At 32.2% G+C, this 57,671-nt stretch carries 55 protein-coding genes and 1 tRNA gene (2 of these 56 cut by a window edge); 37 read left to right on the top strand and 19 right to left on the bottom strand.

Features of this window, described 5'->3' with window-relative positions:
* Positions 1–561 carry the 5' portion of an endonuclease/exonuclease/phosphatase family protein gene (locus RH81_RS08630; RefSeq protein WP_033959738.1) on the bottom strand. Its footprint begins 402 nt before the window's first position, so 561 of the gene's 963 nt are visible here — the first part of the coding sequence; the start codon lies at positions 559–561; its stop codon lies beyond the left edge, outside the window.
* A 70-nt stretch (positions 562–631) separates the two neighbouring features.
* Between RH81_RS08630 and hflX the strand changes: the two genes are divergently transcribed.
* The gene (gene hflX, locus RH81_RS08625; protein WP_033959737.1) at positions 632–1,843 is read left to right on the top strand and encodes a GTPase HflX; all 1,212 of its coding nucleotides are present in this window, start codon (positions 632–634) and stop codon (positions 1,841–1,843) included.
* A 64-nt stretch (positions 1,844–1,907) separates the two neighbouring features.
* Here hflX and RH81_RS08620 read toward each other — a convergent pair whose 3' ends face one another.
* Entirely contained in the window at positions 1,908–3,971 is a 2,064-nt protein-coding gene (locus RH81_RS08620) for a M13 family metallopeptidase (RefSeq protein ID WP_033959736.1), read from the bottom strand.
* 115 nt (positions 3,972–4,086) lie between these two features.
* Positions 4,087–4,572, bottom strand: a complete 486-nt coding sequence (locus RH81_RS08615) for a hypothetical protein (RefSeq protein WP_033959735.1) — start codon at positions 4,570–4,572, stop codon at positions 4,087–4,089.
* Between the two features lie 206 nt (positions 4,573–4,778).
* Here RH81_RS08615 and RH81_RS08610 point away from each other — a divergent pair, with 206 nt between their 5' ends.
* The 4 genes from RH81_RS08610 to RH81_RS16765 all read left to right on the top strand — a co-directional run bounded on the left by RH81_RS08610 (position 4,779) and on the right by RH81_RS16765 (position 8,440).
* Positions 4,779–5,747, top strand: a complete 969-nt coding sequence (locus tag RH81_RS08610; RefSeq protein WP_033959734.1) for an NAD-dependent epimerase/dehydratase family protein — start codon at positions 4,779–4,781, stop codon at positions 5,745–5,747.
* Between the two features lie 268 nt (positions 5,748–6,015).
* Positions 6,016–7,230, top strand: coding sequence for a site-specific integrase (locus RH81_RS08605; RefSeq protein WP_033959733.1), 1,215 nt, complete (start codon positions 6,016–6,018; stop codon positions 7,228–7,230).
* Between the two features lie 26 nt (positions 7,231–7,256).
* Positions 7,257–7,895, top strand: a complete 639-nt coding sequence (locus RH81_RS16475) for a helix-turn-helix domain-containing protein (protein WP_052172483.1) — start codon at positions 7,257–7,259, stop codon at positions 7,893–7,895.
* Between the two features lie 92 nt (positions 7,896–7,987).
* Positions 7,988–8,440, top strand: coding sequence for a winged helix-turn-helix transcriptional regulator (locus RH81_RS16765; protein ID WP_081988255.1), 453 nt, complete (start codon positions 7,988–7,990; stop codon positions 8,438–8,440).
* Between the two features lie 42 nt (positions 8,441–8,482).
* Here RH81_RS16765 and RH81_RS08590 read toward each other — a convergent pair whose 3' ends face one another.
* Positions 8,483–8,866, bottom strand: a complete 384-nt coding sequence (locus RH81_RS08590) for a hypothetical protein (RefSeq protein ID WP_033959730.1) — start codon at positions 8,864–8,866, stop codon at positions 8,483–8,485.
* An 88-nt stretch (positions 8,867–8,954) separates the two neighbouring features.
* On the opposite strand from RH81_RS08590, the gene xerA reads away from it, so the two are divergent.
* The 9 genes from xerA to RH81_RS17330 all read left to right on the top strand — a co-directional run bounded on the left by xerA (position 8,955) and on the right by RH81_RS17330 (position 17,673).
* Entirely contained in the window at positions 8,955–10,082 is a 1,128-nt protein-coding gene (gene xerA / locus RH81_RS08585) for a site-specific tyrosine recombinase/integron integrase (protein ID WP_052172482.1), read from the top strand.
* A 242-nt stretch (positions 10,083–10,324) separates the two neighbouring features.
* Positions 10,325–11,008: an RluA family pseudouridine synthase gene (locus tag RH81_RS08580; protein ID WP_033959729.1), complete on the top strand. Its 684-nt coding sequence runs from the start codon at positions 10,325–10,327 to the stop codon at positions 11,006–11,008.
* 226 nt (positions 11,009–11,234) lie between these two features.
* Positions 11,235–11,972, top strand: coding sequence for a DUF6090 family protein (locus RH81_RS17140; protein ID WP_052172481.1), 738 nt, complete (start codon positions 11,235–11,237; stop codon positions 11,970–11,972).
* A gap of 233 nt (positions 11,973–12,205) precedes the next feature.
* Positions 12,206–12,919, top strand: a complete 714-nt coding sequence (locus tag RH81_RS16465; RefSeq protein ID WP_052172480.1) for a DUF6090 family protein — start codon at positions 12,206–12,208, stop codon at positions 12,917–12,919.
* Between the two features lie 835 nt (positions 12,920–13,754).
* A complete protein-coding gene (locus tag RH81_RS08560) occupies positions 13,755–14,933 on the top strand; it encodes a serine hydrolase domain-containing protein (RefSeq protein WP_161791978.1) in 1,179 nt (392 codons plus the stop codon).
* 232 nt (positions 14,934–15,165) lie between these two features.
* The gene (locus tag RH81_RS16460; RefSeq protein ID WP_052172479.1) at positions 15,166–15,720 is read left to right on the top strand and encodes a hypothetical protein; all 555 of its coding nucleotides are present in this window, start codon (positions 15,166–15,168) and stop codon (positions 15,718–15,720) included.
* Between the two features lie 206 nt (positions 15,721–15,926).
* Positions 15,927–16,358, top strand: a complete 432-nt coding sequence (locus tag RH81_RS08550; RefSeq protein ID WP_033959724.1) for a helix-turn-helix transcriptional regulator — start codon at positions 15,927–15,929, stop codon at positions 16,356–16,358.
* Positions 16,359–16,608: 250 nt separating this feature from the next.
* Complete coding sequence (locus tag RH81_RS16455; protein ID WP_052172478.1) at positions 16,609–17,139, top strand: TlpA family protein disulfide reductase; 531 nt, start codon at positions 16,609–16,611, stop codon at positions 17,137–17,139.
* A 351-nt stretch (positions 17,140–17,490) separates the two neighbouring features.
* Positions 17,491–17,673 carry a DUF6090 family protein gene (locus RH81_RS17330; protein ID WP_033959722.1) on the top strand — a complete coding sequence of 61 codons (183 nt, stop codon included), beginning with the start codon at positions 17,491–17,493 and terminating at the stop codon, positions 17,671–17,673.
* Between the two features lie 117 nt (positions 17,674–17,790).
* On the opposite strand, the gene RH81_RS16450 is transcribed toward RH81_RS17330, so the two are convergent.
* Positions 17,791–18,918, bottom strand: coding sequence for a leucine-rich repeat domain-containing protein (locus tag RH81_RS16450; RefSeq protein WP_052172477.1), 1,128 nt, complete (start codon positions 18,916–18,918; stop codon positions 17,791–17,793).
* Between the two features lie 279 nt (positions 18,919–19,197).
* Between RH81_RS16450 and RH81_RS16445 the strand changes: the two genes are divergently transcribed.
* The 6 genes from RH81_RS16445 (at position 19,198) to RH81_RS08505 (ending at position 26,158) form a co-directional block, all read left to right on the top strand.
* Positions 19,198–19,950 carry a T9SS type A sorting domain-containing protein gene (locus tag RH81_RS16445; protein ID WP_052172476.1) on the top strand — a complete coding sequence of 251 codons (753 nt, stop codon included), beginning with the start codon at positions 19,198–19,200 and terminating at the stop codon, positions 19,948–19,950.
* 541 nt (positions 19,951–20,491) lie between these two features.
* A complete protein-coding gene (locus RH81_RS08525; protein WP_033959720.1) occupies positions 20,492–22,690 on the top strand; it encodes a DUF748 domain-containing protein in 2,199 nt (732 codons plus the stop codon).
* Positions 22,691–23,043: 353 nt separating this feature from the next.
* Complete coding sequence (locus tag RH81_RS08520; RefSeq protein ID WP_152604810.1) at positions 23,044–23,727, top strand: hypothetical protein; 684 nt, start codon at positions 23,044–23,046, stop codon at positions 23,725–23,727.
* Positions 23,728–23,744: 17 nt separating this feature from the next.
* Entirely contained in the window at positions 23,745–24,446 is a 702-nt protein-coding gene (locus tag RH81_RS08515) for a hypothetical protein (RefSeq protein WP_033959716.1), read from the top strand.
* A gap of 257 nt (positions 24,447–24,703) precedes the next feature.
* The gene (locus RH81_RS16440; RefSeq protein ID WP_052172475.1) at positions 24,704–25,303 is read left to right on the top strand and encodes an outer membrane beta-barrel protein; all 600 of its coding nucleotides are present in this window, start codon (positions 24,704–24,706) and stop codon (positions 25,301–25,303) included.
* A 99-nt stretch (positions 25,304–25,402) separates the two neighbouring features.
* Positions 25,403–26,158: a LamG domain-containing protein gene (locus RH81_RS08505; RefSeq protein ID WP_033959714.1), complete on the top strand. Its 756-nt coding sequence runs from the start codon at positions 25,403–25,405 to the stop codon at positions 26,156–26,158.
* Between the two features lie 631 nt (positions 26,159–26,789).
* Here the strand turns inward: RH81_RS08505 and RH81_RS08500 are convergent.
* The 3 genes from RH81_RS08500 to RH81_RS08490 all read right to left on the bottom strand — a co-directional run bounded on the left by RH81_RS08500 (position 26,790) and on the right by RH81_RS08490 (position 30,366).
* Positions 26,790–26,863 (bottom strand) — tRNA-Asn (locus RH81_RS08500).
* Positions 26,864–26,947: 84 nt separating this feature from the next.
* Positions 26,948–28,273: an RIP metalloprotease RseP gene (rseP, locus tag RH81_RS08495; RefSeq protein WP_033959713.1), complete on the bottom strand. Its 1,326-nt coding sequence runs from the start codon at positions 28,271–28,273 to the stop codon at positions 26,948–26,950.
* 77 nt (positions 28,274–28,350) lie between these two features.
* Complete coding sequence (locus RH81_RS08490) at positions 28,351–30,366, bottom strand: M1 family metallopeptidase (protein WP_338152377.1); 2,016 nt, start codon at positions 30,364–30,366, stop codon at positions 28,351–28,353.
* Between the two features lie 34 nt (positions 30,367–30,400).
* On the opposite strand from RH81_RS08490, the gene RH81_RS08485 reads away from it, so the two are divergent.
* From RH81_RS08485 to RH81_RS08440, 11 genes are all read left to right on the top strand, one after another.
* Positions 30,401–31,069: an SCO family protein gene (locus tag RH81_RS08485; RefSeq protein ID WP_033959712.1), complete on the top strand. Its 669-nt coding sequence runs from the start codon at positions 30,401–30,403 to the stop codon at positions 31,067–31,069.
* A 72-nt stretch (positions 31,070–31,141) separates the two neighbouring features.
* Complete coding sequence (locus RH81_RS08480) at positions 31,142–31,375, top strand: FeoA family protein (protein ID WP_033959711.1); 234 nt, start codon at positions 31,142–31,144, stop codon at positions 31,373–31,375.
* A complete protein-coding gene (feoB, locus tag RH81_RS08475; RefSeq protein ID WP_033959710.1) occupies positions 31,368–33,467 on the top strand; it encodes a ferrous iron transport protein B in 2,100 nt (699 codons plus the stop codon). Before RH81_RS08480 ends, feoB begins: the two co-directional genes overlap by 8 nt.
* 31 nt (positions 33,468–33,498) lie before the next feature.
* Positions 33,499–33,639, top strand: coding sequence for a FeoB-associated Cys-rich membrane protein (locus RH81_RS16905; RefSeq protein WP_152604809.1), 141 nt, complete (start codon positions 33,499–33,501; stop codon positions 33,637–33,639).
* A gap of 223 nt (positions 33,640–33,862) precedes the next feature.
* Positions 33,863–34,519, top strand: coding sequence for a metal-dependent transcriptional regulator (locus RH81_RS08470; protein WP_033959709.1), 657 nt, complete (start codon positions 33,863–33,865; stop codon positions 34,517–34,519).
* Complete coding sequence (locus RH81_RS08465) at positions 34,509–35,321, top strand: transporter (RefSeq protein WP_033959707.1); 813 nt, start codon at positions 34,509–34,511, stop codon at positions 35,319–35,321. Before RH81_RS08470 ends, RH81_RS08465 begins: the two co-directional genes overlap by 11 nt.
* 8 nt (positions 35,322–35,329) lie before the next feature.
* Positions 35,330–36,247 carry a metal ABC transporter solute-binding protein, Zn/Mn family gene (locus tag RH81_RS08460; RefSeq protein ID WP_033959705.1) on the top strand — a complete coding sequence of 306 codons (918 nt, stop codon included), beginning with the start codon at positions 35,330–35,332 and terminating at the stop codon, positions 36,245–36,247.
* Positions 36,247–36,984, top strand: a complete 738-nt coding sequence (locus RH81_RS08455) for a metal ABC transporter ATP-binding protein (RefSeq protein ID WP_033959703.1) — start codon at positions 36,247–36,249, stop codon at positions 36,982–36,984. Before RH81_RS08460 ends, RH81_RS08455 begins: the two co-directional genes overlap by 1 nt.
* Positions 36,984–38,111 carry a metal ABC transporter permease gene (locus tag RH81_RS08450; RefSeq protein ID WP_033959701.1) on the top strand — a complete coding sequence of 376 codons (1,128 nt, stop codon included), beginning with the start codon at positions 36,984–36,986 and terminating at the stop codon, positions 38,109–38,111. Before RH81_RS08455 ends, RH81_RS08450 begins: the two co-directional genes overlap by 1 nt.
* On the top strand, positions 38,104–39,264 hold the full coding sequence (locus RH81_RS08445; protein ID WP_033959700.1) for a metal ABC transporter permease: 1,161 nt from the start codon (positions 38,104–38,106) through the stop codon (positions 39,262–39,264). The genes RH81_RS08450 and RH81_RS08445 overlap by 8 nt, the downstream gene beginning before the upstream one ends.
* A gap of 57 nt (positions 39,265–39,321) precedes the next feature.
* Complete coding sequence (locus tag RH81_RS08440) at positions 39,322–39,987, top strand: hypothetical protein (RefSeq protein WP_033959699.1); 666 nt, start codon at positions 39,322–39,324, stop codon at positions 39,985–39,987.
* A gap of 55 nt (positions 39,988–40,042) precedes the next feature.
* Here the strand turns inward: RH81_RS08440 and RH81_RS08435 are convergent, their stop codons facing one another.
* The 4 genes from RH81_RS08435 to RH81_RS08420 all read right to left on the bottom strand — a co-directional run bounded on the left by RH81_RS08435 (position 40,043) and on the right by RH81_RS08420 (position 42,956).
* The gene (locus RH81_RS08435) at positions 40,043–40,459 is read right to left on the bottom strand and encodes a hypothetical protein (protein ID WP_152604808.1); all 417 of its coding nucleotides are present in this window, start codon (positions 40,457–40,459) and stop codon (positions 40,043–40,045) included.
* Between the two features lie 34 nt (positions 40,460–40,493).
* On the bottom strand, positions 40,494–41,555 hold the full coding sequence (locus tag RH81_RS08430; protein ID WP_033959697.1) for a T9SS type A sorting domain-containing protein: 1,062 nt from the start codon (positions 41,553–41,555) through the stop codon (positions 40,494–40,496).
* A gap of 50 nt (positions 41,556–41,605) precedes the next feature.
* Entirely contained in the window at positions 41,606–41,929 is a 324-nt protein-coding gene (locus RH81_RS08425; RefSeq protein WP_033959696.1) for a TraR/DksA family transcriptional regulator, read from the bottom strand.
* Between the two features lie 235 nt (positions 41,930–42,164).
* A complete protein-coding gene (locus RH81_RS08420) occupies positions 42,165–42,956 on the bottom strand; it encodes a TerB family tellurite resistance protein (RefSeq protein ID WP_033959695.1) in 792 nt (263 codons plus the stop codon).
* Between the two features lie 186 nt (positions 42,957–43,142).
* On the opposite strand from RH81_RS08420, the gene RH81_RS08415 reads away from it, so the two are divergent.
* The 3 genes from RH81_RS08415 to RH81_RS08405 all read left to right on the top strand — a co-directional run bounded on the left by RH81_RS08415 (position 43,143) and on the right by RH81_RS08405 (position 45,037).
* On the top strand, positions 43,143–43,553 hold the full coding sequence (locus tag RH81_RS08415; RefSeq protein WP_033959694.1) for a BrxA/BrxB family bacilliredoxin: 411 nt from the start codon (positions 43,143–43,145) through the stop codon (positions 43,551–43,553).
* A gap of 84 nt (positions 43,554–43,637) precedes the next feature.
* The gene (locus RH81_RS08410; RefSeq protein WP_033959693.1) at positions 43,638–44,378 is read left to right on the top strand and encodes a lysophospholipid acyltransferase family protein; all 741 of its coding nucleotides are present in this window, start codon (positions 43,638–43,640) and stop codon (positions 44,376–44,378) included.
* On the top strand, positions 44,378–45,037 hold the full coding sequence (locus RH81_RS08405; RefSeq protein WP_033959692.1) for an HD domain-containing protein: 660 nt from the start codon (positions 44,378–44,380) through the stop codon (positions 45,035–45,037). Before RH81_RS08410 ends, RH81_RS08405 begins: the two co-directional genes overlap by 1 nt.
* Before the next feature lie 14 nt (positions 45,038–45,051).
* Here the strand turns inward: RH81_RS08405 and RH81_RS08400 are convergent, their stop codons facing one another.
* The 7 genes from RH81_RS08400 to RH81_RS08370 form a co-directional block, all read right to left on the bottom strand.
* The gene (locus tag RH81_RS08400; RefSeq protein WP_033959687.1) at positions 45,052–45,834 is read right to left on the bottom strand and encodes an enoyl-CoA hydratase/isomerase family protein; all 783 of its coding nucleotides are present in this window, start codon (positions 45,832–45,834) and stop codon (positions 45,052–45,054) included.
* Positions 45,835–45,846: 12 nt separating this feature from the next.
* On the bottom strand, positions 45,847–47,301 hold the full coding sequence (locus RH81_RS08395; RefSeq protein WP_081988253.1) for a sensor histidine kinase: 1,455 nt from the start codon (positions 47,299–47,301) through the stop codon (positions 45,847–45,849).
* 62 nt (positions 47,302–47,363) lie between these two features.
* Positions 47,364–47,912 carry a CopD family protein gene (locus RH81_RS08390; RefSeq protein ID WP_033959685.1) on the bottom strand — a complete coding sequence of 183 codons (549 nt, stop codon included), beginning with the start codon at positions 47,910–47,912 and terminating at the stop codon, positions 47,364–47,366.
* Positions 47,912–51,004 carry a VPS10 domain-containing protein gene (locus tag RH81_RS08385; protein WP_033959684.1) on the bottom strand — a complete coding sequence of 1,031 codons (3,093 nt, stop codon included), beginning with the start codon at positions 51,002–51,004 and terminating at the stop codon, positions 47,912–47,914. Before RH81_RS08385 ends, RH81_RS08390 begins: the two co-directional genes overlap by 1 nt.
* Before the next feature lie 47 nt (positions 51,005–51,051).
* A complete protein-coding gene (locus RH81_RS08380; RefSeq protein WP_033959683.1) occupies positions 51,052–52,404 on the bottom strand; it encodes an MATE family efflux transporter in 1,353 nt (450 codons plus the stop codon).
* Positions 52,404–53,435 carry a ferrochelatase gene (gene hemH, locus RH81_RS08375; RefSeq protein WP_033959682.1) on the bottom strand — a complete coding sequence of 344 codons (1,032 nt, stop codon included), beginning with the start codon at positions 53,433–53,435 and terminating at the stop codon, positions 52,404–52,406. The genes RH81_RS08380 and hemH overlap by 1 nt, the downstream gene beginning before the upstream one ends.
* 63 nt (positions 53,436–53,498) lie before the next feature.
* Complete coding sequence (locus RH81_RS08370; RefSeq protein WP_052172474.1) at positions 53,499–54,419, bottom strand: helix-turn-helix transcriptional regulator; 921 nt, start codon at positions 54,417–54,419, stop codon at positions 53,499–53,501.
* A 169-nt stretch (positions 54,420–54,588) separates the two neighbouring features.
* On the opposite strand from RH81_RS08370, the gene hemA reads away from it, so the two are divergent.
* The 3 genes in view from hemA to hemE are tightly spaced (at most 1 nt apart) and all read left to right on the top strand, a layout consistent with a single transcriptional unit that may run on beyond the window.
* Positions 54,589–55,851 (top strand): glutamyl-tRNA reductase, encoded by a 1,263-nt coding sequence (hemA, locus tag RH81_RS08365; RefSeq protein WP_033959681.1) that lies wholly within the window; start codon positions 54,589–54,591, stop codon positions 55,849–55,851.
* Positions 55,844–57,418 (top strand): hydroxymethylbilane synthase, encoded by a 1,575-nt coding sequence (gene hemC / locus RH81_RS08360; protein ID WP_033959680.1) that lies wholly within the window; start codon positions 55,844–55,846, stop codon positions 57,416–57,418. The genes hemA and hemC overlap by 8 nt, the downstream gene beginning before the upstream one ends.
* 1 nt (position 57,419) lies before the next feature.
* On the top strand, positions 57,420–57,671 hold the 5' end (the start) of the coding sequence (gene hemE, locus RH81_RS08355) for a uroporphyrinogen decarboxylase (protein ID WP_033959679.1). The gene runs 774 nt beyond the window's last position; 252 of the gene's 1,026 nt are visible here — the first part of the coding sequence; it begins with the start codon at positions 57,420–57,422; the stop codon falls past the right edge of the window.

Raw genomic sequence — 57,671 nt, 5'->3', positions numbered from 1 at the left:
TTTTTGAGATGCAGCTATTCTATTAAGAGATGATTTCACTAGACCATCGCGACGAGAAGGCCAATGATTAATGATACAATGAATTAATTCACCATTTAGTTTCCCCGAAACTAATAATATATCTCTGGTGAAATCTTGTGCACCACTCTCTTTTTCAAGGTAAATAGAAAAAGGCATTGAAGATTCTAATTCAAATTCATCTTTGTTATAAATTAAACCAACATCAATTCCTCGTTCGTCTTTAGAATCATAATGAACTATACCATAATTATAAGCCTTCAAATCTTTTGTTTCAATGAGGTCTTGTAATACCTTTTTATTTTCGGCTTCAGCTATTCCAATTAATGTAGGAGGTTTTTGAACATCATCAAAACCAATCTTTGAAATCACATCTGCTAGTTTATATAATTTTTTCTCATAGCGATTTTTTGTCCATCGCTTAGCTGAGTCAGGTAAAAAATCGTTGTCGTGCGTAAGTCCGTTGTCTTTAAAATCAAAAAGATTCTCTACGTTATAAAATGCGACTGTGTACTGATGTTCTGTTTTTATTTCTTTTCCCACAAGACAAATTTAAATTTTAAAATACAATCCACATACTTTCAATTATGTAACTTTGTTATTATTTTGATTTATGATAGAAAAAAAAGACTTACAGCTTGAAAAGGCTGTGCTGATAGGAGTTGTTACAAAAGCACAAAATGAAGAACGTTCTAATGAATATTTAGACGAGTTAGAGTTTTTAACTTATACCGCTGGTGGCGAAGTGCTAAAACGTTTTACTCAGAAAATGGAAATGCCAAATCCAAAAACGTTTATTGGTACGGGTAAAATGGAAGAGGTGGCGAACTTTATTAAAAACAATAACGTTGGTACTGCCATTTTTGATGATGAATTATCTGCAGCTCAAGAACGAAATATCAGTAAAATTTTAGAATGCAAAGTTTTAGACCGTACAAATCTAATTCTAGATATTTTTGCTCAACGTGCCACAACAAGCTATGCTAGAACTCAAGTAGAGCTTGCTCAATGTGAGTATTTACTTCCAAGATTAAAAGGAATGTGGACTCACCTTGAGCGACAAAAAGGTGGTATAGGAATGCGTGGTCCTGGAGAAACGGAAATTGAAACAGACAGACGTATCGTTAGAGATAAAATTGCTTTGCTAAAAGCCAAAATAAAAACCATTGACAAACAAATGGCTGTGCAGCGTGGCAATCGCGGTAAAATGGTTCGAGTGGCATTAGTTGGTTACACTAATGTTGGAAAATCTACTTTAATGAATGTCGTTAGTAAAAGTGATGTGTTTGCTGAAAACAAATTATTTGCAACTCTTGACACAACTGTACGAAAAGTAGTAATTCAAAACTTACCATTTTTACTGACTGATACCGTTGGATTTATTAGAAAATTACCAACACAATTAATAGAATCTTTTAAAAGCACACTTGATGAAGTTAGAGAAGCAGATTTACTTTTGCATGTTGTAGATATTTCACATGCGAATTTTGAAGAACACATTGAATCTGTAAACAAAATTCTTGGCGAGATTGAAAGTTCTAACAAGCCTACAATTATGGTTTTTAATAAAATAGACGCCTACAAAGCTGAGCCATTAGATGAAGATGATTTAATAACTGAAAAAACATCTATGCATTATACATTAGAGGAATGGAAAAACACATGGATGAATAAAGTGGGTAATAATGCTTTATTTATTTCTGCACTAAATAAAAAGAACATAGATGCATTTAAAAAACGAGTGTATGATGAAGTTCGAGAAATTCATGTAACCCGTTTTCCTTATAATCATTTTCTATATCCTGATTATGAAGATCAACAATAAATCTAGTTACAAAAAAAAGGCTGTCTTAATAAAGACAGCCTTTTATATTTTTTATCAAATTTGATTACCAAATTCTAACACGATCTTCAGGAGCGATCCACATTTCATCTCCTTCTTTTATATCAAATGCTTCATAAAACGCATCAATATTTTTTAAAGGTTGAGTTGCTCTTACTATACCTGGTGAGTGTGTATCAGTTTTAACAAGTCTTCTTAATGCATCATCTCTTGTTAACGTTCTCCAAACAGTAGACCAAGACATAAAGAAACGTTGCTCTGGCGTAAACCCATCAATATTTTCTGGTCTTCCATTTTCTGCATAATGCAACTGTAAACCGTCATATGCTCCAAGAACTCCTCCTAAATCACCAATGTTCTCTCCTAATGTATATTTACCATTAATGTAAACGCTATCTAAAACTTCAATAGCACTGTATTGTTCAGCTAAAGCATTTCCACGCTTAGTAAACTCCTCAAGATCTGCATCTGTCCACCAGTTATTTACGTTCCCATCAGCATCAAAACGAGATCCAGAATCATCAAAAGCATGAGAAATTTCATGACCTATTACAGCTCCAATTCCTCCATAATTTACAGCATCATCTGCAGTATAGTTATAGAATGGTGGTTGTAAGATTGCAGCAGGAAATACAATTTCGTTGTTTATTGGATTAAAATAAGCATTCACAGCTTGTGGTGGCATTCCCCATTCTGATTTGTCAATCGGTTCTCCAATTTCAGCTAAATTTTTATCCAAAGCCCATTTACCAACAGCCATCATGTTTTCTGCATAAGTATTTCCGTCTTTAACCATTAAAGCCGAGTAGTCTTCCCACTCATCTGGATAGGCAATTTTAACTGTAAATTTATCTAACTTTTCAATAGCCTTTAATTTAGTCTCTGGAGTCATCCAATCTAATTTCTGAATTCTATTTTGGAAAGCTGTAATTACATTAGCAATCATTTTCTCCGCTTTCTCTTTGGCTTCTGGCGGAAATTTAGCTTCTACATATAATTTACCAATAGCTTCACCAACTGTTCCTGATGCTGTTCCAAGTGCACGTTCTTCAGCTGATCTTTGTTTTTTTGCTCCACTTAATGTTTTAGAATAAAATTCCCAATTTGCTGTTTCAATTTCAGTTGTTAAATATCCAGCTGCAGCATCTATTGTACTCCAATCCATCAAAGTTTTTATATCTTCTATTGATGTGTTTTTCAAAAAGTCACTCATTGCAGCCATGTATTTAGGTTGCGCAACAAGTAATGTGTCAATCTTTTTTGTAATTCCAAGGTCAGAAATCATTTTACTCCAATCAATAGCAGGAGACATTTTTTGTAAATCTTCTAAAGAGGTTGGATTATTCATATTTCGTATATCTCTTCTAGCTACTTTATCTAATCTTGGCTCCACCAATTGAGTCTCCATTGCAATAATTTTCTCTGCAGCAGCATCAGCATCAGCTTTGCTGTATTCGATAAACTGAAGCATTCTCGATACGTGCGCTTTATATTGTTCTCTTATTTCTTTAGACTTGTCGTCTTGATCTAAGTAATAGTCACGTTGTAATCCTGTTCCTCCTGGTCCTACCCATACGGTATTCATACTACTGTCATTTAAATCAGGCCCAGCTCCGATTCCTCCAAATGGAGATGCAACTCCCATAGTCGTTGCTTCAACTGTTTGCATGTCTTCAATACTTTTAATCCCAGCAATTTTGGCTAGGATTGGTTTTAAAGGATTAATACCTGCTTCATCACGAGCAACCGTATCTAATTCTGATTCAAAAATAAGTAATGCCTTTTTTTGATCTGTTCCTTCTCCATACTTCCCTAATTCTTTAGATGTTTTTAAAATTTCTAAAACATCTGCTCTCGTATCTTTACGAAGTACTCCAAATCCTCCCCATCGTGTTTCATCTTCAGGAATTACTGTGTTTTTAGCCCAATTACCATTTACATAATTGTAAAAATCGTCTTTTGGACTTATTGTAGTGTCCATGTTATCGAGAATAATTCCAGGAATTTTCTCAACCATTGCCGTTTCCTCTTTTGGCTCTTCTTTACATCCTAAAAATGCAAATACTGCCAATACAGAAACTATCAAAATACTCTTGATATTAGTTTTCATAGTGTTTGTTGTGTTTAAATTTGATTTAAAATTAGTTATTAATTAGAAGTCTTAACGAACCATTTGTTACATATTAACAAAACATTAAGAAAATCAAACGCTTCATTATTAAGATTTACTGTGGCTTAGAAATGTTATTTGCCTCAAACTCAAGGTTTTTGTTGATTTGAAGATTAAGGTTAGAAAAAGCTACAAACACTTCCTTTAAACCTTTAAGTTGTTCGTTTTTAGGAATATTATCAAGCAACAGTAAACTATTTAACTTGAGCATTTTAGTTTCTAAAGCTGTAATTCTGGAGTTAATCTCATTAGTACTAACTGCTTTTGGAATTTCAGTTCTAAAATCATTTATAAAAGTAGAAATTAAGGTTAGATCACTTTTAAAAAATGATAAATCACCCATTTTTAAATACTCTATTTGTGTGTTTAGCTCTTGATATTTTTGCCAATCATTTAGTGCTTTTTTAGCATCAGCACTTAATCCGTAGTCATTATACTTTAGGTTTTCAATCTCGGCTTTTGTAATGGTTTTAGATTGTTTCTCATCTACCGTCGATTTAATCTCTACTTTTTGAGTATCAGTTTTACAACTAACAATCATAATACAAAGAAGGCAATAAAAAAAGAGCTTAAAACGCATAAATTAAGAAATAAATTTAGTTGTAAATATACTTAATACGAATATACTTTGAAGTTTATCATAACGGATTTAACAAAAAAATAAAGTGTTGTTAATTTTAAGCATTAAAGTTTTTTGTCCTTTTTATTCTTAGTATTTTTGATTCGCATTTTAACCGTATAATTTTTATGTCAAAAGTATTAATCATTGGTGCTGGTGGTCAGATTGGTTCAGAACTAACCCATAAGCTGCGTGAAATTCATGGTAATAATAATGTTATTGCCAGTGATATTAGTTTTTCAAATAAAGATTTAGTTAACTCTGGTCTTTTTGAAATTCTAGATGCAAAAGACTACAATGCAATTAAAAACTGTATTGAAAAGTACAATATAGATACAGTATATTTAATGGCTGCGATGCTTAGCGCAACGGGCGAAAAACATCCAATGATGGCTTGGGATTTAAACATGAATTCTTTATTTCATGTCTTAAATCTAGCAAAAGAAGGCGCTATTAAAAAAGTGTTTTGGCCGTCAAGTATTGCTGTTTTTGGACCCACAACTCCTTCAATTCAAACGCCTCAGCATACAATCATGGAACCGACTACAGTTTACGGCATTACTAAACAAGTTGGAGAACGTTGGTGTGAGTATTATCACAAGCAATACGGGGTTGATGTAAGAAGTCTTAGATATCCTGGAATTATAAGTTGGAAAACAATGCCAGGAGGAGGTACTACAGATTATGCTGTAGAAATTTATCACAAAGCTATAACGGATAAAAGCTATGAATGCTTTTTATCTGAGGAGACTGAACTTCCAATGATGTTTATGGACGATGCAATTAATGCTACTGTAAACATTATGCAAGCGCCTTCCGAAGCAATAAAAATAAGATCTGCATATAATTTGGCAGCCATTAGCTTTACTCCAAAAGAATTAGCTGCTGCTATTAAAAGGTTTATTCCTGAATTTGAAATCAACTACAATCCAGATTTCAGGCAAAAAATTGCAGATAGTTGGCCTAAATCTATAGATGACACTTCAGCTAGAACAGATTGGAACTGGAAACATCATTATGATTTAAAAGCTATGACTTTAGAAATGTTAAAACAACTAAAGTCTAAGTACGATTCCGAAGCGGAATTCTCTTCTTAGGATTCCTTCAAATGGACTCATTATAAACTTATTATCCAAAATTTAAAGCACAAAAAAAGCCACTATTACTAGTGGCTTTTAAAACTTGCTCCTCCTCTTAGGCTCGAACTAAGGACCCTCTGATTAACAGTCAGGTTTCAATCCTTTTACTTGATTGCATCACTTACATCAAATAGCGTACAAATAAAGGAGTTTAATCAAATAGGTGTCATTTTGTTATCATTTTTTATTACATTTGTTCGACCTATGTTCGACCCAAAATCATTTTATGGCAACTGTAAGTATAATTAAAAGAACCAAACGCTTAAGAGACAACTCGTTTCCTATAGCGCTACGAATCACAAAAGATAGAAGGAAGAAAATAATTTCTTTAGGATTCTCCTGTCAAGATAACGAATGGAATGACCGTAAATCTGAATTTAAGAAAAACCACGAAAACTATATCCAACGAAACGCGCTTTTAGATAAGTTTAAAAGTAATGCTTCATCTATAATTGATGATTTTAAAAGTGAGGGGGTTGATTTTACTCTAAGTCAATTTGAAGAACGATTCAGAGGTGATTACAAACGTAAGAGTATTTCTGTTTATGATTTCTTTGATTATAAAGTGGAATTACTAAATGAAGCTGGAAGAACTGGAAGTGCTAAAGCATATAAAGATACTAGAGATGCTATTTTTAAGTTCTGCCCTCGTAATAATTTAAAGTTTCAAGAGATTGACATGAACTTTTTAGATGATTTTGAAACTCACTTACGCTCTCGAGGTAATGTTGATGGCGGTATTGCTGTTCGTATGAGACAACTACGTGCCTTATATAATGATGCCATATCTAAAAACGTTATTGATGAGTCCTTTTACCCTTTTAAGAAATATAAAATTGCGAAACTAAAAGGGAAAGGCATAAAGAGAGCTTTATCTAGAGATGAAATTCAGAAAATATTTGACTTTGATATTAGTGAACATACAAATCTAGTTCACTCCAAAAACTATTTCTTATTCTCGTATTTTACTCGGGGGATGAATTTTATTGATATAATGTATTTAACATGGGATAATATTAATGATGATACTATTACCTATATACGTTCTAAAACTAAAGGACGTTTTAGTATTAAAATACTTCCTCCCGTAAAGGAAATACTGAGTTTTTATTCAAATCATCATACCAATACTAACTATGTATTTCCAATTCTGTTAAAGGAAAACCTTACACCTACTCAAATTCAAAACCGAAAATTCAAAACGCTTAAAAAATTTAATAAAGACTTAAAGCAGATTGCTTCTTTGGTTGGTATCGACAAAAAACTTACTAGTTATGTTGCCAGACATAGTTTTGCAACTAACTTAAAACAGCTTGGTGTATCTACAGATATTATTAGTGAATCTATGGGACATCAAAACATAAACATTACCAATACCTACTTAAAAGAATTTGATAGCGACGTCATTAACGAAGCGAACGAAAAACTACTATTATTTTAATAAACCCTAAATCAACCTAACTATTTATGCCAATAGAAGAAACCACATTCTCTAATCCAATTTATACTCGTAGAGATAAATTTAATCATGAATATGATATTACCCTAAATGAGATTTCAATAAACTCAAACAAGAAAGGCTTTTATAATTATGGATATTGCTATACTCTTATTAAAAGGATTCATGAATTAAGCCATCATGAAAGATTATTATTTATGAGACATCAGCTAAATGCATCATCAGATCCTATGCGATGGTTATTAGATTTAGAAAACCTGATTGAAGTCAATAGCTGGGAATCTTTTGAAGAATTTTATAATCTCTATGAAAAACTATTAAAAGAAACCAAAGGAATTATTAGTGATTCATTTAAGGCTATTGAGTCTGGAGAGTTTAATGCTAAAATAACTAATGGTAATGACATTAATAATAATGTTGATATTATATTCAATACTGGAGAAGCTTGTACGTTTTTAAACATTTCCAAATCTACAATCTACAAAATGACTAGTTCTAAAAGCATTCCTTTTTATAAACCAAATGGTAAGAATATGTACTTTAAAAAAACAGAACTGGAAGAGTACTTATCTCAAAAAAGACAGCTGTCCAATAGTGAAATAGAAACAGAAGCTATTGACTATTTAACACGAAATCATAAATTTTAAATTTCTAGTCTCAATTTAATACCAGTTAATTTCTAACTGGTTCTAATTATGGACTAGTCAGAATAAAGACTAGTATCAAACTAAAACTTAAAATGACAAAAAAATCGTATTGCCCTGTTTATCAATCCCTAAACACTATTGGGGATAAGTGGTCTCTAATAATTATAAGAGATATTATATATCACCGTAAACATCATTTTAATGATTTTCTATCATCCAAAGAAAAAATTTCTAAAAGCACACTCAGCAATCGTTTAAAAAAATTAGTTGAAAATGGAATTATTATGAAAGTTCCTGATGCCTCTCATAAGCAAAAAAACAAATATGTCCTCACCCTAAAAGGCATTGAATTAGTTCCAATTATAGCAGAATTATATTTGTTTTCTGGGTCATTAGATGATGTCAATATGAGTTTGAATGATAATAGATTAGTTCGTGCGTTTATTGATGACAAAACAAATTTTATAAACATCTCAAAAAAATATTTAATCGAAGAAACTGAAAAAGTGTTTGAGGATTATCCTGAATTATTAATACAACAATAAGAATTGTCTCAGTTATGAAAGGCATTTAATAAATGGCGATGATTATCTACTTTCCATATAATCTTGCCATTTTACTAAAATAAACTTTTCAACTCCATGTTCGTTCCTTTTAAGAAAACCATATTCATAAATAAATAGATAAACGTCTTCTTTAGTATTCTTCCAATAGTGTGTGAAGAAATTGGGGTTAAATCCTTTTTCCGTTAAAATATTTGATCTTACCGTTACCTTACCTCCTTTATTATATTCCTTTAATATTTTACGATTAAGTTTTAGTTGGTTGTCTACTATATTATAAAATCGTTCTGGTTGTTCTTTTGATTTCTTGTATTGATAACCACTTTTACACTGTGGATCGCAAAACTTCTTATCAGTTCTACCAACTAATAGCTTCTTACAGTGCAAACATTCTTTATGAAATCTCATGAATTTTAAATTAAACGTATTTTATACGCATCCTATTCGAATAAGATACGCTTAAATCATTTATATCCACTAATTTGTAAAAAAAATCATGGAACTACAAAAAAGTATAACACTAAAGCATTTACTTATTAATCAAAACAAATGTATTGGACTTCAATTTAATACCAATAAGGTTATACAAGCACTTATTGATACACTGCCAGATATATCTTGGAGTAAAGAATATAGTATGTTCTATGTTTCAAACAATAAAAGCAACTTAGAATTAATATTTAAAACTTTTCACGGTGTTGCTTGGGTGAATGGTAACTATTTCTTTTCTGATAAAATTATAAATGCTGATAATCCTAAGCTTAATCTGGAACGATATAGAAATAGAAAACCTAAAGAAGGCTTTAAGCCTTGCCCTGAAGAATACTTGCTAAAGCTTGAACTTAAAAGATATTCTGACAATACGGTTCGTAACTACGTTTCTTGTTTTGAGACTTTCATTAATTACTATTATGACCAAGATCCTATCACTCTAAATGAAATAGATGTTCGAAAGTATTTACAAAAGCTGATACAAGACGGAAAGTCTAATTCTTATGTGAATCTGGCTGTTAATAGTATAAAATTCTTTTACGAAAGTGTCCATGGAATGCCCAATAGGTTTTATTCAATTGAAAGACCAAGGAAAGAAAAACAACTGCCTGAAGTTTTATCTAAAGAAGAAATCATAAAAATTATCAATAGCTCCAATAACATTAAACATAAGTGCATTATGGGGCTACTTTACTCATCTGGACTACGTAGAGGAGAGTTATTGAGTCTTAATGTTACTGATATAGATAGTAAAAGAATGGTTGTGAAAATTAAGAATGCAAAAGGAAATAAAGATCGTATTTCTATATTAAGTCCTAGTATTTTGAAAAACCTTCAACAATATTATAAAGAATATCGACCTGAAAAATATCTTTTTGAAGGTCAAAAAGGAGGTAAATATAGTGCTACCAGTGTTTTAAAAATTATTTCAGTGGCTGCAAAAAAAGCAGGTATTTTGAAAAAAGTCACACCTCACATGTTTAGACATAGCTTTGCAACACATCTATTAGAAAATGGAACTGACATCAGACATATTCAACTTTTACTCGGACATAGTTCTACTAAAACAACAGAAATATATACTCATGTAGCCAATAGGTCTTTCATGGAAATTAAAGATTTACTATCTTAGCGCTATAGTACGGATATAGGCAATAGTCTATATCCAATTGTTAGCTGTAATTGCTTACTGATGGAAGAATAATGTTAGAGAGTTAATACAATAAATCATTCCGTAAATAGAAAGTGGAATGATCAATGTCAGTTTTCCTGACCAACAATTAATTTATGTGATTAAAACTTGAATAATCAGATTGTAACTGGACTTCTTGTACGCATTAATACTATTTTAAAATTTGAAAAAGAAAACTGCTAATGCCCAACCTTGAAGTAGTACATGAAAACAACGATTATATAGTCGTAAACAAAATGGCTGGACTTATAAGTGAAAAAAGTCCTTACGAGGATTGCACTGTTGAGAATCAAGTTCTTGGTCACCTTTTAAAAAGCAAACGAAAGCCCTATATTGGAATAATACATAGATTAGATCGCGTGACAAGTGGAGTATTGATTTTTGCCAAGAAAAAAAGTATTCTTGTGGAATTTAATAATCTATTAAGTAGCCGGAAAGTTCAAAAAACTTATTTGGCAATAGTTAAAAACAAGCCACCAAAGAACAAAGAAAACCTAATTAATTTTATCGTAAAAAACAACCTAGAAAAAAAAGCAGATATAGCCCAATCAAGATCAAAAGACTCCCTGGAGTGCATGCTTTCCTATAAAGTTATAGACAAAAACGATTTTGGCTATCTTTTAGAAATAAAACCAAAAACTGGTCGATTCCATCAAATAAGAGCTCAATTAGCAAATATTGGGCTCCCTATTATTGGAGATGAAAAATATGGTTCAGTACAAGAATACTACCCTCTATCTATTTGCCTTCATGCGTGGAGATTAACATATCAAGTCTCTGGCTCTAAAGAATTCAAAACCTTTGAAGCACCCTTACCAAAAAACGCTTTTTGGAATAGTTATCGCCTTGGCCTATCCAATTGCTGACATACTTTTAATAATCGGAAAAAACAAAAACTACAGCTAACAACGTGTATTGCTAATTGCTGGTTCTGTGTGTACTCGGAAAATTCGTAGGATTTTCCTCTGGTTCGTTTTCTTTTATTAACTTAGTTCCAGCCAATGCAACTAACCATACACGCCACCGTTGTGCTTCATTATCAGAAACCGCTAACCAATGATAAAATTCTTTAGAAAAATACGATACGACCTTATGGAAAAAAATAAAACTGGAAAGTATTTTAAGTATGCTATTGGAGAAATAATACTTGTCGTCATTGGAATTCTAATTGCTCTTTCTATTAATAATTGGAGCCAAAAAAAATCAGAACGTAAAATAGAACAGAATTATCTTTTTTCACTAATTGAAGATGCAAAAACAGATTTATCAAATTTCAAGAATATAATTTCTATAAACGAGCAACGCATTGCAAACCTAGATTCTTTTGCATTTAGATGTTATAATTATAATGTAAAAGAAGAAAAAGATGCAGAACTAATGCTTTGGTATATGTATAGTTTAGCCCATCCAGATTTTATAACCCAAACTGACAGAACCTTATCACAACTCAAAAATTCTGGCGGAATGCGATTGATTGAGGATAAAACTAAAATAGATGCTATTATAAAATATGAAGAGTCTTTTGAAAAGTTATATAATCAGCAAATTTGGTATGAAGGCGGATTAAAAGATTTACTTAATGCTGGAGTTCTTGTTTTCAATTTAAAGTATCTACCAAAACCTAATAAAAAATTTGATCAAGAAACTTTTTTTAAGACAGCACGACTTCTTGATACAGATAAAAGATTAATTACCGAATTAGGTAATAGAGCGATTAATTATAATTTGCTTACAGCTTCTTATCTATCTTTTTTGGAAGAGGGGAAGCAAGAATGTATTAAACTAATCGATGTTTTGGAAAATAAGGATACAACAGATTTAAAGGAATAAGTTTCAAAATAATAACTATCGAAGAAAAATAACGAAAGCACAACAACGTGTATAACCAATTGCTGGTTTGTGTGTACTCGGAAAATCCTAGCGGATTTTCCTATTGGTTCGGTTTCTTTTGTTAACTTAGTTTTCGCCAACGCAACAAGCCATACACGAACACGTTGTGCTTCATTACACTCAACCGCTAACCAATGATAAAATTCTTTCGAAAAATTCGCCAAAACTTACTAATGGAAAACAAAACTGGAAAGTATTTTAAATATGCAATTGGAGAAATTGTACTTGTGGTTATTGGAATTTTAATAGCGCTACAGATTAATAACTGGAATGAATCAAAACAAGACCAAATTCAATTGAAATCTTCACTTGAATTTGTAAAGCAGAATCTTAACGAAGATATCAAAAATCTGAATAAGCAGATTGAATACAACGAAAATATTCAGAAAGCAATTGATATTTCATTTAGAATTATCTTCTTGCCAGAAGATGAAAATTACACATTAGACCAAATAGGCAACATAGTTAAAGAAAGAGAATTCTACGCTGTTAAAACAGCATTTAAATCAATGGAGACTGGAGCTCACTTTAAATGGATTAATGACCAAAATCTAATTGAAGCCATTTATTTATATTATACTGACACAGATAAAATGTCAAAAATGGTAGAATATAACAACAAATTTGCAAGAGACAAGATAGAGGATTTTGTTTATGATGAATGGGAATTGGGCACTTATTTTTCCGATTTAAACCCATATGATGACAAGCGAATTCCTAGAATAGATAACACTAAAGTAATTAAAGAAAGTATTGTTTTTGAAAACCTACTTCTTGGTAGAAAGTCAAAAACATTCTCTGAAATAAGATGGTCTAAACGCGCAATCAATGATGCAACAAAATTGATTAATCAAATTGAAGTTTATTTGATTGAGCAGAATAAATAACGAAAGCACAACAACGTGTATATTTAATTGCTAAGTCTAGCCTACTTACGAATATTCCTGCGGAATATTCTATTCGTTTTTTATTTACTAAATTAGTTGCTTAACCACGCAACTAACCATACACAATCACGAGATAAATCGTAACAAATAATTAGATTATACTACTAATCAGTTAAATATTAACTTGACAAAAATGAAAAAAAATAAAGGGACAACCCTATTTGTAATTGGAATGATGTTTACAACACTCGGATTAACAATTTTTTCAGATAATAAAATCTTACTGTATAGTGCTCTAATTCTTGGATTATTAATATCCATATATAGTGTATTTGTAACTGACAAGTGGAAGAAAAGCCAAAAGAAAACGAAAGAGTAAAATTAAATCAAATTTTGGGCGAACGGAATTAAAAAAGTCTGAATAAATTACACAAAACCATTACAAACGCTGAATTTACTCTTGTGAAATTATCACTCAATCGGAATTTATAAACGTTGCGTAAAAACCTGAATGTTGAAATTTACTCTTACGGAATTTAGCAAGTTTATGGAAATGATAAACTGAATGAAAAATTAAGCGGAATAAAAACTGCGTAGAACAACGTGTATAACCAATTGCTTGATGGTGTTTAATGATTACCACGGAAATTCTACCGAATTTCCTCTACGCTCTTTCTTTTTGCTATCTTAGTGCTCACTGCAACTAACCATACACGAGCACGTTGTGCGTCATTTAACAACTTGTCGCTAAAATTCAACAATTCAGAATAAAAAAGCTCACCGACCTTCAAAATAGTCGGAATTTTGGATATATATTAAAACAAGATTAATGAAAATGCTTAAAAATTGTATCTCGGAATACGCTATCTCAATAATTTTAGTTCTCTCATTAATATTTGTAGGCTGCAAATGTGAACCTACTATACAATATTCTTATCATCAACCTAAATATATTAACGATGGATTTGAAGTTGGCTCTTTAGAAGAGGTGAATATTGATTCAATATTACTTAAAAATGCTGTAGATAAAATAAATTGTGGTAAGTATGACGAAGTACATTCTATGGTTATCTTCAAGGATAGCAATCTTGTCTTTGAAGAATACTTTCAAGGACATAAATACAAATGGGATGGTGAAAATCATCATGGTGAATGGACTAGTTGGGATAAATCAACTCCGCATGGTGTTAAATCTGTATCTAAAAGTATAACTTCATTATGTGTTGGAATTGCTATTGACAAAGGTTTTATTGAAAGTGTTGATCAATCCATTTTTGATTATTTACCCGATCACCAGCATTTGAAAACGAATGGTAAAGAAAAAATAACTATTGAGCATCTGTTAACCATGACTTCTGGTTTAGAATGGGCTGATTTAGGCAATGCATCAAATGACATTGTTGGTATTTGGTATCAGGATAAAGATCCTATTACATTTATTTTAGAGAAACCTCTGACACATAATCCTGGAACTACTTTCAACTATTCAGGTGGAAATACAATAATATTAGGGGAAATCATCAAAAATGCATCACATATGGAACTTGATAAATTCTCGGAAGAAAATATATTCAAACCATTAGAAATTGACTCTTCCAATTGGCCTCTTCGATTTGAAAATGGCGTTATTGAAGCAGGTGGTGGCTTGGAAATGACACCAAGAGATATGGTAAAAATTGGTGTTACGTACTTAAATAATGGAATTTATAATGATACCCAAATTATATCCAAACAATGGATTGAAAAAAGTTCCACCACATATTCAAATAACAGGAATATAGACATACAAGGACACTCTTCCGGAAGTCATGATTATTCATATTCGTGGTGGTTAAAATCCTACACAAAGTCTGGGAAAGAAATTAACATGTATCATGCGGTAGGCTGGGGAGGACAGGAGATTATAATTCTACCAAAATTAAACACAGTAGTTGTTTTTACGAGTGGGAATTATATCCGTAAAGTAAAGGTAATTGAACTCCTTGAGGAATACATTCTACCTGCTATTAATTAGATTAAAATAATAACGAAAGCACAACAACGTGTATATTTAATTGCTAGTTATAGCTGGCTTACGAAAATTCCTGCGGAATTTCCTATTCGTTTTTTATTTGCTAAATTAGTTGCTCAAACACGCAACTAAGCATACACAACACGTTGGTAGTCATTGAAACGGAAATGCATTTATATAATAATATTCTGAATAACCAAGACCTTACTTAAATTCAAACTTTAAACTATTTTTTATGAAAAATTTTAAATTCTTAATATGTCTATTACTTGCTGCAGGACTATACTCTTGTAATCAAAATCCAGAGAATTCAGTAGCAAAAGAAACAACGACCGAGAAGGAAATGACAATTTCAGAAACAGAGCAAGCCATTAACCAACTAATAACGGATGCCTATAAAGTCATTTCTTTCGAGAAAGGAACAACACCTGACTATGTTACTATGAAATCCCTTTTTACGCCTAAGGCTACCTTGATTAATTTTCGTGAGGATAGCTTGAATTCCTACTACATTGATGAATTTATTGAAGAATTCAAAGCTGGTAATTTTGCGGGTGAATTAACTGCTTTTGACGAAGTAGAATTAGGAGGTGAAACCGAATATTTCGGCAAAATTGGACATCGTATTAGTGCATATGCCACTAAATTTAATGGCGACGAGGAAATTGGTGAAAGAGGTGTTAACAGTTTTCAGGTCTTAAATGTGAATGGAAAATGGTTAATTAGCTCGATAATATGGGATATTGAAAAAAGTGGCCAGCCAATTCCGAAAAGATACATAACTGATTAATAGGAATAAAACAACGAACTACCAACAACGTGTATAATTAATTGCTGGTTTTGTGTGTACTCGGAAAATCCTGCGGATTTCCCTCTGGTTCGTTTTCTTTTACTAATTTAGTTGCTAGCCAACGCAACTAACCATACACGAACACGTTACCAAATATACGGAAGAATCGTTAAATTATAGAATATAAAATTCGAAAAAAGAATAAAATGAACCTCTTAAAACAAATCCCTAAGAAAGGAGTATTGCTAGCATTGGCAATAGCTGTTGGTATTTGTGTTTTTGTGTTTACTTTTTTATATGCGCCTGAATATGCAAGATCTGTACAAGTGAATTCAATCAATTCAATTATGATAATAGCATTTTTACTTCTCGTTTTACTATTTGGAATTATTCTTGGCAGAACCAAAGAATCTACAGAAGTAATTGCCAAATTTGAGACCAACTTAACAGATAGAGAAAAAGAAATTGTACTGTTAATCATACAACGTAAAAAGAATATAGAAATAGCAAATACTCTTTTTGTTGAGTTATCGACTATAAAATCTCACATCAATAATATTTACAAGAAAGAAAATGTAAAAAATCGCAAAGAGATTATTCAAAAATACAACCTGATATCTAAAAAGAAAGAAAAGTAACTTGCTTAAAAACTGCATATTAACCAATTTACACCCCTTTTTACACCCTTGATTTTTTTTAATACACATTGAATTCATACATATTTGCCTGCTTTAAAACACTTAAAACACATGTATGAAAAGAGCCTTTCAGTTTTCAATTAAATTTATAATCACCTTTTTTGCTACTGCATTATTGGGAATGATTTTATTTTCAATACTCAATTTTGACCAAGCCATCAATTTATTTTAAAATTCAAAACCCATAATCATGAAAAAAATCAATTTCAAATCCCCATATTTCTGGGGGTTATCATTAGGTCTATTGTTTATTGCTTTTAATGTTTTATCAAAACCCTTGATTAACTCCTATTCAGAAAGTCAAATTAACAAGATTGATTTCGCTTCACTACAAGTAAAAAAATTAAATGGAGAAACTGTTACTCTAAAAGAATTATCCAAATCAAAAAAAGTAGTCATAAATTTTTGGGCAACTTGGTGCAGACCTTGTTTAACAGAAATGCCAATATTACAAGAAGCATATGAAGAAATTAATGAGGAAACAATTTTTATACTCATTAATGATCAAGATTTAGACTTGACAAAAGAATATAAAAATAAGAATAAATACACCTTTGAGTTTGTTCAATTAGGAAGAGAAGTGTTTATGAAACATGGGATTATGGAACGCCCAACCACGGTACTTTTAGATGCTGATTTTACAATCAAAAAAATCATCACACAACAGATTGAGCAAGAAAGTGGAAAAGAATTTATTGAATTTTTAAAAGAATATATATAGTTATATAAAAAGTTGTTCACAGAACGAGCAAGAAAAATCAGGACACTAAAAAACTCAAATTCAATCATATTCGTAAAAGCCTTTTTATTTAATAAAGTGGTTTTTTTTGATTCCGTATTTGATACAAATTGATTATCAATGTCTATTCGGATTTAGCTAATTTATGAAATTGAATGAAAAATAAAAAATAGTACATTTGGTAACAACGTGTATAATTCATTGCTAGTACTCGCCTATTTGGAAATTCCTTACGGATTTTCTATTCGGTTTTTATTTGCTAACTTTCGTGCTAAACCACGCAACGTATCATATACAAACACGTTAGCCTTCATTATGACCAACGAATAACCAATGATAAAATTCTTTCGTAAAATTCGCCAGAATTTATTTGCAGAAGGCAAAACTGTAAAATATCTGACATATGTTATTGGAGAAATAGTGCTTGTGGTTATTGGGATATTAATAGCACTTCAGGTTAATACATGGAGTGAAAATCAAAAAAAAAATCTATTAAAGAGCAATTTATTCTTGTAAAATTGAAAGCTGATATAATTACTAATCTCTATAAAAATTTTATAAGTATAAAAAAATCACGTCTTAAAAAACAAATTATATGCTTTTTAAGACGTGATTCTAAAAAATATTCTTTTACTATTTTTTTATAAATCTTTTAACAGCAATACCGTTTGTTGTTTCTAACTTCAATACAAACATTCCTTCTGATAAACCTGAAATATCAATTTGAGCAGAAGTACCACTCAATACTTGTTTTCCTAACATATTATAAACAATAATTTCTTTTATATCAACAGCAAGTGCTACTTCTAAAAATAAAGTGTTTTTTGCCGGATTTGGATATAAAGTCAACCCTTTAGTTAATGCAATGTCTTGTACACTTAAGGTAATATTGTTAAAATCTTGCCATCCTATTGCAGCACCATATGCTGAAACACTACCGCTAGGAACCATTAAAGAAGTGGTGTTTTTATCTACATCAATAAAAACAGCACTAGTAATAGTAGGTGGTGTTGTCATCATTACTTTTATACTTGTTAATCCTATACAATAAGAAAAAGCTTCATCCTCAATAGTAGTCACAGAAGCAGGTAATTCAATACCTGTCAATCCTGTGCAATTTGTAAAAGCACCATAACGAATAGTAGTGAGCGAACTAGGAAGTGTAAGTGTACCCGTCAATCCTGTGCATCCTGAAAAAGTAAGATAATTAATAGAAGTTGTTGAAGCGGGAAAATTAATACTTGTTAATCCTGTGCAAGACTGAAAAATAGCTTGACCAAAAGTAGTAGAAGCAGGAAAATCAATACTTGTTAATCCTGTGCATCCTGAAAAAGCGTGATTATTAATAAGAGTCATTAGTGAAGCAGGAAAATCAATACTTGTTAATCCTGTGCAATTCGTAAATACTCTGTCTTCAATAGTAGTCAGTGACTCAGGAAGCGTAAGTATTCCTGTTAATCCTGTGCAAGCATCAAAAGCGTTATCCTGCATACTAACTAGCGAAGATGGAAATATAACACTTGTTAATCCTGTGCAGTTATAAAAAGCGCTATCACTAATGTCTGTTACTGAATAAGTTATACTGTTGTAATCAATTGTAGCCGGTATTATAAGAACTCCTGTAGGGCAACCACTTGCTCCACCAGTAACTGTTGCTTCTAATCCATTTAAAACTGAATATGATAATATTCCGTCATCAAACGTTTGTGAATACATAAATGTCATATTAAATATAACAAATAATAATAATATTTTTTTCATAGATTGATGTATTTTATAAGTTAAAAACAAAGTAAGTTACTCATTTTTAATTAAATCGTTATTTTGAACCTTGTTGCTAATTTTATATATTATTTATTTCTATTTTAATAAAGCAATAATAACGAAAGGCTAACAACGTATAAAAATAATTGCGGTTAGTGCTTAATCAAAGGTCGTTGCGTGTTTGTAACGTCTGATTTTCCTTCGGAAAATCCTCGCATACAAACCCGCAACTATTCTTATACATAAACGTTAGCAAACATTAAAAACAAATTTCAAATGAAAAATACCATGATTACCTTTAGAATTAGTTTGACTATCGCAATAATTTTTTTTTCTCAGCATTTATCTGCGCAATGTATTATTACGTATGGCGAAAATGTTGATATTGTTGAACACAATGATACTTTTCTTTGGGGTCAAGGTTTTGTTGCGGAATGCAATGGATATTTAGAATACCTACAATTAATATCAAATGAAACAGGAACAGTATCTGCTGGAAATTTAAATATTTATAGTGGAAATAACGTCAATAGTACACCGATATATACACAGTCACATCCTTCAATAACGATAAATAACATTGGTGACCCTATTAGAATAAATATTACTGGTACTTTAAATTTAACACAAGATAGTCAATACACCTTTGAATTTACTGTTAATAGTATAGATGTTTTATACAATTCTTTTAATGGTTATCCAGGTGGAACCGCATTTCAAGATGGATCAGAAGAAATTTGTTGCGATTTCTTTTTTAACGTTTCTATTGCAGATGCCCCCTTAAGTATAGACAATTATGAAGTGCATAAGGCGGTTAGTATATTCCCTAATCCTTCTAGAGATTATATTACGATTATGATGCCTAATTTAGAAACAATTAAAAAATACAGTATTTTAAATGCGTTAGGGCAGGAAGTCATTAAAGGTAGTATTAAAAGCAATGAAGAAATTGATATCAGAAACTTTATGAATGGACTATACTTCATGAAATTTGATGACGGAAACACTTTAAAATTTTTGAAAGAATAAAAAACGTTTGCTAACAACGTGTATAATTCATTGCTAGTTTTAGCCTACTTGGAAATTCCTTCGAAATTTCCTCTGGTTCGTTTTTGTTTACTAAATTAGTTGCTGAAACACGCAACGAAATCATACACGAAGACGTTGTGGGTAATTGCCTGCGGCACATAGAAACCGCGTTTTGCAAACGCTCCTTTTCTACTAATTACCCACAATGCTCCCTGTTGATCGCACCTCGACTAATTAATGTATATTTATGCAGTTCCTTGTGAGCTCCTCAAGAAACTACACACAACATAATGTATAGCGAATGAGGCGCGAACATAGCTCTTCGTGAGGCGCGCCTCACTACGCTATACACAGGGAGCATTGTGCTTCATTATGACAAACCGCTAACCAATGATTAAATTCTTTAGAAAAATACGATACGACCTTATGGAGAAAAATAAAACAGGAAAGTATTTGAAATATGCTATTGGCGAAATCTTACTTGTATTAATTGGAATGAGAAATGTAATTAAAAAACAATCCAAAATAAATTATTGCTTAAATGGGTAAAATAAAAAAAACACTAATTGGTTTAGTGCTAATCATAATATTAGTTCTGATTTTTTTACCAACTATTACAAAAAATTATGCCATCAATAATAGTAAAGAACTTATTGGCCGAAAAATAGATATTGGAAAATTAAAATATAATTACTTCTCGAGTACAGTTAAAGTCTATGACTTTAAAATGTATGAAAGTAATGATAAAGATGAGTTTACAACTTTAGATACCCTCATTATAAATTTAGAACCTTTACAATTATTTAAAGATAAAATTGAAATCGAACAGCTTTATATAAAAGGATTAATGGTTAAAACCGTGATGAAGGATTCTACCTTTAATTTTGACGATTTATTAGCCTTCCATTCTCAACCAGATGACTCTATAAACACAAAAGATCCAGAGCCTTTTAAATACAGTATTTCTGATATTGAATTGAAAGATTCAAATTTCTCCTTCGACGATAAAAATGTTGATAAAGAAACACTTATTGAAGATTTATCATTTATGATTCCTCATATAGGTTGGGACCAAAAAGAAAAAAGTAATGCGGATGTGAAGTTTCATTTTAAAAATGGCGGGTACTTTCAATCAGCTATAAATGTAAATCCTGTAGATGGTGAATTTGATGCGGTTATCACAATAAAAGATTTATACCTGAATCCATTCTATGAATATGTCGCAGAATATGCAAAAATTAATGATTTTAACGGTCTTTTAAATTCGCAAATAAAAATTGAAGGAAACACAAATGAAGCGATAAAATCGATTGTAACCGGCACGGTCAGTGTTAATGACTTTGAAATGGTTGATACTAGCGGCAAAACATTTATGTCTGCCAAACATATTAATACAGAAATTCAGTCTATCGATTATTATAACAGTAACTATGAGCTGGCTTCAGTGACTATAGACGATTCATATACTTATTTTCAATTAGATTCCCTTTCCAATAATTTCTTTCGCATTTTTAAACTCGATGATATTAACGTTGAGAACACTCCTGAAACTTCTGCTGTCGTCTCTGACACAATTCAATCACAAACTGAGAACGCGCTAAATTATGCCATAAACAAATTAACACTAAATAATGGGATCTTAGATTATACAGATAATTTAACCGGACAACCCTTTAATTATAACCTGAGTGAGATTGAAATAGATTCAGATAGCATCACCAACACGAGCGAATGGATAGACATTTATACAACAATGCTACTCAATGAACGTGGTACCTTAAAATCTGAATTAGGTATTGATCCGAGTAATTATTTGAATTCCACCTTAGACATTGCCATAGAAAATTTTTTATTATCAGATCTCAACATTTACACGAATCATTATATGGGTCACAGTATTTTGAAAGGAGATATGTACTACTTTTCAAAATCTAAATTGACTAACGGGCAAATTGATAGTAAAAATAAACTGTTAGTTAAAAATGCGTCTCTCGAAAATTCTAAGGGAGGACTTTACGATCTGCCATTAAAGTTTGCCTTTTTTCTTTTAACGGATAAAAACGGAGACGTTAATTTAGATATTCCAGTGAAAGGAGATTTAAATGATCCTAGCACTGATATTGGTGCCATTGTCTGGAAAACCTTCAAAAATGTCATTGGGAAAACAGTAGCAGCACCAATTAACTTTTTAGTAGGTCTTGTAGGTGGTGATCCAAAGGAATTAGAAGAATTGAATTTTACGTATACAGATTCTATTCTTAACCCAAAGCATGAAAGGCAGTTGTCTAAATTATTAGATTTAGAGCGACAGAAAGATTCCTTAAAAATAACAATGACTTATTTTGTAGATTCAACGCTATTAACGGAAGCTCTAGCGGCCGAATATATTGGATTACAGTTCAATAAAGATACAGGAGATGACTATTTAAAAAACGAAAAGGATTTTAACGCATACGTTTTTAAGAAAGTGGGTAATGATTCTTTGAACATCACAATAGCCATTAAGCAGCTAACTAAAGGCCAACCCATAGACAGTTTAGCTAGAACACGAAGAGAAGTCGTTATGAAAAAAGTAGACAGCTATCTTAAACTAGAATATCCAATTACAAACATTGAACTTAAACAAGGGAAACCTGAAGCTCTTGAAAATTCTGGTGCGTATCCAAAGTTTTTAATTACTTACGGTTTAATGGGAGAAGAAGAAGAAGAAGAACCTACTAAAGATACAATTGCTAATTAACATGAAAGCTCTTTTTAAATGTTTAGGTTATTTAGTATTGTTAATAAAGATGCTAGAGAACGTTTAATAGAACCGACAGAAAAATTCAAATATTATGAGAATTTTTATTGGAATAAAGATTAGGTGTTAAAAAGATTATTTGAGAGATTTAAAAGAAAATACTATCAACCTCATAAATAGCATTGAAAAAAGAAAATCATTAAAATAACGAAAGCACAACAACATGTATAATCAATTGCTCAGTTTGTTTGTACTCGGAAAATCCTATCGGATTTTCCTCTGGTTCGTTTTCTTTTACTAATTTAGTTGCTAGCCATCGCAACTAACCATACACGAACACGTTGGCAAACATTATGACAAAATCATCATTTATTATAATATTTCTAATATTTATCTTTAGCTGTTCTAAAAATAATGACATTGAAATTTTAAATAAATCAACTCAATTAAAATATAAAAACACATACTCAGTTAGAGAAATAGAATTCAATAAAAAAGAAAGCTATTTTGACTCTCTTAAAAATAATTACAGATATAAACAGAAAAATGATACGACATTTTTAGTTGTTGAACTTAGAAAAAATGAATTCAGTCAAGTTGCTTGGATTTATCCAATACAGAAAATATCTTCAAAATTGGAATGCGAAAAAAAAGCAACTATAAAATCTAATGAAATTTCATTTACATTTTGTTTTTCAGATATTTTGATGTTCATAGATAAAAAACTAGAAAAAGGTAATGTCAGAGATTTTTACTTAAAAGAACTTAAAGACATCTTGTTGAAAATGGAACAAAATAAAAAACATGAACCGATTAAATCTGGTGATAAATCAATTTACAAACTAATTAGAAATATCCCGTTTGAATTATTTGACAATAAAACAAAGTCTATGATTCCAAAAACGTTTATTAATGAATTCAAGGTTAGCAACTGGGAAGGTTATGAATACTTCTTAATTAGTAAACAAGAAGATACAATTGCATCTTTTTCATGTTTAGATATACATCATTCTGTAGAACTTTGGAAAAATTGGTAAAAACGTATTTAAACATCATGAAGTATTTACATTTATGCACAATTCTATTAGCAATTCTATTAGCAATTCTATTCTCAAGTTGTGGTCATAATGAGGATAATCGGAATAGTCAGGATATTGAATTAAACTGTACTTCAGATTTAAAATACATAAAGAGAAACGGAAGAGTTGATAGTACAATGATTGATTATATAAAAGCTGATTGGTCTAAAAGACATAAAATTGAATTTATAGCAATAAATGACACCTTATTTGCTTATGGTTCAAAATTAAATGAAAAAGACAAAAATTATAGATTGTCACCTTATGTAACTTCTATAATAAAACAGAATTCTAAATTGGTCTGTTCTAAAAAATTAATAATACACCAGAATGAAATTAAATATTCATTTTGTTACTCAGATGTCATTGACTTTTTTGATAAGAATATTAAAAAGGGTGAAAAAGATATTAAGATCTATTTGATGTACACAAAAGGAAAAGAAAAGTTGCAAAACCACATAGCAGATAAGGAATCAATATTTTATTGCGATTATATTATGTACGAATTACTTATGAATTTGTCTTATAGAGCTTATGATAAATACACCAAAATGGAAATTTCAAAAATTATTTTAAGTGATTATTATGCTGGTTGGTCTGGTGGAAGCGAATATTATTTGTTAGATAAAAAAAATGATACAATATCTTATAAGTTTATTAATCGATGGGTGAATTAAAAACGATTTGCCAACAACGTGTATAATTCATTGCTAGTTCTAGCCTACGTGGAAAATCCTGCGGATTGTCCACTGGTTCGGTTCATTTTTACTAATTTAGTTGCTTAACACGCAACGAAATCATACACGAACACGTAAGCAATTTGACAAACCGTATCGTCCTTAAACATTGGTTACAAATTAGTACTTTCTCAGTATTTAAAATCATTTTATGGCATATTTATTGATAAGTTAGAAGAAACTTAAAATCCATAATTATGCGAAAATTACTAATAGTGACTATTTTGCTTTTTACAACTATTAATGCATTAGCTCAAGATAAAGAAGAATCAACCAATCCTACAGACAAAGGAAATTTTATTGTTGATGGTTCAATATTCTTTTCAACTAACAATTCAAAATCTCAACAAGACGGAATTAAAATTAAGAATAAATCGTTTGGAATTGGAATTAGCCCAAAAGCAGCCTATTTTATCATCGACAGGCTAGCTCTAGGTATTGAAACTTCATTCAATTACACTGAAAATGAATTCACAAATATTGATGGCAATAAATCTTCTAACATTAGCAGAAGTTTTTTAATTGGTCCTTTTGCTAGATATTATTTAAAAAATGGTCTTTTCGGCCAAGCATCTTTAGGTTTTGGTTCCAGTAAAAGTGACAGTAATAGTTTTGAAAATAGGAGTGATTTTTTTAGATATCAGTTTGGTTTAGGATACGCATTCTTTTTAAATGAACATACATCTTTAGAACCCATCATTACTTATCAGCATAATAAAACTACAAGTGACCAATCTACTTTTGAAACTACTAATAATGGTTTTACTTTAGGTATAGGTTTTACTATTTATTTGTGAGTTCAAAAGAGCTGTTTAACATAGGTATATTTAATAATATTATTTTCAAACAATTTGACGCAACCATTCTACACTTTTTGCGTCTTAATATAAAACATTATGAAAAAGACTCTATTTACAATTATTTTGATAAGCATATTTTTTTCTTGCTCTAACGATGAAAGCACATCAAGTGTTGATTTAAACATTCAGTTAACTCAATGTATTCCATCTGGATTACAAAGTAATTTAATTGCCTTTTATCCTTTCAGCAATGGTAGTCTTGATGATGTGTCTAATTCAAATGATTTAACCAATTTAACCACAGCTTCTCCAACTACTGACAGGGATGGAAATATTGATTGCGCTTACAAATTTGAATCTATTAATAATGAATATCTTACTACAACAAATACTGCTTTTTTAGATAATCTTTCGGAATTTTCAATTTCTCTATGGTATAATGCAACATCAAATGGAGTTTTAGTTAGTAGAGATGATATTGATTTACATTGTCCAGACACTATTGGTCAATGGTCAATACGATTATTTGAATTAGCACAACCAGTGTTTAGTCATTTGAATTCCGTACATGAACCTTCAGAAGATTTAAATAACAACATTAATAATTGGCATCATCTAGTAATTACTTACAATGAATTGAATAATACTTTAAGTATATATAGAAATGGTGTTTTAAAAGATACAGATACTGGCATTGCAGACTGTGGCAACAATCCACCAACAGTTCAAGATATTGGAGATTTATTTTTTGGCAAGTTTAATGGTAAACTTGATGATATTGGAATTTTTAATGTTGAACTAACTCAGTCAAACATCTCTTTGCTTTACGAAACAGAACCTTGTTGTGAATAAAAACTGCTTACAACAACGTGTATAACCAATTGCTTGGTTCTAGCCTACTTGGAAATTCCTGCGGAATTTCCTCTGGTTCGGTTTCTTTTGTTAACTTAGTTCTCGCCAACGCAACAAGCCATACACGAACACGTAGCACATTCAGCGAAAAGCTGACCAAAATTGTAACTCCTATCTAAACTCTGTTACTTAAATTTCAAATTTGGAACTATTGCCACTCATACTCTTAAAGGTGAAGCTTACTCAAACCTTTAAGGGAAAACTCACTCGAACTCTGAATTTCTCTATTGCGAAAAAAAGCTTGGTTTTTTTCGCGGTTTATTTTTTGAGTTTAACAACCATGTTACAAAAAGTTGTTCTATGAAAAATTTTGATTATTTAAAAATGAATCTAAGCTGGTTGCAGATTTTACAACTAAAATTCCAAATAGGAACATCAAATCAAAATTAATCTTCTTAAAAATCTGAATTCACATTAACATATAATTAGCAGAACTCACTCTTATATTTCAAAAAAGCATATAAAAAAAGACTGAGATAAAATACTAAACAACTCAATTTGTTCGACCTATGTTCGACCCAAAGGAAATAAAAAAGCCTCTACATCTCTGTAAAGGCTTTTTCTAACTATGCTCCTCCTCTTAGGCTCGAACTAAGGACCCTCTGATTAACAGTCAGATGCTCTAACCAACTGAGCTAAGGAGGAGTGTTTATCGCTTTTGCGAGCGCAAATATAAATTATTTTTTAAGTTTAGCAAGCATTTTTTTTAAAAATAATGCTAAAAAATAATTAGATCCAATCATTAATATTGGCAAATAAGACTAAAGTAATTAATATGATGAATCCAACAAGTTGAGCGCGTTCTAAAAACTTCTCACTTGGCGCTCTACCTGAGATCATTTCATATAACAAAAACATTACGTGTCCACCATCTAATGCTGGTATTGGCAGTAAATTTAAAACGCCTAACATAATTGAAAGAAATGCCGTTAGAATCCAAAAGGCTTCCCAACTCCAAACGCTAGGAAAAATACTGTATATCGCTTTGAAACCTCCAACACCTTTATAAGCTCCTGTACTAGGATTAAAAATTGCTTTTAATTGTGCGCCATATTTGTTAACTGTGTCTACAAAATCTGTTCCACCTGCTCCAAAACTTTCACCAAACGTGTACGTTTGTATAGCAATGTCATAATATCCTAATTCAGCAAAGCGCTTATTATCAAAGGCTGGTTGAAATCCGAATTTACCATTTTCATTTACTTTTAACTGACGTGAAATTGTTTCTTCACCTCTCAACAGTTCTATCGTTAAAGTTTCACTCTTGTAGTTGGACATTATTGAATCTAATTGATCGAAATACCTTATTGGTTTTCCATCAATTTTAGTGATGATGTCTTCAGCTTTTACATCGAACGATTTGTTTAGAGATGAGTCAGCTACTTTTCCAATCATAAACGGAATACGACGTTCAAAAAGTTCTTTGCTTTTTGCAGAAGTAAACTGGCCAAGAAAGTCTTCTGGTAAATCGATAACTTTCTCTTTACCGTTTCTAAAAATAGTTATTTCTTCGGCTCCAATAATGTTTGAACGTACATCATAATCATTTATAACTTTGATATCGTTAACAGCTAATATTTTGTCTCCTGTTTTAAATCCTAAATCTTGAAGAAACTCATTTTCAATCCAATATCCATCTTTTAAACTTTCTATTTTTGTTGTTTTGTCTCCATATGTAAATGCTAGGAAAACATAAATCACATAAGCCAAAATGAAATTAACCGTTACACCACCAAGCATAATTATTAAACGCTGCCAAGCTGGTTTAGAACGGAATTCCCATGGTTGTGGTGGTTGAGCCATCTGCTCTTTATCCATGCTCTCATCAATCATTCCTGCAATTTTCACATAACCTCCTAAAGGAAGCCAGCCAATACCATAAACTGTATCACCAATCTTTTTCTTAAACAGGGAAAATTTAATATCAAAAAACAAGTAGAACTTCTCTACTTTGGTTTTAAATAGTTTTGCAGGTATAAAGTGTCCTAATTCGTGAAGTACGATTAGAAGGGAAAGGCTTAATAAAAATTGTGATATCCGTATTACAAACTCCATGTATCTCTAGTCAAAATTTTACAAGCCACAAAAGTAGTGTTTTGGTGGCATTTAGAAAACTATATTTAGTGTTAAGCCTAATTTTTTAACAGGCTTTTATTAATTATGCCTTTATCGGTTTGGAATCGTATGAAAAGTAATCCATCTGAAAAAGACGATACATCAATCCTTTCTGTCCATTCTGAAGTAAATAACAATTGACCAACTGCGTTATAAATTGCTATAGATTCGACTTCTAATGTTTCGGGTTTTTGAATGTTTATGCCTGAAGAAGATGGATTAGGAAATATTATAAGTTCTCTTTCAATTTCAAAAGCCTCTACATCAAGCACTTGATTATTAATAGAAATAATATCAAATTCTGGATTAAAAAGTACGTCTACCACTTCAAAACCTACAGTTTCAACAAACTGTTGCATATTAGAAGTATGGTCTAACACCAAATCTTGTTCTTCACCTAAAGCACCAATTAAACGAATAGGTACTGGAGCTTCAAAAAATGATACAGATGGATGACTTTGTGTTTGTGAAAGCTCAATTGTAATGTCACTACCAGAAGACTGATTCCAATTAACTGTATAGCTTGGGTAACCTTGATTGAAGAGCCAATCATCAAAAAATTCGGTTAAGTCTTCACCTGAAGATGTTTCTGCAATAGCTATAAAATCTTCAGTTTTAGCATAACCATAAGCATGTTCTGGTGTACTTAGATAATCTTTTAAAGCTTGAAAAAAGTTAGCGTCACCTAATTTTTTTCTAAGCATATGTAATACCATAGACCCTTTATTATATGTAAGTCTTCCGCTAAAAATTCGTCCAACATTAGTGGTGTCAATATCAGTCAAATAAACAGCTCCTCCAGGTTGTGAGGTAATTGAATTAATACGTTGTTGCTTCCAAATGGTAAAAACAGAATTCCCATCTAAATTTTCAAAAACAAGACCCGATAAATAAGTAGCAAACCCTTCGTTTAGCCATATATCTTTCCAACTACCACATGTAATTTTGTTTCCAAACCATTGATGAGCAAGTTCATGAGCTATTAAATTTCTGCCATAGGCACCCATAAATGAGACTGTTGTATGTTCCATACCACCTCCAAAACCAAATTCGGCATGACCATACTTTTCATTTTCATAAGGATAAGCCTCAAAAAGATTTATAAATAAATCCATAATATCAACTGTAACTGGAGTACTCGCTTGGGCATTTGCTAAACTTTCAGGATATACATAGTTTACAATCTCAAATGGGTTTCCATTATTAGGTACTGTATGAGAATATACTTCATAGTTTGTAACAGAAATTGCAATTAAATAAGCAGGAATCGGGTAACGATGCCTGAAGTGAGTTGTTTTATCATCTCCATTTATTATCTGACTTTGCTCTAACCCATTGGAAACAGCAATATATTCTTCATCAGTTGGATTGAATTGTGGTGATGTTATAAATACATCTATAGAATCTATTTTGTCTATCAAATCTTGTTTACAAGGCCACCAAGCTTTTGCGCCATAAGGCTCCGACAAGGTCCAAATCGTAGGATCACCATTATGTGTTTGTTGAACAAAAGAACCAAGACCAGAGCTAATTGGGTTTCCAGAATAGCTAATAGTTAAAGAATCTAAAATACCAGTATTCTGAACAACAGGTAAGGTTACGACCAGTTCATCATTTGAATTTTGTGTAAAACCCAAAACATCTCCTCTTTGCTCCACTTGAGAAACAGTCATATTACTAGATAAATCAAAAGTAATTTCACTCATATTATCCTTAGCTTCAAAATAAGTGGTAATGTCGCCTGAAATAAAAGCAACCGATGGATCTAAATCCAATTCCAATCTGTGGTATTTTAAATCATAATTTCCCGTGTTTAAATTGGCACGATGCATAATTTGATTTAATGCTGATTTTGCTTCTGCAACACGAACTTCATCTAAAGTTTCGTTGAAATCTTGAGAAAACAAATTGATAGATAATAAACAAAAAAGTGTAAGTAATGGTATTCTCATAAGAGTCAAATTTTTCTTTTCTAAAGCAATATAGCGTGTTAAAAGTACTGAATTTGTAGTAAATCTGTCGTATTTTTGCATTCAAATCTCACATTAAAGCCTTAAAAACCAAGTCATGCTAGCGTTTTTTAAACAGTTTAAACTCTTTTTCGTAGTACTATTAATTGTATCTGGAATTATTATTTCTATTTTCTACTCTATCCTAAAAGTAGAACAACCTTTACCTATCTACCAACCAAATAGAATTGATGCATCTCTTGTAGATAGTACCATTCAACATAAAAAGAAATACCACACCATCGCAGATTTCAAACTCATTAATCAAAATGGAGAAACTATTACACAAGATAGTTATGACAATAAAATCTATGTAGCAGATTTCTTCTTTACAACATGCCAAACCATTTGCCCAGTAATGACAGATCAAATGCATCGCATTCAAGAAGAAATAATAAATGATGAGGATGTCATGCTCTTATCGCATTCTGTAACTCCTGAAATAGATTCTGTTGCGCAATTAAAAAAATATGCCATTGAAAAAGGTGTTAATGATTCCAAATGGAATCTTGTGACTGGTGATCGAAAACAAATCTATGACTTGGCAAGGAAATCGTATTTAGTTGTTAAAAATGATAATTCAGAAGACTATGGAATGGTGCATACTGAAAACTTCGCCCTTATTGATAAAGACAAGCAAATTAGAGGTATTTACAACGGAATTAGTCCAACCTCTGTAGACTCTTTAATTCAAGATATTAAAAGACTGAAAAAGGAATACCAATAGTTTTATCACAACAATTTCTTTACATAGATTATTTGACTTATTTTTGCTTCTTTAAAATCAATCTAAATAAGCTTGCAAGTAACATTAGCAGATATAAAACGAGGGCAACAAGGCATCATTACTGATGTTTCTTCAATTCATATTCCTCTTAAACTATTAGAAATGGGTTGTTTACCAGGTAATTTAGTCGAGCTTGTTCAAGTTGCACCATTTGCAGATCCTATGTACCTAAATATTAACGGAACTCACTTAGCGATTAGAAAAGAAACTGCCATTCACATTTTAATCGATATTACCAATGCCTAAACAAATTAATGTTGCGCTAATTGGGAATCCTAACACAGGAAAAACATCGGTTTTTAATGCCTTAACAGGTTTAAATCAAAAAGTTGGTAATTATCCTGGCATCACTGTTGAAAAAAAAGAAGGTGTTTGCAAATTACCAAGAGGCGTAAAAGCACATATCATTGACCTTCCTGGAACTTATAGCTTAAACGCATCCTCTTTAGACGAAAACGTTGTGATTGAGTTGTTGCTTAACAAAAAGGATAAGGACTTTCCAGATGTTGCAGTTGTTGTTAGCGATGTTGAAAACCTAAAACGAAATCTGCTTCTTTATACTCAAATAAAAGATTTAAAGATTCCGACAATCTTAGCTATTAATATGTCTGACCGAATGAAATACAAAGGCATTCAGCTAGATATTCCATTTTTAGAAAAAGAGTTACACACTAAGATTGCGCTTATAAGTACAAGGAAAAATAAAGGCATAGACCAACTTAAAGAACTCATTATTAATTTCAAGGAACTTTCTACCGAACCTTGCGTTAATGCTTCTGAAGTTGATTCCAACTATTTTGATGGTCTACGAAAAGCATTTCCAAATCAATTATTATATAAGCTTTGGTTAGTAATTTCTCAAGATGTAAATTTCGGGAAAACAGATAGAAATGAAGTTGATGTCATTAATAGTTTTAAAACTAAAAGCAAGGCAGATTTAAAACGATTACAGCAAAAAGAAACTATTAAACGTTATCAATTTATTAATAATACACTTAAAATAGGTCAAACAATTGATCTAAAATCTGCTAAAGATCTACGTATAAAACTAGATAGAATTTTGACCCATAAAGTTTGGGGTTATTTAATATTCTTCGTCATTTTACTAACCATTTTTCAAGCTATTTATGACTGGTCTAGTGTTCCAATGGATTTTATAGATAGTGTTTTTGCTTCCCTAAGTGAATTGACGAAAAACAGTTTACCTCAAGGTGCATTTACAGACCTCATAGCCGAAGGAATTATTCCTGGTCTTGGAGGTATTGTAATTTTTATTCCTCAGATAGCCTTTCTGTTTTTATTTATAGCTGTTTTAGAAGAAAGCGGCTACATGAGTCGTGTCGTTTTTTTAATGGATCGCATCATGAGACGTTTTGGATTAAGTGGAAAAAGTATTGTTCCGTTAATTTCGGGAACAGCTTGTGCAATTCCAGCAATAATGGCTACTCGTAATATAGAAAGCTGGAAGGAGCGATTAATTACTATTCTAGTCACCCCTTTTACGACTTGTTCGGCGAGACTACCTGTATATCTTATTATTATTTCATTGGTAATTCCTGAAGGTAGATTTATTGGGTTAAGCTATCAAGCACTTACTCTAATGCTTTTATATCTGATTGGATTTGGAGCTGCAATATTTTCTGCTTGGCTTCTAAACAAAATACTTAAGATTAATAGTAAAACTTTTTTCGTTGTAGAGATGCCGAATTACAAATTGCCTTTATTCAAAAATGTAGCTTTAACGGTTATTGAAAAAACAAAGTCATTCGTGTTTGGAGCAGGTAAAATAATTCTGGCTATTTCCATTGTATTGTGGTTTTTAGCCTCTTATGGTCCTGGTGATGAATTTAATAACGCGGAAGATATTGTAACTACAGAATATGCTTCTCAAAATTTATCTGATGTTGAATTGCAACAAAAAATAGCATCTCATAAACTCGAACATTCATTTATTGGTATTGCTGGACATGCAATCGAACCTACAATTCGACCATTAGGTTATGATTGGAAAATTGGAATTGCACTTGTAAGTTCATTTGCTGCTAGAGAAGTTTTCGTTGGAACTTTAGCTACCATATATAGTGTTGGAAGTGATGAAGAAGAGACCATCAAAAATCGGATGGCAGGAGAAGTTAATCCAATTACTGGTGGACCATTATTTAATTTCGCTAGTGGAATTTCACTTTTACTATTTTATGCCTTTGCCATGCAATGCATGAGTACCTTGGCAATTGTAAAACGTGAAACCAATAGCTGGAAATGGCCAATACTACAGCTTACAATTATGACTGCATTTGCTTATGTAGTTGCATTAATTGCTTTTCAAGTTTTAAAATAAAGGTTTATATTTATAGTACGACTAAAACAAAATGAACATCATAATACAAAACATACTTGTCTTTTCTACTTTAGGTTTAGCCTTAGCATTCTTAGTGCGTAAATTCTTCTGGAAACCCAAAAAAGCATCCGCTAAATCTTGTGGTGGAGATGATGGCTGTGGTTGTCATTAAATATCATTTAAAATCTTCATTAATTAATTAATTATTTTATTACTAAAACTAATGTTTTCAATAGTCTTAAGACTATCACCCTTTCCATTTTCTTTCATATCAAACCTTTGTCTTCTCTAAACTTCATATAACTCTTTACGAGAAAGCTGTACTAACTAAATTTTTTAGTTACATTTGTAAAATATTTAAGTAAGCTTAAAAATTAATTAAAGCAATCAAAAAAATGTCTGTAGCAATTGAGAATTTTGTAAAAGCTATTTACAACAATGACAAGCATGATATCAAAGACACGAAGCCTGGTAATATAGCCAAGCAACTTGGTATTTCAAGTCCAGCAGCAACAGATATGGCTAAAAAATTAGCTGCGAAAGATTTACTGCATTACGAAAAGTACCAAGCGCTTCAGTTGACTGAAAAAGGCAAAAAAATGGCACTCAATGTGGTGAGAAAACATCGCCTTTGGGAATCTCTTTTATTTAAAATGTTTGATTTATCACTTCATGATATTCATCGAGAAGCGGAATTACTAGAGCATCAAACTTCAGATTTACTTGCAGAAAAAATTAGTGAATATTTAGGACATCCAAAGTTTGATCCTCATGGTGATCCAATACCAAATGCCGATGGTAAAATTACGACAACAGACACCTCTATTACTCTTGCTGATGCAGAAGAAGGGAAAACATATACTATCGCTAGATTAATGAGTGACGATAAAGAATTCTTTGATTTTTGCGCTCAAAATGGAATTAAATACAGAAATACACTAACCGTTTCAAAACAATTTAGTGGGAATAAAATGACCCAAATAGCAATAGGTTCTAATACGATTGTTTTGAATGAAAACTTTACTAAAATTATATATGTTGATGAAAACTAAAAACACTTACCTACTACATTTTTTAATGATTATATGTTGTTCAGCAAGCTTATTTGCTCAAGATGACAAAACATCAAATGCAAATTCCGAACCTTTTATTACCGATAGACCAGATGCTACAGAATCACCTCAAACAATTGCTCCTGGTTTTGTTCAAATAGAAACTGGAGGTTTTTATGAAAGTTTTGAAGATAATAATATCAAATCTGAAACTTTTACATACAATACAACTTTAGTGCGTTTAGGATTACTTGATAATCTAGAATTACGTGTTGGTTGGGATTTTGTAGAAGGTCAAACCACAATAAATGGTACTAAATTAGATGATGTTACTAGCGGATTTAATCCATTGTTATTAGGTGTGAAAATTGGAATTGCTCACGAAAACGGTTGGATGCCTGAAATAGGATTCCTAAGTCATTTATACCTTCCGTTTACAGCGAGTCAAGATTATAAGCCTGAAACAACTGGTGTCGACTTTAGATTTTCATTTGCACATACATTAAGTGAAAAATCAAGTATCGGTTATAATATTGGTGCTCAATGGCGTGATGATTCACCTGCAGCAGCATATATATACACATTATCATATGGCTATAGTGTTACAGATAAAATAGGTGCTTATATTGAATTATATGGTGATTTTCCTGAGGATAATAAAGCCAACCATCTTTGGAATACTGGATTAACCTATTTAATAACAAATAATGTTCAGCTAGATGCAACAGTGGGTTCAGGGATTACTGAAGGTCAAGATATATTGCTAAGTGCTGGAGTAAGTTTCAAATTGCCTACTAAATAAAAAACGAAATGAATACAATAAAAAACCTATTAATATTAGTAATGATTGTAACTGTTTTTAGTTGCAAAAATGACAAACCATCTGATGGAAAACTAAACGTGGTAACAACAACTTCCATGATAACAGATTTAGTTGAAAATATTGGAGGTGATTACATCAATATTGAAGGTTTAATGGGAAGTGGTGTCGATCCGCACTTATATAAAGCTAGCGAAGGAGATGTTACCAAATTAGTTAAAGCAGATATTATTTTTTACAATGGTCTACATCTTGAAGGTAAACTTGTAGAGGTTTTTGAAAAAATGGGTAGCCAAACTAAAACACCAATAGCTCTAGGAGAAGAATTAGACAAAAACACCTTAATTGGTTCAGATTACTTTGCGTCAAACTATGATCCACATGTGTGGTTTGACATAAATTATTTCAAGCAATTTGCTCAAAAAACAACTCAAGTTCTTTCAGAAAAAGATCCTGAAAATGCTGAAAACTATAAAACGAATGAAACTTCATATCTCAAAAAGTTAGATGCACTTCAGTCAAAATTGAAAGGTATTATTAAAACACTTCCAAAAGAAAAAAGGATTTTGGTAACAGCTCATGACGCATTTAATTACTTTGGTAAAGCATACGATTTTGAAGTAGTTGGACTCCAAGGTTTATCTACAGCAACTGAAGCTGGTGTAAAAGATGTTCAGAAATTATCAGCGTTTATTATTAAAAAAAACATCAAAGCTATTTTTGTGGAAAGTTCAGTGCCAAAGCGAACAATCGAAGCTTTGCAAGCAGCAGTAAGATCAAAAGATCATGAAGTGTCTATTGGTGGAACTTTATATTCTGATGCTTTAGGAAATGCAGGAACTATTGAAGGCACCTACATTGGCATGTTTGAATACAATGTAAATACAATTGTTAATGCATTAAAATAATGAAGAACAATATTGCAGTACAAATAGATGATTTAACTGTAGCTTACAATTATAAGCCGGTACTTTGGGATATTGATTTAGAAATTCCAGAAGGCGTACTTATGGCTATTGTTGGTCCAAATGGTGCTGGGAAATCTACGCTAATAAAATCCATTTTAGGTATTCTAAAACCTATTGCTGGAAGTGTAACTATTTATGGGAAATCTTATAAAGAACAACGCTCTTTAGTAGCATATGTGCCACAAAAAGGAAGTGTAGATTGGGATTTTCCAACTACAGCTCTTGATGTTGTTATGATGGGAACCTATGGAAGTTTAGGTTGGATAAAGCGTCCTAGACAAAAAGAAAAGAAAGCCGCTTTAGAAGCTCTTGAAAAAGTTGGAATGCTTCCTTTTAAAAATAGACAAATTAGTCAGTTATCTGGTGGACAACAACAACGGATATTTTTGGCAAGAGCTTTAGTTCAAGATGCTTCAATCTATTTTATGGATGAGCCTTTTCAAGGTGTTGACGCAACAACTGAAATAGCAATCATCAATATTTTAAAAGAATTAAGAAAAGCTGGCAAAACAGTTATTGTTGTACATCACGATTTACAAACAGTTCCCGAATATTTTGATTGGGTTACCTTTTTGAACGTTAAAAAAATAGCTACTGGTCCTGTTAAAGATATTTTTAATGATGACAATTTAACCAAGACTTATGGTATTAATTACAAAGTAAGTATTCAGGAATAATGGATATCCAAGAGTATTTTTCTTTAGTCTTTACAGACTATACACTTAGAACCATCACACTAGGAACAGCTATTTTAGGGGCTGTAACTGGAATGTTAGGTAGCTTTGCTGTGCTTAGAAAACAAAGTCTTTTGGGTGACGCTATTTCTCATGCTGCCTTACCTGGAATTGCTATCTCATTTTTAATTACAGGTGCAAAAGACAGTAATACCTTGTTGCTTGGCGCATTGGTTAGTGGCTTGATTGGAACCTTCTGGATTAGAAGTATAATCACTAAAACTCACCTCAAATCTGACACTGCTCTAGGGCTAATTTTGTCTCTATTTTTTGGCTTCGGAATGCTCCTCCTTACGTTTATACAAAAACAACCAAATGCTAATCAAGCTGGTTTAGATAAATACTTATTTGGACAAGCCGCAACTCTTGTTGAAAGTGATGTTTGGATGATGGCAATTGTTACGGGAATTTGCCTCTTTGTATTACTTCTATTTTGGAAAGAATTCAAGATTTTACTATTTGATAAAGATTATGCTAAAACACTTGGATTCAATACCAACGCTATAGATATTCTAATTACAAGCTTTATTGTTTTAGCAATCGTACTAGGTCTTCAAACAGTTGGAGTTGTATTAATGAGTGCTATGTTATTGGCTCCAGCAGCTGCAGCTCGACAATGGACAAATAGTCTTGCTAAAATGGTGTTTCTTGCCGCTTTATTTGGAGCATTCTCTGGGGTTTTTGGAACAGCAATTAGTGCGAGTCAAAACAACTTATCAACTGGACCAGTAATAGTAATTGTTGCTGCCGTTTTTGTGTTTATATCTTTTGTGTTTTCTCCTAGTCGTGGTTTACTTTTTAAACAAATCCGTTTCATAAAAAACAGACGCGATTTAGAGTTACATAAAACATTGGCTTTTATGTATCATATTGCCGAAACACACGAAAATATTTCTCATCCTCATGAAGTTAAAATCTTAAATAATTTTCACGGTTTTACAAAAGGTACCTTAAAAAAACTAGTTGAGAAAAACTATGTTACTCTTCAAGGTTCAACTTGGAGTTTAACTAATGAAGGTTTTCAATCGGCTTCAAATCTGTATAATCAATTAACCAAACAAGATGAGTAGCGCACAAATAGAAATACAAATCATAGCAAGTCTAGTTGCCATTGCTTGTGCTATTCCTGGTACTTTTTTAGTGCTAAGAAAAATGGCAATGATTAGTGATGCGATTAGTCATTCTATATTGCCTGGAATTGTTATTGGTTTTTTTATAACTCAAGATTTAAATTCGCCCTTACTCATTTTACTTGCTGCAATTACTGGTGTAATCACAGTCGTTTTAGTTGAATACATTCAAAAAACTGGTTTAGTAAAAGAAGACACTGCAATTGGATTGGTATTCCCAGTATTGTTTAGCATTGGTGTCATTATGATTGCAAAAAATGCTAATGATATACATCTTGATATCGATGCTGTATTACTAGGAGAATTGGCCTTTGCGCCTTTTGATCGTTTACTCATTTCAGGAATAGATGTCGGTCCGAAATCACTTTGGATTATTGGAAGTATTCTAATCATTACCATTGCATTATTGTTTGCATTCTTCAAAGAATTAAAACTAAGCACTTTTGATAAAGGTTTAGCGGCTTCATTAGGATTCTCACCAGTAGTTATTCATTACGGGTTGATGACAGTTTCCTCAATAACTACAGTTGGAGCGTTTGATGCTGTAGGCGCTATTTTAGTTGTTGCATTAATGATTGCTCCAGCAGCAGCAGCTTACTTACTAACTACAAACCTTAAAAAGATGCTAATCTTGTCTATTGTTTTTGGGGTTTTTAGTGCAATTTCTGGCTATTGGTTTGCACATTGGTTAGATGCTTCTATTGCTGGATCCATAACTACAATGCTTGGTCTGTTATTTTTAATGGTGTATTTGTTTGCTCCAAGCAAGGGTATAATCGCTGTAATTTATAGAGAAAAGCAACAGCGAATAGAAGTGTCATTACTTACATTTCTGTTGCACTTAAAAAACCATGACGACCAACGTGAACGGCATGTAAATCATTTAAATGAACATATTAATTGGCAAAAAGTACGTTCAAAAACGGTTTTAGAATTAGCTATGAAAAATAATATGATTCTCATAAATAACAATATTGTCTCCCTAACTCCTAAAGGCGACAAATTTACTACCCAAGCTATTGATTATATTATCACTAATGAAGATGCTCAAATTGAAGGCATGAAAGAAGATTTCTTCTTGTTTAGAGGTTGATTCAATTATTTTTTAATTCAAAAACTGTATTTTTACAAAAAATATAATCTGTTCAAAATGAAAAAAATAACTGTAATTTTAATCTGTTTAATCTTTAGTGCTTCACTTCAAAACTGTTCTAGTGTAAAAGTTTTAGACTCTTGGAAAAGTGAAAACATTTCAAACACTAAAGAAAATAACTTTTTAGTAGTTGTAAGAACCGATAATGAGCAAGCTCGAATTACTTTCGAAAATGAAATTGTAAAGCAAATGAAAGAAAAAGGCTTTAAAGCAACGGCAAGTTTTTCTAAGTTTGGTAGCTTGAAGCCTAACGAACCAAAATCTGAGGGTAGTAAACAAAAATTACAGGAGCTTCTAAAATCTCAAGGATTTGATGGTGTTGTCCTTACAGTGATGAAAGATTATCAAGAAGAAACAAGAGTAGATAAAGAAGGTGGCTATTATGCTGGAGGAAATTATTATGGTTATTACCCAAGGTATTATGGTGGTTTCTATGGCTATTATTACAATCCTATTTCGTATCATACTTTAGGAAATTACGTGCCAGAAACTATGACAACAAGTACATCTAAATTATATATTTTAGAAACAACGGTTTACGATCTTAAAAAAACTGATGAAAACCAATTAGTTGCAGTAGTTACTTCTCAATTAGATAACCCAGAAAGTGCAGGTCTAGTTGCTACAGACTTTGTTAAAAAAATTGCGGCTAGCCTAAAATAAAAGCAATTAAACATAATTTATAAAAGGACAGCAAATGCTGTCCTTTTAATTTTTATTATTGTTTTAGAAGCTTCATACCTTTTACCCAAAAGATTTCGGATTGGTAAAAAATTAATGAAGTTTCTACCACACGATCTGATTTGTCTCTTAATGACTTTTCTTTGTATCGTGCTCTAGTAGTATTGAAATTTAATACATGTGTGTCGTCAATATCTGAAGATTCTGCAGAAAATATAATCACATTCTTATCTGAAGTCCAAGTGCCCTTAGCGTAAAGATGTTTTTCTGGTGGAATCCCAATGTCATGTCTTTCGTAATTATAAAACTCGAAAGTACCATCAGCGTTTAATGTTAATGTACGTGATAACTCAACATTTGTAGCATCAATTTTTAATTGATATTTTCCAACTACATCCTGAGCACTTATGATTACCGAACTTAGTAACATAAAAAATGATATTAGATATTTCATAGAGGAGTATACTTTCTAATATGTTTTGTGTTTTCTATTTTATAATAACTTTCTTGGTTGATATACCCAATTCATTAGATGCTCGAATAAAGTAAATTCCAGAAGCTTGATTAATATTTTTAAGAGAAACAGAACTGTTTCCTTTATCTGCACGATTAGAAATAGTTTGTACTACTTTACCAGAGATATCTAATAATTCAATTGTAATTGAAGTGGAATTTAAATTAACCAGATTTATTTCACTTGTAGTATCAATTGGGTTTGGAGACACTGTAAAATTAAATTTGTTTATGCTAAATTCTTCTACAGATAACACTCCTAAATCCACAAAAATAACTGAGCTTCCCATTGGAATTCCCATGATACCTGTAGCTTTATTAATACCAATATCTGCAGGATTATTTAAAGAGGGTGTCGTTACTGTTTCTGGATTTTGAAAATTAGAATCGTACTTTGTTATTCTATCTGGAGTCCAAGATGACACATAAAAGTTACCGGCTGCATCATCATCAATTCCATCAATATTACCAAGCGATGTCGTTATAATTGTCGATACTTGATTGTTAGATAAATCAACTTGTTTAATTTGCGCATTGTTTCCCCAAGATGTATAAATTAAACGATTATTATCTCCATCATATAAAACACCATTTGGTGTGTTTTGAGTATTAGCAACGATTTGGGTTGCAACTGGTGTCGCAAAATTTGAAAAATCAATTTCATGAATCTTATCTTGACCAAAATCGGTAACATAAATAGTGTTTACACCATCACTTGTCATTCCATTCAAGAAAGATGCTCCAGAAATTGTTACTGTTGTCACTTGTTGCTCTGTGGTTAAGTCATAACCTACAATATTTGAACCTTGAATTCCAAAAACTGTATTCCCCATTACTTCTATTCCGTAAGAAGTGGTTCCTGTTCCAAAATAACTAAGATTACCTTGACCATCGTCACTTAGTATTCTATTTCCATTTGACACTAACCATCTATCATTAATAGGATCGTACTCAACACTTTCTGCATTAGAGTAGTTTTGAGAAAAGCTTAAATAAACAGAAAATAATAAGACAAGACAAGTAATTTTTGATTTCATAGAATTGCGTTTTTTTGTAAAAATAAGGAATAGAAATTTATACAAATATTTTATCTCGCACAGTTCACACAAAACAAACTTTCTGGTCTAATAAGTATTCTACCTAATGGAATAGCTTGATTGCATTTTAAACAGATCCCAAAATCATCGTCATTAAATTTAGAAAGAACAATTTTTAATGCATTGAGTTTGCTTACAGCTTGACGCAATGAGGCTTCATTAATGGTTTTATTATTAATAGCATCCATTCTACTTACACGTCCAATAGCATCATTTGGTGCAATTGGTTTGGAAAGTTCTTTATATTGTCCAATGGATACTTCAGTTTTTGAAATCTCATCTAATATGGTAGTCTTTACTTTAGCTTTATCCATAACGTTTAATTACGTAATTCATCTAAAATAAGCGATTTAAATGAAAGTTTTGCCTTTATTGTCGACTATAATGTCCTCAATCTACTCGCATGGAAATAATTGAATACATAACGGGCAAAGGCGGAATAATGATTCTTGGCCTAATTGTCGTAGTTATATTTGTCTACAGAAAATATAAAGAAAAACGTTACTTTAAAGATATTGAGAAACGCATAAATAAGAGAGATCAAAGTAATTAAAAGTCTCTTTCTTTTTGCAATTGTTCATAAGCCTTTTGGACTTGTCTGAATTTTTCCTCAGCACCTATTTGATGCTCCTTTCCTAAATGAATAACTTTATCTGGATGGTATTTCTTAGCCATTTTTCGATACGCTTTCTTAATCTCATCGACGGTTGCGCCTTTAGTAATCTCTAATATTTTGTAAGCATTGTCACTACTATCGTAAAACATTGCTTTAATACTTTCATAGTCACGAGAACTAATGCCCAAATATCCACAAATAGTATAAATTTGTTTCACTTCAACTTCGGTTACCATGCCATCCGCTTTAGCTATTCCGAAGAGGAAATGAACAAGTTGTAAACGTGATGAATGATCCATCATTTGTTTAATCTGTAGACAAACTTGACGTGTTGGAACTTGCTGCTGAGTAATGTTTTTAAACAAACGAAATGCATGATTAGCACGTTCTTTACCATACATGCTAACAAACTGTTGCCTTACGTAATCCAATTCCTTTTGATCTTGAATACCATCAGCCTTAATAACTACTGTAGCCAAAATAAGCAAGCTCACTTCAAAATCGCCAGATTGTGTTTGTGAACGTTGTTTTTGTCCACCATAGTTAGGCGTCTTACGAAAAGTTCCTCGAGATCGTTTTTTTGTGGTCTGACCATCACCTAGTAAAAAGCCACCTTGTTCAGAAGCGCCATCAATTAAACTCCCAATCGCTAATCCTATTATAGCCCCAATTGGTCCACCAAAAGACCAACCTAAAGCACCACCAATCCATTTTGCAAAACTCATGTATGTGTTTTATTTTTAATTAACTCAAATATACTACAGTTAGTAGTTTTTTATTGTCATTTGTTACCGAAATTAACCATAGAAAACTGTAATAGCACCATTTAAACTGCTTACTGAAAACTAAAAACCACCTACTATTTTTCCGTATCTTTGCAATCTAAATATTAATTTAAAAATTTTAAATATATGTATCCAGCAGAATTAGTAAAACCAATGCGTGAGGATTTAACCAACGTAGGTTTTGAAGAATTACATACATCAGATGCTGTAGAAGCAGCATTAGCCAAAGAAGGTACAACTCTAGTCGTTGTAAATTCAGTTTGTGGTTGTGCAGCAGCAAATGCTCGTCCAGGAGCAAGAATGAGTTTACAAAATGCTAAACGTCCAGATCATATTGTCACTGTCTTTGCAGGAGTTGACAAAGAAGCTGTTGATGCGGCAAGAGCACAAATGGTGCCATTCCCTCCAAGTTCGCCAAGTATGGCTTTATTCAAAGATGGTGAATTGGTACACATGCTAGAGCGTCATCATATTGAAGGTCGTCCTGCAGAATTAATTTCTGAAAACCTAATGGACGCTTATAACGATCATTGCTAGAAAAAGTAAAATTGCTACAGAATTAAGACCACGATTTAGTCGTGGTTTTTTTGTGTATTATTGGCATTAAATTACATTTGCTACATGAGAAAACTATTGGCTTATCCATTAACAGTTTTATACTTGTTTGTCTTTGGAATGACTTTACTCATTTTTCACCCAATACAATGGTTCTGTTTTAATGTTTTCGGTTATCAAGCTCATAAGAAAAGTGTTGACGCTCTTCAGTTTTGTTTAGTAAGATGTTTGCATATTTTAGGAACACGTATTACTTGGAATAATCTGCATAATATTCCAAAAAACAAACCTTTGATCATTGTTTCCAATCATCAAAGTATGTACGACATTTCACCAATCATGTGGTTCTTGAGGCAACATCACATTAAATTTGTTAGTAAAAAGGAACTCGGCAAAGGTATTCCAAGTGTATCGTATAACTTACGTCATGGTGGTTCTGTTTTAATAGATCGAAACAATCCACGACAAGCATTACCTACAATGCTAAATTTTGGTTCATATATTGAAGAAAACAATCGCACTGCAGTTATCTTCCCGGAAGGTACACGAAGTAAAGATGGAAATCCAAAACCATTTAAAACAAAAGGATTGGAGTTGTTATTTAGAAAAGCACCTTCAGCATTTGTAGTTCCAATAACCGTAAATAATTCGTGGAAAATGTTGCGATATGGTAAATTCCCTATGGGAATTGGAAACCACATCAAGTTTACTGTACATCAACCAATTGAATTAAACGCGGTTGAAAATCAAAAAGAACTTTTAAAAGATATTGAACATACGATTACCAATGCCATAACTTTAGATTAATGACAAAAGACCAAATTCATCATATACAACTAACAGAAACTTTTGTAAAAAAAACCTTAGAGTCTGCAGAAGGTGGTCATGATTGGTTCCATATTGAAAGAGTTTATAAAAACGCTTTGCTCATTTCTAAAAAAGAAGATGTAGAACTCTATATCGTTTCCCTTGGAGCGTTGCTACACGATATTGCTGATAGTAAATTTCATAATGGCGATGACGCTATTGGTCCACAAAAAGCACGTGAGTTTTTATTTGGTATAAATGTAGACTCCGTAGCTATTGAGCATGTTGTAAAGATTATTGAAAATGTATCTTTTAAAGGCGGAAATGTAGCACGTAAATTTTCTTCAATAGAACTAGATGTTGTTCAAGATGCGGATAGATTAGATGCTCTTGGAGCTATTGGAATTGCAAGAACATTTAATTATGGTGGTTATAAAAATCGTAAACTATATGACCCTTCCATACAACCTGATTTAAACATGACTAAAGAAGCCTATAAAGCTTCAACAGCACCAACTATAAATCATTTCTATGAAAAGTTACTCTTATTAAAAGATCGAATGAATACCAAAACCGGAAAACAAATTGCGTTAAATAGACACAACTATATGGAAGGGTTTTTAGGTCAATTTCATGCCGAATGGAATGGAGAACAATAAAAATTATTATTGTGTTATTTCCCTGGAAATTCTGCCTTTCTTTTTTCTAAAAAGGCTGTAGTGCCTTCATTAAAGTCTTCTGTCCCAAAACATTTACCAAACTGTTTAATTTCAGTTTTATAACCATCAACTCCATCTTTAAAGTTTGCATTTATAGATTTGATTGCAGCTTTAATTGCTACTGTAGAATTTCGCATGATTCTACTAGCAATTTTTTCAGTAAAAGGTATTAATTCATCTTCTGAAGTCACATGATTTACTAATCCATAATTCAATGCTTGGTTAGCATCAATCATTCCAGCAGTCATAACCATTTCCATAGCGCGACCCTTACCTACAAGTTGAGGTAAACGTTGTGTGCCACCATAACCTGGAATAACTCCTAGAGAGACTTCTGGTAAACCCATTTTAGCATTTGAACTAGCAATTCTAAAATGACAAGCCATTGCCAATTCTAAACCTCCACCTAATGCAAAACCATTAACAGCGGCAATTACAGGTGTCGATAAGTTTTCTACGAAATCAAATAATAACTCCTGTCCTTTAGCAGCTAATTTACCGCCTTGTTTTACATCAAAATCAGCAAACTCACTTATATCTGCACCAGCTACAAAAGCTTTTTCACCACTTCCTGTGATAATAATGACTTTAGTACTTTTGTCTTTATTGGCGTCGCTAAAAGCGTCATGCAACTCTTGTATCGTATCCTTATTTAATGCATTAAGTTTATTTGGACGATTAATGGTAATTGTAGTAATACCACCTTCAGTGTTCGTTAGAATATTATCGTAACTCATAATAATTTACAGTTATATTTTTGGAAAAGTTACAGAAAAAGTTGTTCCAATTCCGTATTGAGATGTAAAGGTAATACTTCCTTTATAAGTTTCAACAATATTTTTTACCATCGCGAGTCCTAGTCCCATTCCACTAGTTTTAGTCGTGAATTTAGGTTCAAAAATCTTGCTTTCATTTTCAGGAGAAATACCTATCCCATTATCTTCAACTGTTATTACTACCATATCGTTTTTGGAAGTTACCTTAACCTCAATCTTTGGATCTTCTTTATCATGTGGAATAGCCTGAATTCCATTTTTGACTAAGTTGGTAAGAACCCTAATTAACTGTGTACGATCAAAACTCGCCATGAGTTCGTGATTATCTGAAGAAAACTCAATGTAATCTTCGCTAAAAATATCCAATGCTAATTTTACAATATTCGTGACATTGAGTGTTTCATTCTTTTGTGCTGGCATTTTTGCAAAGTTTGAAAATGCAGATGCTATAGAACTCATTGTATCAATTTGCTGAATAAGTGTCTTACTGTATTCATCAACTTTTTGATGAATGTTTTCGTCTTCAGGATTAAACTTACGCTGAAAACTTTGTACACTCAATCGCATTGGAGTTAATGGGTTTTTAATTTCATGAGCAACTTGCTTTGCCATTTCCCTCCACGCCTGCTCACGCTCACTCGTAGCTAATTGAACTGCACTTTCTTCTAACTCATCTATCATGCTATTATATGAGTTAACCAAAGTTGATATTTCTTCGCTCGAAGACTCAACATCAATCTTTTTGTTGCGTTTTTCTAAACGTGTCTCATTGATTTTATCAGCAATAGTTTTTAAGGTACTTGTAATGTACTTTGACAGCAGTAAAGCTAAAATGATGGCAATAAGCATCATAAATAAATATGCATAACCTAATCGTTCTAAAAACTCGATGAGCTCTTTATTTAAAAAGTCATCATTTTCTAAATAAGGTAAATTTAAAATGGCTAAAGCCTTAGATTTCGAATCATATATGTAAGTGTAAGACGACTGAAATGTCTCTCCATTCTTTCTGTTTTTAACCACATACCTATGTTCGGCAGTATTCGAAATCGCATTAAGGACATCAACATCGATACATTGTAAAATAGTGTCTCTTGTGAAGCTAGCTTTAGATGATTTTAACAGTGTGCCATCTAAATCGTATAAGTTAATCTTTAGACCGTGAATAGCGGCTATTCTATAGATATCATCCTTAAAAATGAGTGGTATTTTTTCGGTTTCAATTGGATATGTAGTTTCCTTTATAACATAATTAATATCACTAATAATAGCGCGTTCTTTACGTTCTAGCCTCTCTTTATGATAGTCTCTGGCTTCTTCGTTGTATTGATAAATGGTAACGGCTGCAATCAAAATAGAAGCAATAAGCACCAATAATATCATGGCAAAAAAGATACGAACGCGTAAAGACAGTTTTTTTAACCTCATCTGAAAATTTGTAATGAATCTAGGTAATTATTCGTTTAAATGTAACAATAATTAAGCCAATGTTATGCATCTGGATTTTTGCTTCTTATATTTTTATATACTTTAAAGCCTAACATTAATAAAACTCCAAGTACTAAAATTCCAAGAACACCAAATACCCAATTAATTGCACTCTTAAGAATTACAAGAAATACAACAGCAAACAATATAAATGTGGCGCCTTCATTCCAAAGCCTCATAAAACTAGAAGATTTCATTACGTCATCACGTTGAAGCTGATTGTAATATTGATGTGTTTTCAAATGGTAAAAAATCAACAATGCAACAAAAGCCAGTTTGACCTGCATCCAAGGTTGCTCTAACCAAACTGGCTGTAATAAAATTAACCAAATTGCAAAGATGGTAGCTAAAATTGCTGAAGGCCAAGTTATAATATTCCACAAGCGCTTAGCCATTAACTTAAGTTGTTTGCCTAGAATTTCCTTTTCAGGAGATGGCTTATGAAAAGCTTCTATTTGATATACAAAAAGTCTAGGAATGTAAAACAAACCTGCAAACCAAGTCACCACAAAAATGAGATGTAAAGCCTTTATATAGTTGTAATATTCCATTAGTTTTCAACAAATAAATAGTTCAATTCCTTAGTATTAAAAGCTGCATTAAATGCACTAATTTCATTACTTATTAAAGCATCAAAAGCATCTAATTGGGTTTTAATTTCGGCTGTTAATTCATTTTTCACAACAATGTCTTGATCTGTAGGTGCAAAATCTCCCATACTTACCAAAGCGTTTAAATGTCCTAGTTTATTAGTTAATCTAATTGGGAAATTTAATGGGTCTTGACGACTTCTGTTTTTAGTTTGATATAAAGCTTCTTCAATTTTAGTAAAGTCTTCTTTTAATTTTTTTGCCTTCTCTAATAAATCTTTCAGGTCTTCATTGCCCTCGTATTGAGTCTCAAATGCAGAAAGCTGTTCTTTTATATTTCTAATTTTCTTAATAGATTTATGAGCATTATCTATTGTTTTATTGACATCAGTAATAAAATCAAATTGCTTTTGCATATCTGTCTGAGTACTTTCGGCTCGCTGATCTGCAACAATATTAAACGATTGTGGTATTGCAGTTCCATTTATATTAAGATGCACTTTGTACGTTCCAGGAATTGCAACTGGGCCATCTAAACTTGCCCACCAAAAAATCATACCATCTAGTTTTTCAGCACCTTCATAAGTCATGTCCCAAATAAATTGATTCATACCCTTTTTAACCTCAAGTTTATTCTTCTTTTTATTCTTAGTAGCATACGTTTTTATGGTGTCTCCTTTTTGATCAAAATAAGTTAAAGAAACCTCATCATTTTCTTTATCATAATCTTTAAGATTGAAATAAGTCATTATCCCATTTGGATGGTTCGTACCCGAAGTTTTACTGTTTTTATTATAGCCACCTAATATTCTATAGGTGTCTTTTGGTTTAAATAATTTATTGTCTTGAGAATCTGAGCCATTCAATTGATGTAACACTGTCAAATCATCAATTATCCAAAGGCTTCGTCCTTGTGTTGCCACAATTAAATTATTATCCTTTATAGCTAAATCTGTAATTGGGACAATTGGAAGGTTTAACTGAAATGGTTGCCAGTTTACACCATCATTAAACGAAATGTACATCCCAGTTTCTGTACCTGCATACAACAATCCCTTCTTTTTAGGATCTTCTCTTAATACTCTAGTGAAGTGTTCTGAATTAATACCATTCGTGATTTTCTTCCATGTTTTTCCGTAGTCTGTAGTTTTGTATAAGTAAGGTGCAAAATCTCCTGTTTTGTATTTTGTTCCTGCTACGTAACATGTTCCAGCATCGTAAGCACTTGGTTCAATACTATTGATCATCATCCATTCTGGCATCCCTTTAGGTGTAACATTTTCCCAATTTTGTCCACCATCTTTCGTTACATGAATTAACCCGTCATCACTTCCTACCCAAAGTAAGCCTTCAGTGATAGGTGATTCTTGAGCTGCAAAAATGGTACAGTAATATTCTACAGACGTATTATCTTGCGTTATTGGCCCTCCTGAAGATTTTAGTTTTTCAGGATCATTTCTCGTTAAATCCGGACTTATAATTTCCCATGATTGCCCTTCGTTTTCCGTTACATGTACATGTTGAGAAAAGGTATATAAACGATCTGGATTATGCTTCGAAAATATAATAGGAAAATTCCACTGAAAACGATATTTCATGCCTTCTGCACCATGACCCATTGGATTATCAGGCCATACATTAATAGCTCTAACCGTTCCCCTTTTGTGATTTACTCTTGTTAAAAACCCATCGTAACTTCCTCCATAAATGATATCATTGTCTTCTGGATCTATAGCTATATGAGCAGATTCTCCTCCAGCTGTAGATTCCCAATCATCATCAGTAATTGACCAACCATCTGTTCTGTGAGGAATTCTAATTGTTGAATTATCTTGTTGAGCTGCATAGATACGATATGGAAAATGGTTATCTGTTGTTACCCGATAAAATTGCGATGTTGGTTGATTGTGATAGGTGCTCCAAGTTTCTCCTCCATCGTATGTGATTTGTGCTCCACCATCATCACCAATAATCATTCGATTTGGATCTTCTGGAGCAATCCATAAATCATGGTGGTCTCCATGTGGTGCATTATACGTACTGAATGATTTTCCACCATCTGTACTTTTATGGTAACGTACATTTAAAACATAAACCACGTCTTCATCTTTTGTGTCTGCATATAATCTTGTGTAATACCATGCACGTTGACGTAATTTCCGTTCGCTATTCACTTGTGACCAAGTTTCTCCTCCATCCTCACTTCTGTATAAACCACCTTTATCTTTATTTTCTACAATGGCCCAAACACGTTGATTATTTACTGGTGACACAGTTACACCAATGATACCTAAAGTCCCTTCAGGAAACCCTTCATTAGTTGAAATCTCTGTCCAAGTTTCTCCTTTATCTGTACTTTTCCATAGTGCTGAACCCTCACCTCCTGAACTCAAACTATAAGGCGTACGTTGCACTCTCCATGTTGAAGCGTATAATATTCTTGGATTAGTCGGATCTATTAATAAGTCTACAACTCCAGCTTGCTCGTTCGCAAACAATGTTTTCTTCCAGGTTTTTCCGCCATCAATACTTTTATAAACACCACGATCTTGTGTTGGCTTATAGATGTTTCCCAAAACACCTGCATACACCACATTATGATCAGTTGGATCAACAGCAATTCTTGGAACGTGGCGTGAATTTTTTAGTCCAGCTGAAGTCCAAGTTTTTCCCGCATCAACACTTTTCCAAATGCCATAACCTGAAGACACATTACCACGAACCGTTTTTTCACCACCTCCTACATATATGACGTTAGGATCACTTTTTGAAACAGTAATCGCTCCAATACTTCCACCAAAAAATCCATCAGAAATATTTTCCCAACTTCGACCTCCATCCAGCGTTTTCCAAATCCCTCCACCTGTAGAACCAAAATAATATAAATTAGGTTTATTAGGAACTCCTGTCACAGCAGCACTTCGTCCACCGCGAAAAGGTCCGAGTAGTCGATATTCTAAAGCATCGTATTGTGATTCGTCAAAAGATTGGGCTTCTAATTGTGTGAAATTTCCAATAAAAAAAAGGCAAAAAAGAAGGGTAAATAATCTCATTATAAAGGTGGGTTTGTTAGTTGCATAAAAATAAGCATAAAAAAATATTATGCAGTCGTCTTACTCAATTTTAACTTCACTTCACGATGTAAAAATAAGGCAGTTACAATAGTAGATAACACATCTGAAATTGGGAAAGACATCCAAACACCTAGTTCGCCAAAATACTTTGGTAAAATAAAAATCAATGGAATAAAGAAAAACCCTTGACGTGTTAATGTTAATAATAAAGCCGGAATTGCTTTTCCCACAGCTTGAAAATACGCGGCTCCAATGAGCTGGATAGCAATAATTGGAGTAGCAGCAAATACCCAACGCATTGCTGAAGGCGTTTCTTTAATGACTTCTGCATCAGTAGTGAATAATCTTGTAATTTCTTCTGGAAATATCATCAACATAATAAACACTAAGGTAGCTAAAGCTGCTGCATATTTTAATGCTGTAGCTATGGCTTCTTTAACACGTTCATATTGATTGGCTCCATAGTTAAAACCGGCAATAGGTAAGAACCCTTGAGTAATACCAAAAACAGGAAATAAGGCAAACATGAGCATTCGCCCAACAATAGCATAAGCAGTTACTGAAGTTTCTCCTCCAAGATCATATAAAATATTATTCATGAATAAATAGGTGATACTAACAACAGCTTGTCTAGAAAGTGTGACGAATCCTAAAGAACCTATTTCTTTTACGATAGGAAGTTTCAAATTAAATTGGCACTTATTTAGTTTTAAATCTGAATTTTTAGACATGAAATACCAAAAGACAAACAAAAAACAAAGTAGATATGATATTGTCGAAGCCCAAGCGGCTCCAGCCATTCCTAGGTCCATTAAGTTTATAAAGACATAGTCCAATACCAAATTCCCTACCGACGGAATCATCATGGCATACATAGCGAATTTAGGTTTCCCTTCTGCTCGTATAACAGTATTTCCCATCATACAAAGTGCTAAGAACGGAATCCCATAAAGTACAATAGTATAATAGATTTTTGCTGGTTCAAAAATGGCTCCTTTACCTCCAAACACAGGAATAATATCATCCACAAATAAGAGGCCAGGAATAATTAATAACACTGTAAATAGTAGCGTTAGTGTAATTTGGTTTCCAAACGTTTGTAGTGCTTTGTTAACATTATTCGCGCCTAATGCTCTTGAAATAATAGAAGAACCTCCTACGCCAATACTCATACCAAGAGCCGCAATGAAAAAAGAAACAGGAAGTACAACATTAATGGCCGCTATAGCTGTTGAACCAATCCATTGTCCGACAAAAATAGTGTCCACCAAAATATTGAGTGACATAACTAAGATTCCAATAGATGCAGGAACAGCCTGTTTAATAAGTAGCTTACCTATAGGCTGAGTTCCTAAATCTTTTGAAGCCGTTTTTGCCATTATGCCTTAACGGTTTCAGATAATGCCCATTCATTAATCCAACCAGATAACAAATCAACAAACTCTTTGTCATCATTTAAACATGGAATGGTCATAAAGTCTTTTCCTCCCATTTCGTGAAAGATTTCTTCACCTTCCATCGCTATTTCTTCGAGTGTTTCTAAACAATCACTAACAAATGCTGGAGTAACAATTGCCATCTTTTTGATTCCCTCTTTTCCTAATCTTTCGATAGTTCGATCTGTATAAGGCTGCAACCATGGATCGAAACCTAATCGTGATTGAAATGAAGTAGAAAATGTGCCTTCCTTAAGATTTAAGGCCTGACCAACTAATCGCGTCACCTCCTTACATTGGTGTCTATAACAAAACTCATGTGTTGGAGATGCTGTTGCGCAGCAACTACCATCAATTTTGCAATGCGATTTCGTAATATCACTTTTTCTAATATGACGTTCTGGAACACCATGATAAGAAAATAATAAATGTTCATAATCCTTTCCTTCTAAATGCTTGGCAACAGAGTTAGATAAGACTTTGATATAGTTTGTGTTGTTATAAAATGCTTTCAAATCTTGAATAGCTAATTGAGGAAAATGCTCTTTTCTAATGGTTTCTGCCAACACCAAAATAGTTTCTGTTGTTGCCATAGCAAACTGAGGATAAAGCGGAATTAAAAACACCTCATCAACACCTTTATCAACCAATTCTTGAAGTCCATTTTTTATTGTCATGCTTCCATAACGCATAGCCAAAGCAACTGGAAAGTCAATTTGATTTTGAATCTTGTTTTGCAATCGTTCTGATAATACGATTAAAGGAGAGCCTTCTTCCCACCATATTTTTTTATAAGCTTTCGCAGAAGCTTTTGGACGTGTATTTAAAATAATACCTTTTACGAGTAATGTTCTAGCCCAAAGTGGCACATCAATCACACGTTCATCCATTAAGAATTCACCTAAATACTTTTTAACATCTTTAGGTTCCGGAGAATCTGGTGAACCTAAATTTACGAGTAAAACTCCTTTCATTTAATTTGTTTTTCTTTTAGCAATTTTATTGTGCAAAAATACGATAGTATTATTTAAGCTTAATTAACTCAACGACATCAAATACTTCTTTGGTGTCGTTCCATATTTCTTTTTAAATGCTGAAATAAAATGACTTGACGTGCTGTAACCTACTTTAAGTCCGACCTCATTTACATTATGATCACCTGCTTCTAATAGTTTTCTGGCGACTTCCATTTTATAATCAAACAAAAAGCTAAATACAGAATCACCATAAATTTGTTTAAACCCTTCCTTTAACTTTTTTAAACTGAGACCAATTTCTTCTGAAAGGGCGTGTAAAGTTGGAGGCTCGGACATTCTAGAAATAATGATATCCTTTGCTTTTCTTATTTTAATTACATTCGTTTCATCAACTAAAAACGGACATTGTTCAATGTCGGCATCTTCACTCCTATTAAAATACAAGCTCAATAATTCTAATCCTTTTCCTTTAAAATAGAGGTTCTTAATAGAACTATTCAAATTATAATTAATGATTTGATTTAGAGAAATAGCCATTGAAGGAGAAATTTTTCCGTCTTTATAATATTTCTTGTCCTTATTATCATCACTTAAAAACGTGATATAATCGGCCTCTTGAGAAAATAGTCCGTGAAATTTCTTTATAGAAACCAATACAGATACCAACCAAGACTTCGAATGTACTTCTAAATGAATAGGCAAATCTCGCTGTGGATTATACAATAGCAAAGAGTTCTCTTCCTCAATCTTAAGGCGATAAGCACCATTATTGAAGATAAACTCGCTAGAACCCTTGACACAAAAGTGAAACTGAATAAAACTACTATCAATCTCACGTTCAGCAATTTGAACTTCATTAGTGTCGTTTTGATATGTTAGTACGAAAAATCCGTCGTCTAACTTTGTCTCTTCAAAAGAACCTCTAGCGATATTTTTTGAAGCTGATAAATCAGTATTATTTTTATTGTTATTTAGATTCATTCTAAACAGAAGTGTTTTAAAGTGTTGTATTCACTACAAAAATATGACATTTATCATGTTATTATAAGAAATAACATTAAAAAACCACAAACGATACTAAAAGTTCCTCTAGCGTTGTTTTTTATCTTACAAGCTTTATATTTTTGCTTTGGTATTATCCAAATCAGGTATGGAGCACTACAACATGTCGAGAGGCACAACATTTTATGCAATTGGCCTCAGCTATAAAAAAGCTGATGCAGAAGTGCGTGGTCATTTTAGTTTAGATGAGAATTCCAAACTTGCTGTATTAGAGCAAGCCAAACAAAATGGAATTGAGAGTCTTATTGTGACTTCAACTTGTAATAGAACTGAAATTTACGGATTTGCACAACATCCTTTTCAATTGATCCAATTGCTTTGTGATAATACAAAAGGAACAGTTGAAGAATTTCAAAAAGTAGCATACGTTTATAAAAACAGAGATGCTATCTCTCATATTTTCAAAGTAGGTTCTGGATTAGATAGTCAAATCTTAGGTGATTTCGAGATAATTAGTCAGTTAAAAATTAGTGCAAGATTGTCTAAAAAGTATGAGTTACTCAATCCATTTTTAGAGCGATTGGTAAATGCAGTTATACAAGCTTCTAAGCGTATAAAAACTGAAACGGATATTTCATCTGGCGCAACATCTGTCTCTTTTGCTTCGGTTCAATACATTATGAATGAAATTGATGTTGTTTCAGAAAAAAACATTTTACTTTTCGGAACAGGGAAAATTGGAAGAAATACTTGCGAAAACCTAGTTAAACATACCAAGAACGAACATATCACTCTAATCAATAGAACCAAGACAAAGGCTGAAGCCGTTGCTGGAAAGTTCAACCTCGTGGTGAAAGACTATGCTAATCTTCAGGAAGAAATTAATATATCAGATATTTTAATAGTTGCAACAGGAGCTCAAAACCCAACAGTAGATAAGCATTGCATACAAACAACAAAACCATTGTTGATTTTAGATTTATCTATACCAAAAAACGTTAACGGAAACGTAACCGATTTGGATAACGTGACCTTAGTTCACTTAGATGATTTATCACAAATTACTGATGAAACTTTAGAGCGCAGAAAAGAACATATTCCCGTTGCTGAAGCTATTATTGAAGATGTAAAGTCTGAGTTTAATGCTTGGTTAGCAACACGAAAATTTGCACCTACAATAAAAGCCTTAAAACATAAACTTACAGATTTTGCTTCGGCAGAATTAAATACGCAACGTAAGAAAATGACTGACTTTAATGAAATGCAGGCTGAAGTCATTAGCAATAATATTATTCAGAAAATAACAAATCACTTTGCGCATCATTTAAAAGGCGATGATGTATCTACAGATGACAGCCTTGAACTCATAAAAAAAGTGTTTCAACTAGAAGCAACTACAGACAATGTCTAAAATTATAAGAATTGGAACTCGTGATAGTGAATTAGCACTATGGCAAGCCAAAACCGTACAAAGTCAACTTGAACATTTAGGTCATAAAACACAATTAGTCCCTGTTAGATCAACTGGAGATATTGTGCTTGACAAGCCAATTTACGAATTAGGTATTACTGGTGTTTTTACTAAAACACTGGATATTGCATTACTTAATGAAGAAATAGATATTGCTGTTCATTCCTTAAAAGATGTACCAACATTACTTCCAAAAGGAATTGTACAAGCTGCTGTAATAAAACGTGGAAACGTAAGGGATTGCTTGGTATTTAAAAACAACGAAGAGTTTCTATCTGAACGAGATGCAATTATTGCAACTGGTAGTTTACGAAGAAGAGCACAGTGGTTAAACCGATATCCAACACACACAATAGTTGGTTTACGCGGTAATGTAAATTCACGTTTGCAAAAGTTAGAAGATAATGATTGGAATGGTGCAATTTTCGCAGCTGCTGGTTTGGGCAGACTAGATATTAGACCTGACGAAAGTTTTAATCTAGAATGGATGATTCCTGCTCCTGCTCAAGGAGCTGTTATGATTTCTGCATTAGAAAATGATGAAGAAACGCTAGCTATTTGTGCTGTAATTAATCATAAAGAAAGTGAAATCGCAACATCGATTGAGCGTAAATTCTTAAATCTTTTAGAAGGTGGATGTTCTGCTCCTATTGGTGGTTTAGCATTTGTAAAAGATGAAGAAGTACACTTACAAGGTGTTTTATTAAGTCTTGATGGAAGCAAAAAAATTGAAGTTCAACGCACAGTTGCTCTAGGAGAGCATGAAGGATTAGCTCAGTTTTGCGCTGATTATATTATAGAACGTGGTGGAAAACGTTTAATGGACAATATCAAAAAATCGTCGCAAGGAGTTAACGTCTATTCGACAAAATCCTTAACCGATGATCAAAAACAGTTGTTTCATGACGATGTGGTTTCGGAAAGCTCAGATTTCATAAAGATTAACCTAAACCGAATGGCTCCAAAGATCTTACGTCCTTTGCCAAGAAATGTTATTATTACCAGCAAAAATGCAGTTGAAGCTTTACTAATGAACTTTGCACCACAAGAGTTGCAATTTGAGAACATCTATTGTGTTGGTAGACGAACTAAACGTTTTGTAGAACGCAAAATTGGTAAAGTAAAACATACTGAAAATAACTCAAAAGCCTTAGCCGAATATTTAGTCGATTACATTGAAGGAACCGAAGTTACTTATTTCTGTAGTGATATTCGATTAGATGAATTGCCTACGATTTTAAATGAAAATAATATTGAGGTTAATGAAATTACGGCTTATGAAACCAAATACGATCCAATAAAAATTAATGACACTATTAAAAGTGTTATGTTTTACAGTCCGTCAACAGTACAAAGTTATAAGCAAGAAAATGACGATGATGTTATTGCATTCTGTATTGGAGAAACAACAGCTAAAGAAGCAAGTAAACACTTTGAAGACATAAGAATTGCAAAAATCCCAACGGTAGAAAGTGTCATAGAATTAGTAAACGAACATTACGTTTAACATGATAAAGAACGATTTATTTTTAAGAGCATTAAAAGGAGAAACAGTTGATCGTCCACCTGTATGGATGATGCGTCAAGCTGGACGTTATCTTCCAGAATTCATGGAGATCAAGGCTAAATATGATTTCTTTACACGATGCCAAACACCAGAATTAGCAAGTGAAATTACAGTACAACCAATTCGTCGTTATGGCATGGATGCTGCAATTTTGTTTAGTGATATTCTAGTGATTCCTCAAGCCATGAATATT

Source organism: Psychroserpens jangbogonensis, assembly GCF_000797465.1.
Classification (GTDB): Bacteria; Bacteroidota; Bacteroidia; order Flavobacteriales; family Flavobacteriaceae; genus Psychroserpens; species Psychroserpens jangbogonensis.
The sequence above is the reverse complement of the archived record's forward strand: the minus strand, read 5'-3'. Positions and strand labels throughout refer to the sequence as shown.

What these genes read in the sequence shown, in the direction of transcription:
- hflX (WP_033959737.1), top strand. Translation starts at nt 632, where the DNA reads ATGATAGAAAAAAAAGACTTACAGCTTGAAAAGGCTGTGCTGATAGGA.
- RH81_RS08620 (WP_033959736.1), bottom strand. Translation starts at nt 3,971, where the DNA reads ATGAAAACTAATATCAAGAGTATTTTGATAGTTTCTGTATTGGCAGTA.
- RH81_RS08615 (WP_033959735.1), bottom strand. Translation starts at nt 4,572, where the DNA reads ATGATTGTTAGTTGTAAAACTGATACTCAAAAAGTAGAGATTAAATCG.
- RH81_RS08610 (WP_033959734.1), top strand. Translation starts at nt 4,779, where the DNA reads ATGTCAAAAGTATTAATCATTGGTGCTGGTGGTCAGATTGGTTCAGAA.
- RH81_RS08605 (WP_033959733.1), top strand. Translation starts at nt 6,016, where the DNA reads ATGGCAACTGTAAGTATAATTAAAAGAACCAAACGCTTAAGAGACAAC.
- RH81_RS16475 (WP_052172483.1), top strand. Translation starts at nt 7,257, where the DNA reads ATGCCAATAGAAGAAACCACATTCTCTAATCCAATTTATACTCGTAGA.
- RH81_RS16765 (WP_081988255.1), top strand. Translation starts at nt 7,988, where the DNA reads ATGACAAAAAAATCGTATTGCCCTGTTTATCAATCCCTAAACACTATT.
- RH81_RS08590 (WP_033959730.1), bottom strand. Translation starts at nt 8,866, where the DNA reads ATGAGATTTCATAAAGAATGTTTGCACTGTAAGAAGCTATTAGTTGGT.
- xerA (WP_052172482.1), top strand. Translation starts at nt 8,955, where the DNA reads ATGGAACTACAAAAAAGTATAACACTAAAGCATTTACTTATTAATCAA.
- RH81_RS08580 (WP_033959729.1), top strand. Translation starts at nt 10,325, where the DNA reads ATGCCCAACCTTGAAGTAGTACATGAAAACAACGATTATATAGTCGTA.
- RH81_RS17140 (WP_052172481.1), top strand. Translation starts at nt 11,235, where the DNA reads ATGGAAAAAAATAAAACTGGAAAGTATTTTAAGTATGCTATTGGAGAA.
- RH81_RS16465 (WP_052172480.1), top strand. Translation starts at nt 12,206, where the DNA reads ATGGAAAACAAAACTGGAAAGTATTTTAAATATGCAATTGGAGAAATT.
- RH81_RS08560 (WP_161791978.1), top strand. Translation starts at nt 13,755, where the DNA reads ATGCTTAAAAATTGTATCTCGGAATACGCTATCTCAATAATTTTAGTT.
- RH81_RS16460 (WP_052172479.1), top strand. Translation starts at nt 15,166, where the DNA reads ATGAAAAATTTTAAATTCTTAATATGTCTATTACTTGCTGCAGGACTA.
- RH81_RS08550 (WP_033959724.1), top strand. Translation starts at nt 15,927, where the DNA reads ATGAACCTCTTAAAACAAATCCCTAAGAAAGGAGTATTGCTAGCATTG.
- RH81_RS16455 (WP_052172478.1), top strand. Translation starts at nt 16,609, where the DNA reads ATGAAAAAAATCAATTTCAAATCCCCATATTTCTGGGGGTTATCATTA.
- RH81_RS17330 (WP_033959722.1), top strand. Translation starts at nt 17,491, where the DNA reads ATGATAAAATTCTTTCGTAAAATTCGCCAGAATTTATTTGCAGAAGGC.
- RH81_RS16450 (WP_052172477.1), bottom strand. Translation starts at nt 18,918, where the DNA reads ATGAAAAAAATATTATTATTATTTGTTATATTTAATATGACATTTATG.
- RH81_RS16445 (WP_052172476.1), top strand. Translation starts at nt 19,198, where the DNA reads ATGAAAAATACCATGATTACCTTTAGAATTAGTTTGACTATCGCAATA.
- RH81_RS08525 (WP_033959720.1), top strand. Translation starts at nt 20,492, where the DNA reads ATGGGTAAAATAAAAAAAACACTAATTGGTTTAGTGCTAATCATAATA.
- RH81_RS08520 (WP_152604810.1), top strand. Translation starts at nt 23,044, where the DNA reads ATGACAAAATCATCATTTATTATAATATTTCTAATATTTATCTTTAGC.
- RH81_RS08515 (WP_033959716.1), top strand. Translation starts at nt 23,745, where the DNA reads ATGAAGTATTTACATTTATGCACAATTCTATTAGCAATTCTATTAGCA.
- RH81_RS16440 (WP_052172475.1), top strand. Translation starts at nt 24,704, where the DNA reads ATGCGAAAATTACTAATAGTGACTATTTTGCTTTTTACAACTATTAAT.
- RH81_RS08505 (WP_033959714.1), top strand. Translation starts at nt 25,403, where the DNA reads ATGAAAAAGACTCTATTTACAATTATTTTGATAAGCATATTTTTTTCT.
- rseP (WP_033959713.1), bottom strand. Translation starts at nt 28,273, where the DNA reads ATGGAGTTTGTAATACGGATATCACAATTTTTATTAAGCCTTTCCCTT.
- RH81_RS08490 (WP_338152377.1), bottom strand. Translation starts at nt 30,366, where the DNA reads ATGCAAAAATACGACAGATTTACTACAAATTCAGTACTTTTAACACGC.
- RH81_RS08485 (WP_033959712.1), top strand. Translation starts at nt 30,401, where the DNA reads ATGCTAGCGTTTTTTAAACAGTTTAAACTCTTTTTCGTAGTACTATTA.
- feoB (WP_033959710.1), top strand. Translation starts at nt 31,368, where the DNA reads ATGCCTAAACAAATTAATGTTGCGCTAATTGGGAATCCTAACACAGGA.
- RH81_RS16905 (WP_152604809.1), top strand. Translation starts at nt 33,499, where the DNA reads ATGAACATCATAATACAAAACATACTTGTCTTTTCTACTTTAGGTTTA.
- RH81_RS08470 (WP_033959709.1), top strand. Translation starts at nt 33,863, where the DNA reads ATGTCTGTAGCAATTGAGAATTTTGTAAAAGCTATTTACAACAATGAC.
- RH81_RS08465 (WP_033959707.1), top strand. Translation starts at nt 34,509, where the DNA reads ATGAAAACTAAAAACACTTACCTACTACATTTTTTAATGATTATATGT.
- RH81_RS08460 (WP_033959705.1), top strand. Translation starts at nt 35,330, where the DNA reads ATGAATACAATAAAAAACCTATTAATATTAGTAATGATTGTAACTGTT.
- RH81_RS08455 (WP_033959703.1), top strand. Translation starts at nt 36,247, where the DNA reads ATGAAGAACAATATTGCAGTACAAATAGATGATTTAACTGTAGCTTAC.
- RH81_RS08450 (WP_033959701.1), top strand. Translation starts at nt 36,984, where the DNA reads ATGGATATCCAAGAGTATTTTTCTTTAGTCTTTACAGACTATACACTT.
- RH81_RS08445 (WP_033959700.1), top strand. Translation starts at nt 38,104, where the DNA reads ATGAGTAGCGCACAAATAGAAATACAAATCATAGCAAGTCTAGTTGCC.
- RH81_RS08440 (WP_033959699.1), top strand. Translation starts at nt 39,322, where the DNA reads ATGAAAAAAATAACTGTAATTTTAATCTGTTTAATCTTTAGTGCTTCA.
- RH81_RS08435 (WP_152604808.1), bottom strand. Translation starts at nt 40,459, where the DNA reads ATGAAATATCTAATATCATTTTTTATGTTACTAAGTTCGGTAATCATA.
- RH81_RS08430 (WP_033959697.1), bottom strand. Translation starts at nt 41,555, where the DNA reads ATGAAATCAAAAATTACTTGTCTTGTCTTATTATTTTCTGTTTATTTA.
- RH81_RS08425 (WP_033959696.1), bottom strand. Translation starts at nt 41,929, where the DNA reads ATGGATAAAGCTAAAGTAAAGACTACCATATTAGATGAGATTTCAAAA.
- RH81_RS08420 (WP_033959695.1), bottom strand. Translation starts at nt 42,956, where the DNA reads ATGAGTTTTGCAAAATGGATTGGTGGTGCTTTAGGTTGGTCTTTTGGT.
- RH81_RS08415 (WP_033959694.1), top strand. Translation starts at nt 43,143, where the DNA reads ATGTATCCAGCAGAATTAGTAAAACCAATGCGTGAGGATTTAACCAAC.
- RH81_RS08410 (WP_033959693.1), top strand. Translation starts at nt 43,638, where the DNA reads ATGAGAAAACTATTGGCTTATCCATTAACAGTTTTATACTTGTTTGTC.
- RH81_RS08405 (WP_033959692.1), top strand. Translation starts at nt 44,378, where the DNA reads ATGACAAAAGACCAAATTCATCATATACAACTAACAGAAACTTTTGTA.
- RH81_RS08400 (WP_033959687.1), bottom strand. Translation starts at nt 45,834, where the DNA reads ATGAGTTACGATAATATTCTAACGAACACTGAAGGTGGTATTACTACA.
- RH81_RS08395 (WP_081988253.1), bottom strand. Translation starts at nt 47,301, where the DNA reads ATGAGGTTAAAAAAACTGTCTTTACGCGTTCGTATCTTTTTTGCCATG.
- RH81_RS08390 (WP_033959685.1), bottom strand. Translation starts at nt 47,912, where the DNA reads ATGGAATATTACAACTATATAAAGGCTTTACATCTCATTTTTGTGGTG.
- RH81_RS08385 (WP_033959684.1), bottom strand. Translation starts at nt 51,004, where the DNA reads ATGAGATTATTTACCCTTCTTTTTTGCCTTTTTTTTATTGGAAATTTC.
- RH81_RS08380 (WP_033959683.1), bottom strand. Translation starts at nt 52,404, where the DNA reads ATGGCAAAAACGGCTTCAAAAGATTTAGGAACTCAGCCTATAGGTAAG.
- hemH (WP_033959682.1), bottom strand. Translation starts at nt 53,435, where the DNA reads ATGAAAGGAGTTTTACTCGTAAATTTAGGTTCACCAGATTCTCCGGAA.
- RH81_RS08370 (WP_052172474.1), bottom strand. Translation starts at nt 54,419, where the DNA reads ATGAATCTAAATAACAATAAAAATAATACTGATTTATCAGCTTCAAAA.
- hemA (WP_033959681.1), top strand. Translation starts at nt 54,589, where the DNA reads ATGGAGCACTACAACATGTCGAGAGGCACAACATTTTATGCAATTGGC.
- hemC (WP_033959680.1), top strand. Translation starts at nt 55,844, where the DNA reads ATGTCTAAAATTATAAGAATTGGAACTCGTGATAGTGAATTAGCACTA.